Raw genomic sequence first — 54,970 nt, forward strand, 5'->3', positions numbered from 1 at the left:
GTGGCCACCACCGTCTCCAGGCCGGTGGCCGGGTCGACCACCACCCGGTCCGGGACGTCGGCCGCCGGCAGGGCCAGGCAGAGCACCGCGGCCACCGACAGCAGCACGGCCGCACCGGCCAGCGCAGGCCGGAAGGGGTCCAGCGAGCCGGCGTCGTCCATGACCGTGCGTCCCCACGCGGCGATCGCGACCAGGCCGGCGAGCACGGTGAGCGCCAGGGCGACCACCCCCAGCACCCAGCCGGCACCGGTCTCCACGGAGCTGGTGAGCACCCGCTCGCCGGCGAGCACCTCGATCGCCGGCCGGGTCGTGGACCCGTTGCCGCGGTACAGCTCGATCAGCAGCCGGCCGACCGCGAGGACGGCACCGATCGCGGCGAAGGCCAGCCCCAGGCGCGGGACCCGGCCCAGCAGCAGCCCGGCCCCGACCACGAGCGTGGCTCCCGGTCCGACCAGCGCGACCAGGGCGTCCAGCGGCCCGGTGGCGAACCGGAGCGCCTGGCCACCGACCACCAGGTAGGTCGGGAAGACGGCCACGGCGCCTACGAGGCCGGCCAGCACGAGCAGCAGCCCCGCGAGGCGGGCCAGCACCGGGACGGCGCCGACCACCAGCTGGGCGGTGGCCGGGGCGGGGGTCACCGCGCGGGCACGCCCGGCACCACCCCGGCGCGCGGACGTCGCGCCGCCGCCCTCGGCGGGAGTGGCGGGAACACGGTCACGGGCGGGCACGGTCGTCTCCTCGGGGGTCGTCTGGTCGCGGGGGCGTGTCGTGTGTCCGGTGTGTGACGTCCAGCACAACGGGGCATTACCGTCGGCGAGAGCGAGCACACCAGGTGCACGGCGCACCGCCCAGCGCGGTGCCGAGGCGGAACGGGGAGGACGGCGTGCACGGAACCGTTCTGTCCTCCGCACCAGCGTGGCACGCGCCGACCGCTCCGGCAGGGAGCGACGTCCCGGCGGCCTCGCTCACCGCCGTCGGTAAGGGCCTGCGCTCCCTGGTCTCGCCCGCCGCGCTCGCCGGCAGCCTGACCGAGCTGGCCTGGGTCGGTGCCCATGCCCTGCTGTACCCGCTGGGCACGCGCACCGAGCAGCTGCGACCGGACGGCCGCTTCCGTCCCGGCACCCAGCCACCGGCGGCCCGGGCGCTGTTCGCCGACGACCCGCTGGCCGCCCGGATCCCGGTCGTGCTCGTGCACGGCCTGGTCGACAACCGGTCGGTCTTCGCGGTGATGCGCCGCAGCCTGCGCCGCCGGGGCTTCGCCCAGGTGTGCTCGTGGAACTACAGCCCGCTGCTGCGCGACGTCGAGAGCGCCGCCGAGGCGCTGGGCCGGCACGTCGAGCGGGTCTGCCGGGAGACCGGTCACGACCGGGTGCACGTCGTCGGCCACAGCTTGGGCGGCCTGGTCGCCCGCTACCTGGTGCAGCGACTGGGCGGCGACCAGCGGATCGAGTCCCTGGTGACCCTGGGGACGCCGCACGGCGGCAGCTGGTGGGCGCACGCCCTGCCGACCCGGCTGGTGCGCCAGCTGCGTCCCGGCTCGGCTCTGTTCCAGGAGCTGGCCGCGCCGGCGCCGGACTGCCGGACCCGGGTCACGGCCGTCTACAGCGACCTCGACCAGATGGTCGTGCCGTCGGCGGCCGGTCGCTGCGACCACCCCGACCTGCAGGCCCGGAACGTCCTGGTCCGTGGGGTCGGGCACATGTCCCTGCCGATCCACCGCGGTGTGGTCGACGAGGTGGCCGCCACCCTGGCGGGGCTGCGCACCGACGGGGACGAGCCCCTGCCCGTCGCCGCCTGACCCGGCACTGCCGGGCCGGTCGACGACCGAGCCGTGGCCGCTCGTCCGTCGCGCTCGATGGGCCGCATCGCGGCGCCGCACGCGACGCCTGTGACGGGTGTCGTCACTCAGAGGCGACATGGCGACACGTGCTGTCAGGTGATTGAACCCCGCACCGACCGTCCGTAGCGTCCGCGAATGACACCGATGGGATTCCTCCCGCCGGGGTCACCGAACCACTGCGCCAACACCCACCGCTCCCCCGGCGGGTGCACGACAGACCCGCGACCGGCGTCGCGGCGTCGCCGCCGGAAGGTGTCCCGTTGACCAGTCTCCGTGAGCCCGTGGGCCGCACCCGGTCCGCGGACGACGTCGTCCGCGACGCCGCGCCCGCGACCGGCGACTGGGCCGGCGACCTCGACGGCGACTGGGACTGGGACGACGCCTGGGCCGCGACCCAGGCCGGGGACGACGCCGACCCGGACCGGACCGGGGACGAGCCCCGCCGCGCCCGGCGCGTGCTGCTCACCCGCCGCCCGCGCACCACCGCCGACACCACCGCCGACACCACGGACGACCCTGCCGGCACCGACCGCACCGTCGACGCGCCCGCCACCGCCGCCCGCCGGCCCCGACGCTCCGTGCCCCGCCCACCCGGCCGCCGCGCACCACTGCTGCTCGCCGTCGCCGTGGCCGGCGCGCTGGCTGCGTCGCTGCTGGGCACCGGCGCCTCCGACGTCGCCCCGGTCGCCTCCGGACAGGACTACGGCCTGGGCATGGCCGACGCCAGCTTCTCCGGCGGCGTGGACGTCGCCGGTGCCCGCGGCGAGATCAGCCAGGCCGAGGCCCAGGCCCGGCTCAACGAGATCGCCGCCTCCCGCGCCGCCCGCGAGCCCGACTTCGTGGTGCCCACCGACGGCCGGCTGACCACCTGCTTCTGCCAGCGCTGGGGCACCATGCACTGGGGCCTGGACCTGGCTGCCCCGCTGGGCACCCCGATCCTCGCCGCGGCCGACGGGGTCGTGCTCCGCGCCGGCCCGGCCTCGGGCTACGGCAACGCGGTCTACATCCAGGACGCCGACGGCAACGTGCAGATCTACGGGCACATGAAGTACTACAGCGTGTCGGCCGGCGACGTGGTGTCCGCCGGCGAGCAGATCGCCAAGGTCGGCAACCAGGGCCAGTCGACCGGGCCGCACCTGCACTTCGAGATCCACAGCGGCGGGATGAACGGCAAGCCGATCGACCCCGAGGCCTGGCTCAACGACCGGGGCCTCACCGCCGGCTGAGCGGCCGCCGGACCACCTACGCTCCGGCCGCATGAGCGCTCCGACGCCGTACCTGCACCTGCCCGGCACCGCACGCGAGGCGCTGGCGTTCTACGCGGAGGTCTTCGGCGGCGGGGTCGCGGCGCACTCGTTCGCCGACTTCGGCCGCACGGACGGTCCACCCGACGCCGTCGCCCACGGGTACCTCGTCGACGGGCCGGTCGCCCTGTTCGCCGCCGACGTGGCCGGGGACGACCCGGCGCACCGGTCGGTCGGCCTGATGTGGTCGCTGCTGGGCACCGCCGCCCCGGCGACCCTGCGCTCCTGGTTCACCGGCCTCGCGGCCGGCGGCCGGGTCGTGGACGACCTGCAGCGTCGCCCCTGGGGCGCCTCCGACGGCCAGGTCATCGACCGCTTCGGCGTCCACTGGCTCATCGGCTTCGAGTGAAAGGACCCCGCTGCCCCCCACGCCACGCTCTGCGCGGCGCGCGGCCCTGCAGCGGGGCTGATCAGAGCTTGACGAGCGGGGCGTACCGGAGCACGAGCCGCTTGGTGCCCCCGGACCCGAAGTCGACGGTCGCCTGGGCCTTGTCGCCGGCGCCGTTGATCTCCACCACGGTGCCCAGCCCGAACGCATCGTGGCTGACCCGGTCGCCGATCTCGACGTTGATCACCGGGCGGTTGCCGGCGCCACCGCGGAGCCCACCGGTGGAGAGCCCGGTGGCGGCGACCCGCGACTGCGCCGAGCCCATCGCCTTGGTCGGCGCCGGCTCCAGCCGCTCCCAGTGGACGGCGTCGGTGGGCAGCTCGTCGAGGAACCGGGACGGCGGGTTGTAGGCCGGCTGCCCCCAGCTGGTGCGCACCGTCGCCCGCGAGAGGAACAGCCGCTGCCGGGCCCGGGTGATGCCCACGTAGGCCAGCCGGCGTTCCTCCTCCAGCTCCCGCGGGTCGCCCAGGGCGCGCATGTGCGGGAAGACGCCGTCCTCCAGGCCGGTGAGGAAGACGACCGGGAACTCCAGCCCCTTGGCGGTGTGCAGGGTCATCAGCGTCACCACCCCGGCCTCGTCGCCGGTGACCGGGATCTGGTCGGCGTCGGCGACCAGCGACACCTGCTCCAGGAAGTCGGTGACCGTGCCGTCGGGGGTGGCGGCCTCGAACTCCGCGGCCACCGAGATGAGCTCGTTGAGGTTGTCGACCCGGCCCTCGTCCTGCGGATCGGTGCTCGCCTCGAGCTCGGCGAGGTAACCGGTGCGGTCGAGGATGCTCTCCAGCAGCGCGGCCGGGCCGGAGCCGGTCTCGACCAGCTGCTCGAACTCCTCCAGCAGCGCCACGAACTCTTGGATCGCCTTGAGCGACCGGGTCGCGAGCTCACCGACCTCGGCGGCGCGGCGCAGCGCGCTGGCGAACGGGATGCGCTCCCGGTCGGCGAACCGCTCGACCGCCGACTCGGCGCGCTCACCGATGCCGCGCTTGGGGGTGTTCAGCACCCGGCGCAGGCTGACCACGTCGGCCGGGTTGGCGACGACCTTGAGGTAGGCGACGGCGTCCCGGACCTCGCGGCGCTCGTAGAAGCGCACCCCACCGACGACCTTGTAGGGCATGCCGACCCGGATGAACACCTCCTCGAAGACGCGGGAGGCGTTGTTGGTGCGGTAGAAGACCGCGATGTCCTTGGGTTGCGCGGTGCCCTCGTCGGTGAGCGCGTCGATCTGCTCGGCCACCCAGGCGGCCTCGTCGTGCTCGTTGTCGGCGACGTAGCCCTCGATCAGCTCGCCGTCGCCGGCGTCGGACCACAGGTTCTTCGGCCGGCGCGCGGTGTTGCGGGCGATGACTTGGTTGGCCGCCTTGAGGATGCGCTGGGTGGAGCGGTAGTTCTGCTCCAGGACGATCGTCCTGGCCTCGGGGTAGTCGCGTTCGAACTCGTCGATGTTGCGGATCGTCGCGCCGCGGAAGGCGTAGATCGACTGGTCGGCGTCGCCGACCACGCACAGCTCCGCCGGCGGCACCGGGCCGCCGTGGGTGCCCACCAGCTCGCGGACCAGCACGTACTGGGCGTGGTTGGTGTCCTGGTACTCGTCGACCAGCACGTGCCGGAAGCGGCGGCGGTAGTGCTCGGCCACGTCGGGGAAGGCCTGCAGCAGGTGGACCGTGGTCATGATCAGGTCGTCGAAGTCCATCGCGTGCGCCTCGCGCAGCCGCCGCTGGTACAGCGCGTACGCCTCGGCCAGCACCTTCTCCGGCGCGGTCTGCGGGGCGTAGGACTCCTCGTCGATCAGCTCGTTCTTCAGGTTCGAGACCTGGTTGGCGAGGCTGCGCCCGGGATACCGCTTGGCGTCCAGGTCGAGATCGCGGGCGACCATCGTCATCAGCCGGACCGAGTCGCCCTGGTCGTAGATGGTGAACGAGCTCTTCATGCCGAGCTTCGCGGCCTCGGCGCGCAGGATGCGCACGCACATCGAGTGGAACGTCGACACCCACATCGCCCGGGCGCGCGGGCCGACCAGGGCCGCGACGCGCTCCTTCATCTCACCGGCGGCCTTGTTCGTGAAGGTGATCGCCATGATCGCGCCCGGCTGCACGCCGCGGGCGCCGAGCAGGTAGGCGATGCGGTGGGTGAGCACCCGCGTCTTGCCGGAGCCCGCGCCCGCGACGATGAGCAGCGGGCTGCCCTCGTGCACCGTGGCCTCGCGCTGCGGGCCGTTGAGGCCGGCGAGCATCCGGTCGAGCTCGCGACCGACCTGGCCGGGGGCCTGCCGGGCGAGCGCGGCGGTGCCGGGGAGGGTGTGCTGGGGGCTGCTCACTCCGGGGCCACCGCGGAAGCGTGGCGCGCCGGCGGAGCGGTGTGCTGGGGTGAGTTCATGGCCCCGCCACTCTAAGCCGGGACACCGACACCGCCGGGGGCCCGCGTGTCGCCTGGGGACGGCGTGACCTGGCCGCGCGGTCCGGGGTGTGGCAGACTCCCCGGCGTGCTGATGCATCGCGAGTTTTACTACGGCCACCGGGTTCCGGTGTCCGTACTCGCTGGCTGATCAGCCACCGCACACGACGCCCCGGGCCCAAGGCCCCGGGGCGTTTTCTGTCTCTCCGGGTCCGACGGCCTCCCGCCCGCCCCGGAGGAACCGATGAGCAGCACCCTCTCCCCCAGCGTCCCCACCGACAGCCCTGCCGAGCCGGCCGAGCGCATCGACGCGCTGCGCGCCGAGATCGACGCCTGCGACGCCCAGATCATCGAGCTGGTCCAGCGCCGGCTGGCCGTCTCCCGGGAGATCGGTGAGCTGCGCACCGCCTCGGGCGGCATGCGGCTGTCGCTGTCCCGCGAGCAGCGGGTGCTCGCCCGCTTCCGCACCGCGCTCGGCCCGGACGGCGCCGCGCTCGGGATGATGCTGCTGCGCCAGGGCCGCGGCCGCCTCTGAGCCGCTCCACCCGTCCGGGGGACGACGCCGGGTCGTGCGTCAAGCCCGGCGCAGAGCGGTCGATGTCCTCATCGTGACCGCACGCTCCGGCCCCACCGAGGGAGCCCTCTCCCGGTGGTTGCGCGGCGACCTGGCCGACCGGGCCCGCTACGCGGACATGCACACGCGCTTCCGCAACGCCCAGCCCATCGGCGCCCTGGTCGGTGGGACGACGCTGCTGGTCTCCTGGTGGCACGGCCCGGAGCTGGTGGGGCTCGTCGTCCTCGGTGGGCTGACCATGATCGGCGGCGTCCGGCTGCACTCGCGGCTGCCGCACGCCGAGGCCATCGGCGCCGTCGCCTTCCTGCTCCTGGAGCTCAACGCCGCTGCGGCGGTGCTGCTCAGCGGTGGTGCGACCAGTCCGCTGCTGCCCCTGATGGCCGTTCCCGTCTTCAGCCAGGCCGTGGCCTTCCGGCTGCCCCTGTTCGTGACCGGCATGCTGACCTCGATGGTGCTGGCCGTCCTGGCCGTGGTCCTCGCGCCGCCGGCCGTGCCGGCGCCGGACTGGCTGCACGTGGTGGCGTACCTGGCGCTGCTGGGTTGCCTCGCCCTGGCGGGTCACTGGTTGCTCAGCGCCGACCTGCACTCCCGTGACGAGGCGGTCGTCGACCCGATGACCGGGCTCTACAACAGGGTCACGCTCAACGCTCGGTTCGACGACCTGCAGCGCCGGGCCGCCGACGCGGGAACCTGCGTCGGGCTGGTCATGCTCGACGTCGACCACTTCAAGCAGATCAACGACGAACACGGGCACGACCGTGGCGACCTCGTCCTCCAGGAGCTGGCCGACCGGCTGCGCCGGGAGCTGCGCGTCTCCGACATCGCCTACCGGATCGGTGGCGAGGAGTTCGTCGTCCTCCTCCCGGGCCGGGATGCCTCGGGCACCCTGCAGGTGGCCGAGCGGCTCCGCCGGGCGGTGCAGGGCGAGCCGCTGTCGGACCTGCCGGTGACCCTGTCGGCCGGCGTGGTCAGCGGCGTCGGTGGCATCGACAGCCTGGCCGACCTGCTCCGCGCCGCCGACGGCGCGCTCTACCGGGCGAAACGCGGCGGACGCAACCAGGTCGTCGCGGCCGAGCCGGTCCCCGGATCCCCCCGGCAGCCCGTCCCCGGAGCGCACACCTAGGCTCCGGCGCGTGATGCCGCTGCCCACCGCCCCTGCCGAGCACGTCGAGCGCGCCCTCTGCGTGCTCGCCCACCCCGACGACGTCGACTTCGGCAGCGCCGGCACGGTGGCCACCTGGACGGCGGCGGGCACCGAGGTCACCTACTGCATGGTGACCGACGGGGACGCCGGCGGCTTCGACGAGACGCCGCGCGACGAGATGGGGCCGTTGCGCCGGGACGAGCAGCGGGCCGCGGCCGCGGCGGTCGGCGTGACCGACGTCCGGTTCCTCGGGTACCCCGACGGCCGGCTGGAGCTGAGCCTGGACCTGCGCCGGGACATCAGCCGGGTCATCCGCCAGGTGCGCCCGCAGCGGGTGCTGACCAGCTCCCCCGAGCGCTTCTACGAGCGGATCGGCGCCAGCCACCCCGACCACATGACCGTCGGCGAGTCGACCCTGCGCGCCGTCTACCCCGACGCCCGCAACCCCTTCGCCTTCCCCGAGCTGCTGGCCGACGAGGGCCTGCAGGAGTGGACGGTGTCCGAGGTCTGGCTGGGCGGGGGCCCGCACTCCGACCACGCCGTCGACGTGACCGACGTCCTGGACCGCAAGCTCGCGGCGCTGGGCTCGCACGCCAGCCAGGTCTCCCACCTGCCCGAGGGGCAGCTGGAGGAGTTCCTGACCGGCTGGATGCGGCAGAACGCCCGCTCCCACGGGTTGCCCGAGGGCCGGCTGGCCGAGGCGTTCCAGGTCGTCCACACGGCCTGAGCTGGGGCCCGGCGCGATCGGCGGGCTACAGCAACCGGTTGGTGGCCGCCCAGCGGGTGAGCTCGTTGCGGTTGGACAGCTGGAGCTTGCGCAGCACGTTGCTGGCGTGGGACTCCACGGTCTTGACCGAGATGAACAGCCGCTGGCCGATCTCCCGGTAGGTGTAGCCGCGGGCCAGCAGCTGCATCACCTCCCGTTCCCGGGCCGAGAGCAGGTCCAGCCCCGGGTCGGTCGCCGGGTCCTCCGCCGCGGGGACGGGCGCGGCCGGCCCGGCGGCGGCGAAGGCGTCCAGCACGAACCCGGCCAGCCGCGGGCTGAAGACGACGTCGTCCTCGGCGACCCGGCGGACGGCGTTCCGCAGCTCGGCGCCGGAGATGGTCTTGGTGACGTAGCCGCGGGCGCCGGCCCGGATGACGGCAATGACGTCCTCGGCGGCGTCGGAGACCGACAGCGCCAGCCACCGGGTCGCCGGCAGCTCGGCGCGCAGCGTCTCCAGGACGGCGTGCCCTCCGCCGCCGGGCAGGTGGACGTCCAGCAGCACCACGTCAGGAGTGCTCGCCCGGATGCCGGCGACCGCGCTGGCGACGTCGGCGGCCTCCCCGACGACCTCGACCTCGGCCCCGAGCTCGGCGCGCACGCCGGCGCGCACCATCGCGTGGTCGTCGACGAGGAAGACCCGGGTGCCGCTCACGCCGTGGCCTCCATCTGCTCGCGCGGGAGGCACAGCTCCACCTCGGTCCCCTCTCCTGGTGCCGAACGCACCGTCGCCGTGCCCTGCAGCCGGGTGAGCCGGCCGACCACCGAGTCCCGCAGCCCGCGCCGGTCCCCCGGCACGGTCGCCGGGTCGAACCCGGTGCCGCGGTCGCGCACGAACACCGTCACCGACGTCGGGGTGACCTCGCTGTACAGCGAGACGTTCGCCGCGCCGGAGTGCTTCGCGGCGTTGACCACCGCCTCCTTGGTCGCCTGGCCCAGGGTCGCCACCGCATCGTCCACCGGCACGTCGCCGACGACGACGGGGTCGACGGTCACGGCGTGGTCGGCCTCGACCTCGGCGACCAGGCGGGCGACCAGCCCGGCCCAGGTGCCGCCGGTGGCCACCGTCGGCTCGTAGAGCCAGGCCCGTAGCTCGCGCTCCTGGCTGCGCGCCAGCCGGCCGACCACGGTGGGGTCCTCGGCGTGCCGCTGGATGAGCGCGAGGGTCTGCAGCACCGAGTCGTGCAGGTGCGCGGCCACCGCGGCCCGCTCCTCCGACCGGATGCGGGCCGCCCGCTCCGCCGCACGCTGGTCGAGCAGCCGGCGCCACAGCGGTGCGGTCGCCAGCACGAGGCCGACGAGGATGACGACGGTGGCGGTGAACCCGTTGCGCGCGTTGGCCAGCTGCCCGGTGGTGGCCAGCAGCAGCACCACCCCGAGCACGCCGACCACGACCCCGGCGGCCAGCCCCCATCGACCGGTGCGGCGGGACAGCGCGGCGTCGGTCTCGGTCTGCCGCCAGATCAGCGCCAGCCCGATGCCGGCCAGCACCAGGGGCAGGACGACGTCGTAGCCACCGAAGGTGAGCAGCTGGGAGACCAGCCCGAACACGGCGAAGGACAGCAGCGACAGCAGGATCAGCTGGCGGCGGCTGGGGCGCTCCCCGATGACGGCGGTGGAGGTCCGGTCGCCGTCCGGGTCGGCGACCGGCATGGTCAGCCACAGCAGCGCGTAGGCGACGACGCCCACCCCGGTGAAGGCGAGGCCGATCACCACGACCCGGACCACGAGCGGGTCCAGGCGCAGGTGCGCGGCCGTCCCGGCGGCGACCCCGGCCAGCAACCGGTCGTCGGCCGGCCGCGCCAGCGGAGGCCGCGCGCTCCTGCCGGTGGCGGGCCCGGCGGCCCGCGCGGTGCTGGTGGTCACGGATCGATCGTGTCACCGTCCGGCGCGCAGGCACACCGGTGATCACCCGGGACAGGGAGGACGGTGGAGATCAGGGTCGGGCCAGGGGGTTCCCTGATACCGCCGGCGCCGCCGGGTCGGCAGGCTCGTGGCATGACCTCAGCACTGCCTCCGTCGGCCCCACCGACCACGGCCGAGCAGCCCCCGGGCTCCTGGCCGCCACCGCCGCCCACCCCGGGGCCGGCATCCCGCCCACAGCTGCGGCGCAGCCGATCCGACAAGGTGATCGGCGGCGTGGCCGGCGGCCTCGCCGAGTACACCGGCATCGACGCCCTGCTCTGGCGGGTCGGGGCGATCGCCCTCACCCTCGCCGGCGGCAGCGGCATCATCATCTACCTGCTGCTGTGGCTGCTCATGCCGTCCGCCCCCGCCGCGCAGCCGGGAAACCCAGCCACCCGGAGGCCGTCCGGCCCGCGGTCGCCGGTGCCCGGGATCACGGTCGCCGCCCTGCTGATCGTGCTCGGGCTCGGCGTCCTGGTCACCCAGTTCACCGACCTGGACCTGGGCCCCCGCGGTTTCCTGGGCAGCGCGCTGCTGGTCGTCGGCGTCGGGCTGGTGGTCGGTGCGCTCACCGGTGTCGGCCGCGGCGCCAAGGGCGGGCTGATCACCCTCGGCCTGCTGCTGTCCGCGGCGCTGCTGATGGTCTCCACGGTGCAGCTGCCCAACGGGGAGGTGGGCGACCGGACGTACCGGCCGACCACGGCCGCCGGCGTGCAGTCGGTCTACGAGCACGGTGCCGGTGACTTCACCCTCGACCTCACCGGAGTGGACCTGGCCGACTCCACCCGGACGATCACCACCGAGATCGACGCGGGCCTGGGCGACATCGACGTGCTGGTGCCCTACGCCGCCGACGTCCGGGTGAGCGTGGACAACGGCATCGGGGAGGTCCGGCTGTTCGGCGACGTCGTCGCCGAGGGCTTCTTCCCCGGCAGCGGCTCCGCCGCCTGGAGCGGCGACGACGACCCGGAGATCGTGCTCACGATCTCCTCCGGACTGGGCGACGTGGAGGTGTCCCGTGGCTGAGCACGATCCCTACGGCCGGCAGCAGACCGAGGTGTTCCCCGACGGGCTGCCCGCCGGTGACGACCCGGCGGCGCGCCGCGACGTCGACTCGCTGTCACTCGTCGCCGGCATCCTGTTCATCGGGCTGGCCGTCCTGCTGATGACCGGGGTGACCCTGCCGCTGGACTGGTTCAGCCACGGGTTCTCGTGGGTTCTGCTGATCGGTGCCGGTCTGGCGCTGCTGGTCAACGAGCTCCGCAAGGCCCGCCGCCGGCACTGAGCCACCGCCGAGGACCGGTGGCGGGCGGGGTCACCCGGCACCGAGCCGAGGCACTGACGAGGGCCCGGGGAGCGACCGCTCCCCGGGCCCTCGTCATCGGCTGATCACCGCCAGGCCGACGGTCGCGGCGTAGATGACCGGGATGAGCAGCCCCTCGAAGCCGATCCCCTTGCGGTCGCGCATCACCAGCCCGGCGGTGAGCACCGCGATCAGCAGCATGGTGCCGCCGAGCAGCACGAGGCTGGTCGAGCCGGCGGCCCGGTACAGGGAGCCGTCCAGGTAGCCCAGGTCGGCGACGGCGATCATCAGCATGTCGAAGACGTTGCCCCCGACGATGTTGCCGACCCCGAGGGTGAGCTGCCCCATCCGCACCGCGGTGACCAGCACGACCAGCTCGGGCAGCGAGCTCACCGCCGTGGTGAGCGTGAACCCGATGACGCCGCCCTCCATGCCGGTGCCGGCGGCGACACCGAGACCGGCCTGCCCCACGACCCAGCCGGCGACCCCGACGACCAGTCCCAGCACCGCCAGGGTGGCCCACAGCCGGCGGGTGGACCGGTCGGAGCCGTTCTCCTCGTCCGGGTGGTCGCCCTCCGTCGCCGAGGTGTGGGTGGGCACCCACATCGGGTGGTCGTGCATCCGGCGCAGCAACCGCAGACCGTAGGCGTAGAGCAGCGGGATGAGCAGGGTGACCGGGTGGATCCAGCCCAGCGTCAGCTGCGGCGTCGCGTAGGCGATCACCGGCAGCGACAGCATGGCCATGAGGATCACCGACTGCATGACGTTCTCCAGCGACGCCGCCGCGTGCTCGAGGTTGGCCCGGCGGTACACCAGGTCGGCGACGGCCAGCCAGACCGTCTGCAGCGCGATGCCCCCGACCGGGTTCGCCAGCGCGAAGCCGGCGTCGCCCTCGAGGGCGCCGGTGAGGACGGTGACGTTGCCGGGCAGCGAGGTGACTGCACCCAGCAGCAGTGCGCCGCCGATGGCGTCACCGAGCCCGGTCCGGTCGGCGAGCTCGTCGGCCGCCCTGGTCAGCCGGATGCCGACGAACACGATGACCACGGCCATCGCGACCAGGGCGATCGCGCTCGGGACGAGTGGCCACGTTCCGCTGGTCACTCGCGGACCTCCTGGGGACGACGGTCAGGACCGCCGACCAACCAACCACAGCCGGCGGTCACCCGCCCGTCGTGCTGGAACGGCCCCGTCGCAGGGGCCCGCGCCGAGCGTGCGAGGTGCGGGGGGCGATGGGGTCCTTCAACTCACTCCCACTCGATGGTGCCCGGCGGCTTGCTCGTCACGTCGAGCACGACCCGGTTCACCTCGGCCACCTCGTTGGTGATCCGGGTGGAGATCCGGGCCAGCACGTCGTAGGGCAGCCGGGTCCAGTCGGCGGTCATCGCGTCCTCGCTGGACACCGGCCGCAGCACCACGGGATGACCGTAGGTGCGCCCGTCGCCCTGCACGCCCACCGAGCGGACGTCGGCGAGCAGCACCACGGGGCACTGCCAGATCTCGGTGTCCAGCTTCGCCGCGGTCAGCTCCTCGCGGGCGATCGCGTCGGCCTGGCGCAGCACGTCCAGCCGCTCCCGGGTGACCTCACCGATGATCCGGATGCCCAGGCCCGGGCCGGGGAACGGCTGGCGCTGCACCAGGGTGTCGGGCAGGCCGAGCTGCCGGCCGACCTCGCGCACCTCGTCCTTGAACAGCGTGCGCAGCGGCTCGACCAGGGTGAAGGTGAGGTCCTCGGGCAGGCCGCCGACGTTGTGGTGGCTCTTGATGTTCGCCGTCCCGGTGCCGCCACCGGACTCCACGACGTCGGGGTAGAGCGTGCCCTGCACCAGGAAGTCGACGGTCTCCCCGTGCTCCTTCGCGTCGGCGATCACGTCGAGGGCGGCCTGCTCGAAGACGCGGATGAACTCCCGTCCGATGATCTTCCGCTTCGTCTCCGGGTCGCTGACCCCGGCCAGCGCGCCCAGGAACTGCTCGCTGGCGTCGACCACCCGCAGGTCGGCGCCGGTGACCGCGACGAAGTCCCGCTCGATCTGCTCGGTCTCGCCCTCGCGCATCAGCCCGTGGTCGACGTAGACGCAGGTGAGCTTGTCACCGATGGCCCGCTGGACCAGCGCCGCCGCCACCGCGGAGTCGACCCCGCCGGACAGCCCGCAGATCGCCCGCCGGTCCCCGATCTGCTCCCGGATCGAGGCGACCTGCTCGTCGACGACGTTGGCCATCGTCCAGCTGGGCTCGAGGCCGGCGATGTCGAACAGGAAGTGCTCGAGCACCGTCTGCCCGTGCGGGGTGTTCTTCACCTCGGGGTGGAACTGCACCCCGGCCAGCCGCCGGTCGACGTCCTCGAACGCCGCGACCGGGGCGCCGGTCGAGGTGGCGGTGACGGTGAACCCGGGCGGGGCCGCGCTGACCGCGTCCCCGTGGCTCATCCACACCGACTGCTCGTTCGGCGTGGTGCCGAACAGCCGACCGGGGGTGGTGACGGTCAGCGGGGTGCCGCCGTACTCCCGGTCGCCGGTGCGGGCGACGGTGCCGCCGAGGCTGGCCGCCATCGCCTGGAAGCCGTAGCAGATGCCGAAGGCCGGCACCCCGGCCTCGAACACCGCCGGGTCGACCTGCGGCGCCCCCTCGGCGTACACGCTGGAGGGTCCGCCGGACAGCACGATCGCCGCCGGCTTGCGGGCCAGCAGCTCCTCGACCGGGACGTCGGAGCCGACGAGCTCGGAGTAGACGCCGGCCTCCCGGATCCGTCGGGCGATCAGCTGTGCGTACTGGGCGCCGAAGTCGACGACCAGCACGGTCGGGAAGTCCATGTTCGACAGACCGCTGCTCATCGAGGTGCTCAGCCCACCAGGTGGCCGGGGCCGGCCGTGCTCGCGCCGCCGCCACCGCCGAGGACCAGGTCGACCCGCTGGAACTCCTTGAGGTCCCGGTAGCCGGTCTTGGCCATCGTGCGGCGCAGCGCACCGAAGAGGTTGGTCCGACCGTCCGAGGCCTCGGCCGGGCCGAACAGCACCTGGTCCAGCGTGCCGCGGGGGGCGGCCGGGGCCGACGTCCCACCGCGGGGCAGCCGCGGGTGCGCGGCCACGGAGTCCCACCAGACACCGCCGCCCGGGGCCTCCTCGGCCACCCGCAGCGGCTCACCCAGCTGGACGGCGTCCGCGCCGCAGGCCAGGGCCCGGGCGATGGCGCCGCTGGTCTCGATCCGGCCGTTGGCGATGACGTGCACGTAGCGACCACCGGTCTCGTCCAGGTAGTCACGGCGGGCCGCGGCGGCGTCGGCGATGGCGCTGGCCAGCGGCACCCGGATGCCCATCACGGCGTCCGCGGTCGACCAGCTGTCGGCACCGACGCCGACGATGACGCCGGCCGCGCCGGTGCGCATCAGGTGCAGCGCGGTCTGGTAGTCCGCCGCCCCACCGACGATCACCGGGACGTCGAGGTCGGCGATGAACTCCTTGAGGTTCAGCGCCTCCCCGGCGGTGGTGACGTGCTCGGCGGAGACGATCGTCCCCTGGATGACCAGCAGGTCCGCACCCGCCGACAGCACCGTGGGGGCGAGCCCGACGGTGTGCTGCGGGGAGACCCGGACCGCCGAGGTGACCCCGGCGTCGCGCATCTCCTTGACCCGGGCGCTGATCAGGTCGGGCTTCACCGGCTCGGCGTAGACCTCCTGCAGCAGCGCGGTCGGCGGCCCGGCGTCGGGGCCGGCGGCCTCACGCAGCCGGCGCAGCACGTCGGTCGGGTCGTCGTACCGGGTCCACAGGCCCTCGGCGTTCAGCACGCCCAGGCCGCCGGCCTGGCCGACCGCGACCGCGGTGGCCGGGCTGACCACCGCGTCGCTGGGGCTGGTCACCAGCGGGATGTCGAACCGGAAGGCGTCGATCTGCCAGGCGGTGGAGACGTCGTCGTGGTCGCGGGTGCGCCGCGAGGGGACGATCGACACCTCGTCCAGGTCGTAGCCCCGGCGGGCGAAGCGGTTCAGGCCGATCTCGACGTTGTCGCGTACGGGCATGGGTCAGCGGCCTCGGTAGTTCGGTGCTTCGACGGTCATCTGGATGTCGTGCGGGTGGCTCTCGGTCAGCCCGGCGGAGGTGATCCGGGTCAGCTGGCCACGGTCCTGCAGGTCGGCGACGGTGGCGGCACCGGCGTAGCCCATCCCGGCGCGCAGGCCACCGACCAGCTGGTGGGCGACCCCGGACAGCGGGCCCCGGTAGGGCACCTGCCCCTCGATGCCCTCGGGCACGAGCTTGTCGTCGGAGAGGACGTCGTCGGCGAAGTAGCGGTCGCGGCTGAAGGACTGGTTGCCGCGCTTCTGCATCGCGCCGAGGGAGCCCATGCCGCGGTAGGTCTTGTACTGCTTGCCGTTCATGAAGACCAGCTCGCCCGGCGCCTCCTCGACGCCGGCGAACAGGCCGCCGATCATCACCGTGTCGGCGCCGGCCACCAGGGCCTTGGCGATGTCCCCGGAGTACTGCAGACCACCGTCGGCGATCACCGGGACGCCGGCCGGTCGGGCGGCGAGGCTGGCCTCGTAGATGGCGGTGACCTGGGGGACGCCGACCCCGGCCACCACGCGGGTGGTGCAGATCGAGCCCGGGCCCACGCCGACCTTCACCGCGTCCACCCCGGCGTCGATGAGCGCCTGGGCGCCGGCCCGGGTGGCGATGTTGCCGCCGACGACCTGCACCCCGTGGCCCACGTTCGCGAAGTCCTTCTTCACCCGGGCGACCATCTCCAGCACCGCGCGCTGGTGGCCGTGGGCGGTGTCGACGACGAGCACGTCGACCCCGGCGTCCACGAGCAGCCCGGCGCGCTTGTAGGCGTCCTCGCCGACGCCGAGCGCGGCACCGACCGAGAGCCGGCCGTCGACGTCCTTGGTGGCGTGGGGGTACTGGTCGCGCTTGACGAAGTCCTTGACGGTGATCAGCCCGCGGAGCCGGCCGGCGTCGTCCACCAGCGGCAGCTTCTCGATCTTGTGCTGCTTGAGCAGCGCCAGCGCCCGCTCCGGGTCCACGCCCACCGGCGCGGTGACCAGCGGCAGCGGTGTCATCACGTCGCGGACCAGACGGTTCTGGTCGGTCTCGAAGCGCATGTCCCGGTTGGTGACCATGCCCACGAGCACGCCGCCGGCGTCGACCACGGGGGCACCGGAGATCCGGTACCGGCCCGACAGCGCGTCGACCTCGGCCAGGGTGTTGTCCGGGGAGCAGGTGACCGGGTTGGTGACCATGCCGGCCTCCGACCGCTTGACCAGGTCGACCTGGCCGGCCTGGTCCTCGGCGGCGAGGTTGCGGTGCAGGACGCCGATGCCGCCGGCGCGTGCCATGGCGATCGCCATCCGCGACTCGGTGACGGTGTCCATCGCGGAGGAGACCAGCGGGATGGCCAGCCGGATGCCGCGGGTGAGCCGGGTGCTGGTGTCCACGTCGGTCGGCACGATGTCCGAGGGGCCGGGGACCAGCAGGACGTCGTCGTAGGTCAGCCCCAGCGGGGCGAACTTGGCCGGCAGTTCAGGTGTGCGCTCGTCGGGCTGCATGTGCCGCCACCCTCTCGACTTCTTCGGTGGGAGCGCCTCCAAGGCGCACGGGAACCCACTTCATGTTAGGCGGCCCCCATGCGGGCCCTCCGCCCCGTTACGGTTGTCCGGCGGCCGGGGCAGCCCGGCCACCTGCTGGCTGACCAGCAACGCCACAGCCAGCACGCCGCAGCAGGCCGGTGCACACCGGCGAGGAGGACACGTGGACGCGTGGGACGAGTTCGGCGCGCAGCCGGACCGCGACCCGGACTTCGGGGGCGATCTCGGCTCGGGCGACCACTCCGGACAGCCGCCGCTGACCATGGAGGAACGGGCCGGGGTGCTCGACGACCTGGCCGAGCTGGAGGTGTTCCGCACCCTGCTGGAGCCCACCGGCGTCAAGGGCATCGTCGTGGACTGCCCGGACTGCCAGGAGGAGCACCACGTCGACTGGGCGCTGATGCAGGCCAACCTGCGCCAGCTGCTCGACGAGGGGCAGACCGGCCGGCACGAGCCGCCGTTCGACCCCGACCCCGACGACTACGTCAGCTGGGACTACGCCAGCGGCTACGCCGACGGGGTGGCCGCGCTGGCCGAGCGCGAGGAGCCCACCGGCCGCCACGGCGCCGGCCGGCACGCCCGCGAGGAGTAGGGACGCCTCGCCCCCGCACCTCGCAGGCTCAGCCCGGGTCCTGTGAGGGGCCGGGACGACGGCAGCGCGGCGACCGGTTGCGGTCACCGCGCTGCTGGTCGCTCTGCGGCCCCGTCGCAGGGGCCCGCCCCGAGCTCGCGAAGGGTGGGGGGCGACGGGGTCCTTTCTCAGTGCATCATGCCGCGGCGGAAGCCGGTGGCGACCGCCTCGGCGCGGTCCTTGGCGCCGAGCTTGCGGAACAGCCGCCGGGCGTGGGTCTTGATGGTGTCCTCGGACAGGTAGAGCTCGCGGCCGATCTGGGCGTTGCTCTTGCCCTGGCTCATCCCGGTGAGCACCTGCATCTCCCGCGCGGACAGCGCGACGTGCGGCGTCTCGGGCACCGTCGAGCGGACCGTGGTGGGGGCCAGCCCGGCGAGCGGGCTGGCGCCGCCCCACGGCGAGCCCGCGGGGGCACCGGCGAGGGCGACGGCGTGCTGCGGACTGCGCGGCGCGGGGGCCAGCTGCGGCGCCGGGCGGCTCCCGTCCGGGCGCATCCCGGTGCGGGAGAGCCCCAGGCCGAGCTCGATCGGGCTGGCGTCCCAGCGCAGGTAACCGCGGGCGCCGAAGGCCACCGCGGCCCGGACCGTCTCGGCGTCGTCCGGGGCACCGAGCATCAGCACCGGGAGCGAGGGGTGCGACCGGAGGACCTGGGTGGCCACCGACAGCCCGCTGTCGGTGGCCCGCTGGGTGCCCACGAGCAGGACGTCGGGGAGCCGGTTCTCCAGCCGGGCCATCAGCGACGCGGGGTCCCCGACCGCCTCGACCCGACCGACGAAGGGCAGGGCGAGCAGTCGCCCGGCGACGTCGTCGCGGACCCGGCGCCGCTCGTCGAACACCCAGACCACGGCCCCACTGGTGCCGTTGCCGCGCATCCTGTCCTCGATCACCGCTGCTCCCGTCTGCGCCGGCGGGGCCGGCGACCTGCCGCCCGGGCACGGCCCGGGCGGGTGCCGGAGCGAGGTGAGCCCCCGCTCCTGGGGTGCCGCACCCCCGGTGTCCCCGGATGGGTGGCGGGTGTCCCCCACCCCGGTGGTCGGCACTCCCTGTCACCACCTTGATCCGCACGGTGGTGCGGCGACAGGCACCGTCACTCCCGCGGGTGAGTGACGCAGGACGCCCGCTGTGCCGCGTCGGCGGGCCAGGACCCGGCGAAGCACACCTCGGCCGATCTCGCAGAACGAGCGCGAGCGCGAGTGTTTGCGGCTGCTCGGCAGCGGGCATCGGCCCGGAAGTGACCGGGCAGACCCCCCGGTGCACCCGAGCCGAGGAGGTCCAATGGCTGACATCCGCCGACTGCCCACCCCTGTCGCCGAGGTCTGGGACTGGCAGTTGCACGGTTCCTGCCGGGGCGAGAGCACGTCGCTCTTCTTCCACCCTGACGGCGAGCGCGGCCCGGCCCGGGCGCGGCGCCAGGCCGCCGCCAAGGCCGTCTGCGGCACCTGCCCGGTCGTCCAGTCCTGCCTGGAGCACGCACTGTCGGTGCGTGAGCCCTACGGGGTCTGGGGCGGCATGAGCGAGGAGGAGCGGGCACGGCTCATCGCCGCCGAGCCCGCGGCCATCGCAGCCGGGGTCTGATCGTCCGGCCGGGAGGACCTCACCCGCCGACCAGCACGTGCGAGAGGGCCGGCCCGACGTCGTCGGGCCGGCCCTCTCGCACGTGTTCACCCCAGGTCGCTGACCACCCGGTCCCGGCCGCGGGTCTTCGCGCCGTACAGGTGCTCGTCGGCCCGGCCGAGCAGCGCCGCCGGCGTCGACGGCCCCAGCGTGCCGGCCACCCCGATGCTGGTCGTCACCTCCAGGCCGTCGGCCAGCTCCGTCCACGGGTGGCCCGACACTGCCCGGCGCAGGTCCTCCAGCCGCCGGACGGCGGCGGCCAGGTCCCCGCCGACGAGGACCAGCAGGAACTCCTCCCCGCCCATCCGAGCGGCGAACGTGCCCGGGTGGGCGACCCCGGCGGCCGACGCCGTCGCCTCCAGCAGCGCCGCGACCGCACGCAGCACCTGGTCGCCCACGTCGTGGGACCAGCGGTCGTTGACCTGCTTGAAGTGGTCCAGGTCCAGCAGGGCCACCGCGACGCCGACTCCCTCCGCGGCCGCACGGTCCAGCAGCCGGGGGAACTCGTCGTCCACGTGGCGCCGGTTGTAGAGGCCGGTGAGCGGGTCCCGCAGCGAGAGCTCCCGGTACCGCCGGCTCTGCCGTCGCGCCTCCGTCGTCTCGTGCATCGCCTGCAGGGCCCGCGCCCGGGCGTCCCGCTGGGCCGACTGCAGGTCCAGGGCCTCCTGGCAGTACGTCTTGTGCTCGGCGAAGGCCGCCCGGTAGTCCCCCGCAGCGGCATGCAGCTCGGCCTGCTCCCGCCGGGCGCGCACCCGGATCGAGGTCAGCCCGTGCCGGTCGCACCGCCGCACGCACTCGTCGAGGGTCTGCTGGGCCGCCGCCACGCTGCCGCGCCGGCGCTGGACCTCGGCCAGTGTGAGCAGGAAGTCGGCACCGGCGTCGCCGTCCGGCGAGGCGTCCAGCGCCTCCCGGGCCGTCCCCGGTGCCAGCGCGGCCTCTGCCTCGGCCAGCCGGCCCAGCCCGATGAGGGCGCGGGCGATGGTGTCCAGCCGGCCGACGTGCAGCGGGACCGCGTGGGCTGCGGCGAGGGTCTGCAGGCGGGTGCTGAGCTCCAACGCGGCGTCGTACCGGCCGGTGACCGTCTCGACGTAGGCGTGGTTGTTCAGCACCAGCAGCTGGCGGTCGACGTCGCCCAGCTCCTGGGCCAGCAGCAGCACCTCGGTGTACCGCTCCCGCGCCCCCTGGTCACCCTGCAGGCCGAGGCAGTCGGCCAGCCGGGCCAGGTGGTCGATGCGCTGCGCCGGGGGCCCGTCGGCGTCCAGCAGGTCGACGGCCAGGACCGCGTGCTCCAGCGCGAGCGACAGGTCGCCGAGCTCCTGCAGGACGGCGGCCAGCAGGAAGTGGCTGCGGGACAGCAGGTGGCGGGCACCGTGCTCGGTGGCCCAGCGCTGCACCTCCTGGGCGGTCCGGCCGGCGCCGGCGACATCGCCACGACGGCGCGCCAGGTCGGCCTGGACCAGCCGGGCGCGCAGCTCCAGCGTCGCGTCGCCGAGCCCACGGGCGGCCTCGGCCGCCTGCTCGGCCTGCGTGGCGGTGTCCGGGCGGTCGAACCGGGACAGCGTCTCGAGCTGGTCGAGCACGGCGGCGAGCTCCGCGCGGCCGCCCGGCTCCGGAGACACCTCCGGCCGGGCAGCTCTCTCCACCTCCACGTCGCGCACACCCCCGCATCGACAACGCGCAGATGATCTTGAGCCGGCGCCGAGCGACCTGCCCCGTACGGGTGGCCCCACGAACGGGTCCGCCCCCGTCACCGGGAGGTGACGGGGGCGGACCCGCGACTGCTCAGCGCCTCGCTGCCCGAGGGCGGCGAGGCCCTCCGTCAGTGGCTGTGACCGTGGCCGTGCGAGTGGCCGTGGGTGTGGTGCGCGCCGTCGGCGTACTCCTCCTCGGCCGGCTTGTCCACGATCGCCGAGTCGGTGGTGAGGATCATCGTGGCGATCGACGCGGCGTGGGTCAGGGCCGCCTTGGTGACCTTGACCGGGTCGATGACGCCCTGGGCGGCCAGGTCGCCGAACTCGCCGGTGGCGGCGTTGAAGCCCTGCCCGACGCCGAGCTCCCGGACCCGGCCGACGACGACCGGGCCCTCGAAGCCGGCGTTGGAGGCGATCAGCGCCAGCGGGGAGTCGATCGCCTTGCGCACCGACCGGGCGCCGATGAGCTCGTCACCGGACAGGTCCAGCTCGTCGATCGCGGTGGCCGCGTGCACCAGCGCCGAGCCACCGCCGGGGACGACACCCTCCTCCACGGCGGCACGGGTGGCGTTGATGGCGTCCTCGATGCGGAACTTGCGCTCCTTCATCTCCACCTCGGTCGCCGCGCCGACCCGGATGACGGCGATGCCGCCGGCCAGCTTGGCCAGCCGCTCCTGCAGCTTCTCCCGGTCCCAGTCGGAGTCGCTCGCCTCGATCTCGTTGCGGATCTGGGCGACCCGCTCCTCGATGCCGCCCGTGGTGCCGCCGCCGTCGACGACGGTGGTGTCGTCCTTGGTGACGGTGACCCGCCGGGCGGTGCCGAGCACCTCGAGGCCGACGTTGTCCAGGGTCAGGCCGACGTCCTCGCTGACCACCTGACCGCCGGTGACGACGGCGAGGTCGGCCATGAACGCCTTGCGGCGGTCACCGAAGTACGGCGACTTCACCGCGACGACCTTGACCGTCTTGCGGATGGAGTTGACGACCAGGGTCGACAGCGCCTCACCCTCGACGTCCTCGGCCACGATCAGCAGCGGGCGGCTGCCGGTGGACAGCACCTTCTCCAGCAGCGGCAGCAGGTCGGCCAGGGCGCTGATCTTGCCCTGCACGAGCAGCACGAGGGCGTCCTCGAGGACGGCCTCCATCGACTCCTGGTCGGTGACGAAGTACGGCGACAGGTAGCCCTTGTCGAACTGCACGCCCTCGGTGACGTCCAGCTCGGTGGACATGCCGTTGGCCTCTTCGACGGTGATGACGCCGTCCTTGCCGACCCGCTCCATCGCCTCGCCGATCAGCTCGCCGACCTCGGCGTCCTGGGCGGAGATGGTGGCGACCCCGGCGATGGCCTTCCGGTCGTCGACCGGGATGGCCACGGCATCCAGCGCGGTGGCGACCGCGTCGACCGCCGCGCGCATGCCGGCGCCCAGCGCCATCGGGTTGGCCCCGGCGGCGACGTTGCGCAGGCCCTCGTGCACCAGCGCCTGGGCCAGCACGGTGGCGGTGGTGGTGCCGTCACCGGCGACGTCGTTGGTCTTGGTGGCGACGTTCTTCGCCAGCTGGGCGCCGAGGTTCTCGTACGGGTCCTCGAGCTCGATCTCCCGGGCGATGGTCACGCCGTCGTTGGTGATCGTCGGGGAGCCGAAGTTCTTGTTGATGACCACGTTGCGGCCGCGGGGGCCGAGGGTGACCTTGACGGCGTCGGCGAGCTTGTCGACGCCACGCTCGAGGGCGCGGCGGGCGTCCTCGTCGAACAGGATGATCTTGGCCATGCCAGACCTCTCTCAGGTGGTGCGGAGGAAGAACGGGGGCAGACGACGACCGCCCCGGGACCCGGTGGTTCGGGTCGCCGGGGCGGTGTCGTGCTGGTCTAGCGGAGAGCTGAGGTCACTTCTCCACGACGGCGAGCAGGTCGCGCGCGGAGAGGACGAGGTAGTCCTCGCCGCCGTAGCGCACCTCGGTGCCGCCGTACTTCGAGTAGATGACCACGTCGCCGACGTTCACGTCGAGCGGGACCCGGTTGCCGTTGTCGTCGACGCGGCCGGGGCCGACAGCGATGACGGTGCCCTCCTGGGGCTTCTCCTTGGCGGTGTCCGGGATGACCAGACCGGAGGCCGTGGTGGTCTCGGCCTCGTTGGCCTGGACCACGACACGGTCCTCGAGCGGCTTGATGTTGACCTTGGTAGCGGTCGTCACGTCGTGACGCCCCCTTCGGTGTCGGACGGGTGTTCGGAGGTGGTGCAGATGCTGTGGCACGGGGGCTGTACCTGCCGTCGCGGGGGTCAGGCCCAGCCCGTGTCGATTGGCACTCTACCCATGTGAGTGCCAGCCGCTCAACCGGGTCGCCTGCCCGGGTGACGGGCCGATGGGCGAGGCTGTCGCGGTGTCCACCACCGACCCCTCGGACCAGGCCGCCGAGACGGTCGCGCAGCTCCGGGACATGGCGACCCCCGCCGGTGCGGACGCACTGGACCGTGCCGGCGCCCTGCTGGCCGGGCGCACCGACGCGGTCACCGCGCTGTCCCGACTCCGCGCCGAGGTGGGCGTGCAACTGGCCGGCCCGGCCTGGGGCTTCGCCCGCCAGCGGGACCGGGCGCGGGCGGTCTTCGGGGCCGACGCCGACCGGCTGCTGTTCACCGCCGACGCCCTGGAGCAGGCCGGCCGGCCGCGCCTGGCCGACCGCCGGGCCGCCCGGCTGCTGGCCGCCGGTACCGACTCGGTCGTCGACCTGGGGTGCGCCGCCGGCACCGACACCATCGCGCTGGCCCGCGCCGGGGCCCGGGTGGTCGCGGTCGACCTCGACCCGGTGGCCCGCGAGCTGACCGCGCTCAACACCGCGGCACTCGGGCTGGCCGACCGGGTGGAGGTCGTGCCCGGGGACGCCGTCCAGCTGGTGGCCGCGGCCGCCGACGGCCGGGTGGCCGGGTGCGCCGCCGCCGTCCTGGACCCGGCGCGGCGGGCCGGCGGACGACGGCAGCTGGACCCCGACCGGTGGTCCCCGCCCTGGTCGACGGTGCAGGCACTGCTGGACGCCGTCCCGACCTGCGCGGTGAAGGTCGCCCCCGGGCTGGACCACGACCGGGTGCCCGCCGGGGTCGAGGCGGAGTGGGTGTCGGTCGGCGGCTCGATCGTCGAGGCGCTGCTGTGGGGCCGCGGGCCGTCCCGCACGTGGCGCCGGGCGACCGTGGTCGACCGGGCCGGCGCGCTGCACGAGCTCACCGCCGACACCGACCCCGGCACCGCCGACGCCGGCCCGGTGCGCGGCTGGCTGCACGAGCCCGACCCGGCGGTCATCCGCTCCGGCCTGGTCGCCCTGGCCGCCGACGAGCTCGACGCGACCCTGGTCGACCCGACGATCGCCTACCTGACCTCCGATGCCGCCGCCGACTCCCCCTGGGTCTCCTCCTACCGGGTCGCCGAGGTGCTGCCGTTCAACCTCAAGAAGCTGAAGGCGCTGCTGCGCGCCCGCGGGGTGGGCCGGGTGACGGTGAAGAAGCGCGGGTCGGCGATCGAGCCCGAGACGCTGGTCCGCCAGCTGCGCGGCCCGGGCGGGGGCAGCGCGGTCGTCGTCGTCACCCGCGTCGCCGGCGCCCCCACCGCGATCGTCTGCGACCACCCCTGAGCGGCCATGTTCGCCAACATGGCCGGAGGACCTCCCGGCCATGTTCGCCGACATGGCCGGGAAGGGGCCTCAGCGGCTGACGACCTCGATGGGGAGTGAGCTGTCGGCGCCGAGGTCGATCCGGGAGGCGGGAACGCCGGCCTCGACGAGGCGGGAGCCGAGCGCGGCGACCATCGCGCCGTTGTCGGTGCACAGCCGGCGGCTGGGCACCCGGAGCACGGTGCCGGCGGCGTCGCAGCGCTCCTGGGCCAGCGCCCGCAGCCGGGAGTTGGCTGCGACCCCGCCGCCGATCACCAGGTGGTCGACCCCGTGGTCGCGGCAGGCGCGCACCGCCTTGGCGGTGAGCACGTCGACCACCGCCTCCTGGAACGAGGCCGAGACGTCGGCCACCGGCACCGGTTCGCCGGCGCGCTCCCGGGCCTCCACCCAGCGGGCGACCGCGGTCTTCAGGCCGGAGAAGGAGAAGTCGTAGGGCGCGTCCCGCTGCCCGGTGAGCCCGCGCGGGAAGGCGATCGCCCGCGGGTCGCCCTCGGCGGCGGCCCGGTCGATCGGCGGGCCGCCGGGGAAGGGCAGGCCGAGCACCCGGGCGACCTTGTCGAAGGCCTCCCCCGCGGCGTCGTCGATGGTGCGGCCCAGCTCCTGCACGTCCTGGGCGAGGTCGGGCACCAGCAGCAGCGAGCTGTGCCCACCGGAGACCAGCATCGCGATCGAGGGCTCGGCCAGCCGGCCGTGTTCCAGCTCGTCGACGGCCACGTGCGCCGCCAGGTGGTTCACCCCGTAGAGCGGGACGTCGAGGGCGAGCGCGTAGGCCTTGGCCGCGGCCACCCCGACCAGCAGTGCGCCGGTGAGGCCCGGGCCGGCGGTCACCGCGACCGCGTCGACGTCGTCGATGGACACCCCGGCGTCGGCCAGCGCCCGGTGCACGGTGGGCACCATCGCCTCCAGGTGCGCCCGGCTGGCGATCTCGGGCACCACGCCGCCGAACCGCTCGTGCTCGGCCATGGACGTGGCCAGCGCGTCGGACAGCAGCGTCTGCCCGCGCACCAGCCCGATGCCCGTCTCGTCGCACGAGGTCTCGAACCCCAGCACCAGCGGCTGGCTCATGACCGCACCTCCCGTTGCATGACGACCGCGTCGGCCCCGCTCAGCGGGTAGTAGTGCGGCCGGCGGCCGATCTCGGCGAAACCGCGACGCCGGTAGAAGGCCTGGGTGGCCGCGTCATCGGCCCGCACCTCCAGCAGCACCGGCGTCGGCCGCCGGTCGGCCTCGGCCAGCAGGGTGTCCAGCAGCAGGGCGCCGATCCCCTCGTGCTGGTGGGCGCCGGTGACGCCGATGGTCGCGATGTGCGCCTCGTCGGCGTAGGAGATCAGCCCGGCGTACCCGACGACCGCCTCGTCGTCGGCCACCGCGACCAGGTAGTGCCGGGTGTCGGGGCGGGCGAGCTCGTCGCGGTACATCCACTCGGTCCAGGTGTCCGGGGCGAAGAGCTCCTCCTCCAGCTCCATCACCCGGGGCAGGTCGGCGACGGTCATGTCCCGGAGCCGCACGCTCACTGGGACACCGTCTTGCGGGTCACCGAGGGGACGGCGTCCGGGCGGCGGAGGTACAGCGGCTCCAGCGGTGCCGGCGGGCGCCCGAACGAGGGCGCGGCGGCGCGCACCAGCCCCGCCGTGGTCACCTCCGCCTCACCGACCGCACGGCCCAGCCGCTCGGCGAACCGGACGTCCCCGACGACCGGGTCGGTGACCGGGGCATCCTCCGGTCGGTCCACACCGGGGCCGGACAGCCGCGTCCCGGCCGCGTCGTAGGTGGCCCAGTGGACCTCCTTGCGCCGGGCGTCGGTCACCACCGAGCGGGCACCGTCACCGACCGCGTCCAGCGAGCACACCCCGTGCACCGGCAGCCCCCGCGCGTCACCCAGCGCCGCCGCGGTGACCACCCCGACGCGCAGGCCGGTGAACGGTCCGGGCCCCAGGCCCACGACGAGGGCGTCCAGCTCGCGCAGCGCCAGCCCGCTCTCGGCGAGCACCTCGCGCACCGCGGGGGTCAGCAGCTCGGCGTGCCGGTTGCCCGAGGCGACGGCCCGCTCGGCGAGCAGCTCGGCGCCGCCGTCGGCCGACCAGCGTGCGAGACCCACGACGAGGGTCGGGGTGGCGGTGTCGAGCGCGAGGACGAGCACGGGAGCCCAGGGTAGTTGCCCGGGGCAGGCGGCCTCCGCGGCAGCCGACCTCAGGAGACGTCGACCGCGTCCACCTCGGCGAAGAACGTCGCCCGGGTCAGCGTGACGGTGTTCCAGCCCCGGGACAGCCGCACCTCGTGCTCCACCGTCGTCCAGTTGCCCCAGGTGGTGTGGGCGTAGGTGACCACCCCGGCGTCCCGGCCGTTCACGGTGACCGTGTGGGTCGCCTCGACCGGCCAGCCACCGCGCTCGGACCCGTTGGCGAACCGGATGCCCAGCGTGGCCCGGCCGGCCCGCTCGGCGTGCACCTGCACGGTCACCGAGCTGTCGGCGAAGTCGAGCCCGCCCACCGCGGCCCCGCCGGACGCGGCCGGGTCGGCCCGGACGGCCGCGTTGGTGACGACGCCGGCCTCCGCCTCGTACCGGGTCGCGTCCGCGGGGTCCGTGACCGGGGCGACCGGCGGCGTCGTCGGCCGGCCGGGGTGGACGTCGACCGCGTCGAGCTCGGCGAAGGCGGTGTCACGGGTCAGCGTCACCGTGTTCACGCCCCGGGACAGCCGCACCTCGTGCTCGACCAGCTGCCAGTTGCCCCAGGTGGTGTGGGCGAAGGTGACCACCCCGGCGTCCCGGCCGTTCACGGTCACCCGGTCGGTGGCGAGCACCGGCCCCGTCGCGTCGGTGCTGCCGTTGGCGTACCGGATCGCCAGGGTCGCCCGACCCGGCCGGTCCGCGGTCACCTGCAGCGTCACCGAGCTGTCCGGGAAGTCCATCCCACCGACCTTCGCCCCGCCCGAGGCCGTCGGGTCGGGTACGACGCTGGCGTTCGTGGCCACGCCGTCCTCGGCCTGGTACCGGTCGCCGGCGGCCGCCACCGACGGGACACCGTCGGGCGACCACTCCAGCTCGCTGAGGTACACCGCGCGGTAGCTGTAGGTCGGGTCCCAGCCGTGGAAGAGGATCGCCGTCCGGCCCCGACGGTCGGTGACGACGTCCTGCCCGCCGGGGCCGCGCACGTCGCCGCGGAACCGGTCGGTGGTCATCAGCTCGGTGGTCGCCTTGGTGTACGGGCCGGTCAGGCTGGGCGAGGTCGCGTAGGCGGTGCGGTAGCCCCCGCCGCCGAAGTCGTTGGCCGAGTAGAAGAGCGTGTAGGTGTCGCCCCGCTTGACCAGGGTCGGGGCCTCGACGACGTTGCCCTCGAACGGCCGGTCCCGGCGGATCAGCTCCTGCGGCGGCCCGGTGAGCGTGGTGCCGTCGGCCGACAGCGGCTGCAGGTAGATGATCGCCGTGAGCCCCGGGCAGCAGTTGCCGTCGGCCTTCCACAGCAGGTACAGCCGGCCGCCATCGGTGTACGTCGCGGCGTCGATGGCGCCGCCGAGGTCGGTGGTGCCGCGTGCGCCGTCCGGGCAGACCAGCGGCTGGTCGCCGACCGGGGTGAACGGCCCGTCCGGCGAGGCCGCGACGGCGACCCCGATGCACTGGCGCGGGGCCAGCTCGTCACGGGCGGTGTAGTACAGCGCGTAGCCACCCCCGGGGACCGCGGCGACCTCGGGCGCCCAGATGCACCGGTCGGTGGCCCCGCCGGGGGCGAAGCTGCACTCCCCGACCCAGTCGCCGAGCACGGGCAGCACGTCGGCCTGCGCACGCCAGTGCACCAGGTCCCGCGACGTCCGGTGCTGCACGTTCTGACCGTCGGAGTTGGTCGCGTAGGCGTGGTACACTCCGTCGACCAGCAGGACGTCGGGGTCGGGGAAGTTGGCGTCGATGACCGGCTCGATGGTCGGCGCCCCGGGCCGGGCGTGCGGCGCCGCCTGGGCGTTGGCGGCCGGCACGAGCAGCCCGAGCGCGAGCAGCAGCCCGCCGAGCCAGGCGGTGGTCCGCGTCCTCGTCGATGCCACGGTCTCCTCCTCGGGCCGGACCGGGTGACCCCAGGAGCGTGACCCCGGTCACTCTCGACGTCAACCCGCGCTGGTCGCCGCGGGCCGGCTCAGCTCGCGGCGAGCCGCTGCTCCCAGCCCGGGCCGTGCGGCACCAGCCGGGCGGTGCGGACGTCGTCGTCCCGGCGGTCGAGCTCGACCACGAGGTGCTCGTCGGCCAGCTGCTCGACCAGACCGTGCCCCCACTCGACGACGGTGACCGCCTCGTCCGCCGTGGCGTCCAGGTCGAGGTCGTCGACGTCGGCCATGCTGCCCAGCCGGTAGGCGTCGACGTGCACCAGCGGCAGCCGCCCGCCGCGGTGCACCCGCGCCAGCACGAACGTCGGCGAGGTCACGGGGCCGCGGACGCCGAGGCCGGCGCCGATGCCCTGCGTGAGCGCGGTCTTGCCCGCACCCAGCGGGCCGGACAGCACGACCAGGTCGCCGGGGCGGAGCAGGGCGGCCAGCTCCCGGCCGAACGCGTGGGTGTCGGCCACCGTGGGCAGCTCGCGGATCACAGCGAACCCGCGATCGCGGCGAGGTCCGCGGCCAGCGCGGCCCGCGGTGCGCCGTTCGGGCCGAACCGGATCGCCGCCGAGGGGTGGTACGTGACCCACACGGCCCGCCCGTCGACCTCGTGCGGCCGGCCGCGGACCTGGCCGAGCACCGTCTTCGGGCCGAGGAACCACTTCGCCGACGACAGCCCGAGGGCGACCACGGTGCCGGCGTCGAGCAGCTCCAGCTGGCGGCGCAGCCAGCCGCTGCACCGGGCCACCTCGGCGGCCTTCGGCGTCCGGTTGCCCGGTGGCCGGCACTTCACGATGTTGAGCACCGCGACCTCCTCGCGGGCCAGCCCCGCCTCGGCGAGCAGCAGGTCCAGCAGGGCACCGCTCCTGCCGACGAAGGGCCGGCCGGTCTCGTCCTCGGTGGCACCCGGGGCCTCACCCACGACCACCAGCCGCGGCCGGCCACCGTCGGGCCGGTCCCCGATCACCACGTGCTGACGGGTGGTGGCCAGCTCGGGGCAGGCGACGCAGCCGCGGGCGACGTCGGCCAGAGCGACCCAGTCCGCGGCGGCCGCGGCGGTGCGGGCCACCTCCTCGGCGGCCGCGTCCAGGCGGGGCGGTCGGGGTGCGGCCACGGCGCCACCCTACGGCGCGCCGGCGCGGGCGCTCAGCCGGTGGTGCGCTGCTCGGCGGCGACCCGGCGGATGAGATCCGCCAGCGCCGCGGTCACCTGGGCGGGGTGCTCCAGCAGCACCAGGTGCCCGGCGTCGGGGACCTCGACGTAGTCGACGCTCCCCTCCCCCGACTCGTCGAACCGCGCCACGATGCGCTCGCTGTGCTCCTTCGGGATCAGCTTGTCCGCATCGCCGGTGAGCACCAGGGTGGGCACCCGGCGCAGCGGCTCGACCGCCCCGCCGACGTCCAGGCCGGCGATCGCCGGGTAGAACTCGGCGACCACGTCGACCGGCGTCCCGCCGATCATCGCGTCCACGTACCGGCCCAGCGCCGGGTCGACGTCGGTGGAGGAGAACGACAGCGACCAGGTCACGGCCGAGACGACATCCTTGGCCAGCCGCCGGGTCCGTTCGGCGATCCCGGGACGGCGGCGCATCGTCCAGACCGCGACCGGCAGCACCGCCGCGCGCACCCGGGTGAGCAGCGCGGGCAGCCCGAAGTCCAGGTCGGCGAGGTTGCCGCTGGAGGTCGACACCAGGGCGACCCCGGCGATCCGGCTGCCGAACAGATCCGGACGCCGCTGGGCCAGGGAGAGCACGGTCATCCCGCCCAGGGAGTGCCCGACCAGCACGACCGGCCCGCGCGGCACGCGAGCGGCGAGCACCTGCTCCAGGTCCGCGGCCAGCTGGTCGACGGTGGAGTGCTCCGCGACGCCGCGACCGGACGAGCCGTGCCCCCGCTGGTCGTAGAAGACCAGCCGGGCGGCAGGCCGGTGGCCGTTGGCGGTGGCCAGCCGGGCACCCAGGTCGCGGCGCTGGAAGGTCCAGGAGCGCATCGACAGCGCGTAGCCGTGCACGAAGACGACGGTCAGCGGGGCGTCGGTGGGCCCGACCTCCTCCACCGACAGCGGCACCCCGTCGTCGGTCCGCACCACCAGGACGCGGTCGGCGGGACGGCTGCCGGCGCCCAGCGGGTCCTCCTCGCGCAGCTCCGCGGTCGGCACGTCGGCGACCGCGCGGCCGTCCGCCCCGCCCTGACCGGCCAGCTGGCCGGCCCGCACCCGGGACGTCGCCGACCGGGTGACCGCCACGCCGACGGCGGTCCCGGCCGCGGCCAGCCCCACCGCGGCGCCGATCAGGCCGGCCGTGCGCCCCAGGTGGTGACTGCCGTGGTGGGGTGCCTGGCGGGTCACGGGAGGACCCCCGCGCTGCCGACGTGGCGGCGGCGGAACCGGCCGCCCACCCGGGTGACCAGCTCGTAGTGGATGGTGTCGACCGCGTCGGCCCACTGCTGGGCGGTGGGCTCGCCGTCCGTGCCGGGCCCCCACAGCACCACCGTGTCGCCGGGGGCCACCGCGTCGTCGCCGACGTCGAGCACGAACTGGTCCATGCAGACCCGCCCGGCGATGGTGCGCTGCGCGCCGGCCGCGAGCACCGGCGCGCGGTTGCCGGCCGCGCGCGGCACGCCGTCGGCGTACCCGACCGGCACCAGCGCCAGCGTCGTCTCCCGCGCGGTGGCGTAGGTGTGCCCGTAGGAGACCCCGACGTCGGCCGGCACCCGCTTGGTCAGCGCCACCCGGGCCCGGACCGTCATCGCCGGCCGCAGCCCGTACTGCGCGGGGTTCCCGCCCAGCGGGTCCAGGCCGTAGACCGCGACGCCCGGGCGGACCATGTCGTACCAGGTGTCCGGCAGCGCGATCGTCGCCGCCGAGTTGGCCAGGTGCCGCCGCGCCTCGGTGAGCCCGGCCGCCCGGGCGAGCGCCACCGCCTCCTCGAAGACCTGCACCTGGCGGCCGATCGTGGGGTGGGTCGGGGCGTCGGCGTAGGCCAGGTGGCTCCACAGCCCGGTGACGGTCAGCTCGCCGTCGGCCTGGGCGCGGGCCGCGGCGGCCACCAGCCCCGGCCAGGCCGCCGGGGTGGCGCCCTCCCGGGACAGCCCGGTGTCGGCGAACAGCTGCACCCGGGCCGGCGTGCCGGTGGCCCGCACGGCGTCGATGAGCTCGGCCAGCGCCCACTCCGCGTTGACCGAGACCTCGACGTCGGCGGCGAGTGCGGCGGCGTAGTCCTCCCCCGGCGCGTGCTGCCAGGACAGCAGCGGCGCGGTGACCCCCGCCGCGCGCAGCGCCAGCGCCTCCTCCAGCACCGTCACCCCGAGGGCGTCCGCCCCACCGGCGAGCGCCGCCCGGGCCGCCGGCACCAGGCCGTGCCCGTAGCCGTCGGCCTTGACCACCGCCATCAGCGGCCGACCGACCCGCTCCCGCAGCGCCGCGGTGTTCGCGGCGATCGCGTCCAGGTCGACCACGACCTCCGCCCGGGCGTCCAGCGCCTGCTGCAGCTGCGTCACGCCGTCCACTCTCCCAGGCGCGGCAGGTCAGGCCGCGCTGCCGCGCAGCCGGGCCACCGTCTCGGGCAGCCGGCGCACCAGGTCCCCGGCGATCAACGGCCCCCGTTGCGCCGCCAGCTCCCCGGCCCGCCCGTGCAGGTGGGCGGCCACCGCGGCCGCCTCCGCCGCCGGCAACCCGGTGGCCAGCACCGCGCCGAGGATGCCCGCCAGCACGTCGCCGGTGCCGGCGGTGGCCAGCCAGGGGGTGCCGGTGCCGTTGACGAACGTGCTCCCGGCCGCGTCGGCGACCACGGTGGCCGCGCCCTTGAGCAGCACGGTGCAGCCCAGGGCGGCGGCGCCCCGGCGGGCGGCGGCGACCCGGTCGGTGCCGACGTCGCCGAAGAGGCGGGCGAACTCCCGGTCGTGCGGGGTCAGCACGGTGGGCGCCGACCGGTCCCCGACCAGCTCCCGGTGCTGGGAGACCAGGGTCAGCGCGTCGGCGTCGAGCACCACCGGCAGGTCGGTGGCCAGCACCTCGCGCAGCACGCTCAGCGCGTCGTCGTCGGTGCCCATCCCCGGTCCGGCCACCCAGGCCTGCACCCGGCCGGCGTCCCCCGGCCGGCCCGCGGTGACGATCGCCTCCGGCCAGGCGGCCCGCACGCCGTCCGCCGCCGTCCCGGCGTACCGGACCAGGCCCGGGCGGGTGCGCAGCGCGGCCCCGGTGCACAGCACCCCGGCGCCGGGATAGGTCGCCGAGCCGGCCAGCACGCCCACCACCCCGCGGGAGTACTTGTCGTCGTCGGCGTCCGGCGCCTCCAGGTGGCCGGCCACGTCGGCGTCGGTCAGCTGCACCGCGCCGGGCGCCGTCAGCGCGTCGGCCAGGCCGATGTCGACCAGGTGCACCGTGCCCGCCCGGCCCCGGCCGGCACCGACGACCAGCCCGGGCTTGAGGGCCCCGAAGGTGACCGTGTGCTGCGCGGGGAACGCCGCACCGGGTACCTCGCCGGTGTCGGCGTCCACCCCGCTCGGGAGGTCGACGGCCACCAGCAGGCCCGGCCCGGCGGTGGCGCGCCGCACCAGCTCGGCCGCCGCGGGGCGCAGCGGGCCCGACCCACCGATGCCGACGATCCCGTCGAGCACCAGGTCGGCGCGCTCCAGGCCGGCCCCGTCGGCGTCGACCACCCGGCCGCCGGACCGCCGCAGCGCGGCCAGGCCCGCGGCGTGCGCCCGCTCGGGGTCCAGCAGGACGGCGCGCACCTGCGCGCCGCGGGACGCCAGCCGGGCACCGGCCAGCAGCGTGTCCGCGCCGTTGTCACCGGAGCCGACCAGCAGCACCACCCGGACGCCGTGCGCCCGGCCCAGCAGGTCCAGGCAGACGGTGGCCAGGCCAGTGGCGGCGCGCTGCATCAACGCGTCGGGCCGGGTGCCGGCCAGCACCCGCTGCTCGGCGGCACGCGCCTGCGCGGCGGAGAACAACCCGATCACGCCCGACCTCCCTCGGGCCGGTGTACCGCTGCCGACCGGCCCTGCGGGTGCACCCCGCCCTCTGCGATGACCACGGCTGAGGCGATGCCCCCGTCGTGGCTCAACGACACGTGCCAGGACGTCACGCCCAGCTCGGCCGCTCGCCGGGCCACCGTGCCGCGCACCTCCAGGTGCGGGCGGCCCCGCTCGCCGACGACCACCTCGGCGTCGTGCCAGTGCAGGTCGCCGGGGGCGCCGAGCGCCTTGGCCAGCGCCTCCTTGGCCGCGAAGCGGGCGGCCAGCGACTCGCCGCTCCGGGCCGCGCCGGAGGGCGTGCGCTGCTCGTCCGCGGTGAACAGCCGGTCCCGCAGCCCCGGGGTGCGGTCGAGGGAGGCAGCGAACCGCTCCACCGGGCAGACGTCGATCCCCACGCCGATGATCACCGGCCCAGTCTGCCCCGCGCCGTCGTCCGTGGCCCCGTGCGGCCCGGCTGCAGCGACCCGCGGCGCGCGGAGGGTGTCGTGCGGGCAGTCGGGTCCTCCCGCCGTCCCTCTCCCTGCACCTACGGCTGTCCCCCCGCACCAACGCTGGTGCGGGGGGACAGCGGGTGACCTGATCAGAGCTGAGGAGCCCGGGCGACTACTCGACGGTGACGGACTTCGCCAGGTTGCGCGGCTGGTCGACGTCCAGGCCGCGGGTGCTGGCGATCTCGCAGGCCAGCACCTGCAGCGGCACCGTGGTGACCACCGGGGCCAGCAGGGTCGGCGTGCGCGGCACCCGGATGACGTGGTCGGCGTAGGGCAGCACGTCGTCGTCGCCGTCCTCGGCGATCACGATGGTGCGGGCACCCCGGGCGCGGACCTCCTGGATGTTGGAGACGACCTTGCCGTGCACCGACTCCCGGCTGCGCGGTGACGGGACGACCACGACCACCGGGGTGCCCTGGTCGATCAGGGCGATCGAGCCGTGCTTGAGCTCGCCCGCGGCGAAGCCCTCGGCGTGGATGTAGGCCAGCTCCTTGAGCTTGAGCGCACCCTCCAGGGCCACCGGGTAGCCGACGTGCCGGCCGAGGAACAGCAGGGTGTCCTCCGTCGCCAGCGAGCGGGCGAGCTCCCGCACCGGGTCCATGCTGCTCAGGACCGCGCGGATCTGGTCGGGCAGCGCCCGGAGGTCCTCGACGATGGCAGCGACCTCGTCGGCGTACTTGACCCCACGCACCTGCGCGAGGAACAGGCCCACCAGGTAGCAGGCGACGACCTGGGTGAGGAAGCCCTTCGTCGACGCGACGGCCACCTCAGGCCCGGCGTGGGTGTAGAGGACGGCGTCGGACTCCCGCGGGATCGTCGAGCCGTTGGCGTTGCAGATGGCCAGCACCCGCGCCTTCTGGTCCTTGGCGTGCCGCAGCGCCATCAGGGTGTCCATCGTCTCGCCGGACTGGCTGACGACGACGACCAGCGTGGAGCGGTCCAGCACCGGGTCGCGGTAGCGGAACTCGCTGGCCAGCTCCACCTCGACCGGGATGCGGGTCCAGTGCTCGATGGCGTACTTCGCGATCAGCCCGGCGTGGTAGGCGGTGCCGCAGGCGACCACGAAGACCTTGTCGATGTCCCGCAGGTCCTGGTCGGACAGCCGCACCTCGTCCAGCACCAGCTCACCCTGCTCGCCCAGGCGGCCGAGCAGGGTGTCGGCCACCGCCTGCGGCTGCTCGGCGATCTCCTTGAGCATGAACCAGTCGTAGCCGCCCTTCTCGGCGGCCGCGGCGTCCCAGTCGACGGTGTAGGCGGTCGGCTCGACCGAGGCACCGTCGAAGTCGGTCACCGTCACCCCGCGGGTGCGGTGCAGCTCGACGACCTGGTCCTGGCCCAGCTCGAGGGCGTTGCGGGTGTGCGCGATGAACGCCGCGACGTCCGAGCCGAGGAAGTACTCGCCCTCGCCGACGCCGACGACCAGCGGGCTGTTGCGGCGGGAGGCCACCACGGTGTCCGGCTCCGCGGCGTGGGTGGCCACCAGGGTGAAGGCACCCTCCAGCCGGCGGCTGACCGTGCGCATCGCCTCGGCGAGCCGTCCCGACCCCTCAGGGGTCTCGGCGTAGACGGCGGCGAGCAGGTGTGCGACCACCTCGGTGTCGGTCTCGGAGCTGAACTCGACGCCGGTCGCCTCGCACTCGGCGCGCAGCGGGGCGAAGTTCTCGATGATCCCGTTGTGGATCACCGCGACCGACCCGTCGGCCGAGACGTGCGGGTGCGCGTTCCGGTCGGTCGGGCCACCGTGCGTCGCCCATCGGGTGTGCCCGATGCCGATGGTGGAGGCGGGCAGCCCGGCCTCGGCCAGTTCCTTCTCCAGGTTGGCCAGCTTGCCGGCCTTCTTGGCGGTGCTCAGTCGGCCATCGGCCAGGACCGCCACACCCGCCGAGTCATAGCCCCGGTACTCGAGCCGGCGCAGCCCCTCCAGGACGACGTCCAGTGAGTCCTTCGAGCCGACGTACCCCACGATGCCGCACATTCGCCCGAGAGTACCGGGGCGAGCGGCCCTCGTCCGGTGCCACGGGACCGGCGACCGACGGCAGGACGGCCGTCAGCTGGTGGCGGCGACGACCTGGGCCAGTCGACCGGCGACCTCGTCGGCCTGCTCCTGGGTCGGCGCCTCGACCATGACGCGGACCAGCTGCTCGGTGCCCGAAGGCCGCAGCAGCACCCGGCCGGTGTCGCCCAGCTCCGCCTCCACGCGGTTGACGGCCTCGGCCACCTCGTCGCTCTCGACCACGGCGAGCCGATCGGTCACCGGCACGTTGACCAGCGTCTGCGGCAGCCGCTGGACCACGGAGGCGAGCTCGGCCAGCGAGGCACCGGTGGCGCTCATCCGGGAGAGCAGGGCCAGACCGGTGAGCAACCCGTCGCCGGTGGTGGCCCAGTCCAGGAAGACCAGGTGCCCACTCTGCTCGCCGCCCAGGGACAGGCCGCGCGAGCGGAGCGCCTCGAGCACGTACCGGTCGCCGACAGCGGTGGTGTGCACCGTGATGCCGGCATTGCGCATCGTGTGGTGGAAGCCGAGGTTGCTCATCACGGTGGCGACGACGGTGTCGTCGGTGAGGTTGCCGCTCTCGTGCAGCGCGAGGGCGCAGATGGCCAGGATCGCGTCGCCGTCGACGACGTCGCCCTCGGCGGTGACCGCGAGGCAACGGTCGGCGTCGCCGTCGTGGGCGATCCCGATGTCCGCGCCGTGCGCCGCGACGGCCTCCTTCAGCGGACCCAGGTGGGTCGACCCGATGCCGTCGTTGATGTTCCAGCCGTCGGGCTCGCCACCGATGACGTGCACCTGGGCGCCGGCCCGGCGGTACACCTCGGGGGCGGAGCGGGCGGCGGCGCCGTGCGCGCAGTCCACGACGACCCGCAGGCCGCGCAGTGGCTCGCGCAGTGCCGACAGCACGTGCGCGGTGTAGTCCTCGGCGGCGCCGGCCAGGTCACGGACCCGGCCGATCCCACCGCCGGTGGGCCGGTGATCGGCCTCGTCCCGGCCGGCGACCCGCAGCTCGATCGCTGCCTCGACGGCGTCGGGCAGCTTGTGCCCACCCCGGCTGAACAGCTTGATGCCGTTGTCCGGCATCGGGTTGTGGCTGGCCGAGATCATCACACCGAGGTCGGCATCGGTGCGGCCGGTCAGGTGGGCGATCGCCGGGGTGGGCAGCACACCCACCCGCAGCACCTCGGCCCCGGCGCTGGCCAGGCCGGCGATCACGGCTGCTTCGAGCATCTCCCCGCTGGCGCGGGGATCGCGGCCGACGACCGCGACGGGACGCGAGGTCCCGTCGCGGTCGGCGAGCACGCTGGCGGCGGCACGCGCCACCGAGAGGGCCAACTCCGGCGTGAGGTCGGCGTTGGCCCGACCCCGGACGCCGTCGGTCCCGAACAGGCGACCCACGGACGTACCGGTCAGCGCTTGGAGTACTGGGGGGCCTTGCGGGCCTTCTTCAGGCCGTACTTCTTGCGCTCGGTGACACGGGGGTCACGAGTCAGGAAGCCGGCCTTCTTCAGCGCCGGACGGTCGTCCGGCTCGATCTCGATGAGGGCACGGGCGATGGCCAGGCGCAGCGCACCGGCCTGGCCGCTGACGCCGCCACCGTTGAGGATGCCGACGATGTCGTACTGCTCGCCCTTCTCCAGGATGACCAGCGGCTCACGGATGAGCTGCTGGTGCACCTTGTTGGGGAAGTACTCCTCGATGGTGCGGCCGTTCAGCTTGAACTGGCCGGTGCCGGGGAGCAGACGCACCCGGACGATGGCCTCCTTGCGGCGGCCGACGGTCTGGATGGGACGCCCGTCGGCGTCGGTCACGGTCAGTGCGCTGGTCACTGGGCCACCTGCTTGATCTCGTAGGTCTGGGGCTGCTGGGCGGCGTGCGGGTGCTCGGGCCCGGCGTAGACCTTGAGCTTGGAGAGCATCTGCCGGCCCAGCGAGTTGTGCGGCAGCATCCCCTTGACGGCGCGCTCGACCACGCGGTCGGCACGGGTCTTCAGCTCGTCGCCGACGTTGATCGCCCGCAGACCACCCGGGTAGCCGGAGTGGCGGTAGGCGACCTTGGTGTCGCGCTTGGAGCCGGTGAGGGCCACCTTGCCCGCGTTGACGATGACGACGAAGTCGCCGGCGTCGACGTGCGGCGCGAACTGGGGCTTGTGCTTGCCGCGGAGGAGGATCGCGGTCTGGCTGGCGAGTCGACCGAGCACCACGTCGGTGGCGTCGATGACGTGCCAGGCCCGGGTGATGTCACCGGGCTTGGGGCTGTACGTGCGCACGAGGCTCACTTGTCCTGTCGTCGTCGGGCGGGTGGCTGGTGGGATCGCCTCACCGAACACGGGAGACGCGGACTGACCCGACGGGTCGGGGTCCCGGACGCGCGCGCACCAGCCGGCGGCGCGCACCAGCGGACGACGATACCAGCCGCCCGGGCCGCTCTCCCCGCCGTCCGATCGGCGGGAGGGCCAGGTGCGATCAGCTCACCTCGCGCAGCCGCCCGGTCGCCACGTCGTAGACGGTCCCGCGGACCTCGGTGCTCAGCAGGTAGGGCGTCGCGGCGATCCGGTCCATCGAGTTCCGGACGTCGGCGTCCACGTCGGTGAAGGTCCGGGCGGTCCACGGCGGCCGGTGCCCGGTGCGCTGCTCGACCAGGTCGGCGACCCCCTCGTCGGTGGCCTTGTTCAGCCCGCAGTCGGTGTGGTGCACCAGCACGACCGCGCGGGTGCCCAGCACGTGCTGGGAGATGGCCAGCGAGCGCAGGGTGTCCTCGGTGACCACACCACCGGCGTTGCGGATGACGTGCGCGTCGCCGACGGCCAGGCCGAGCATGCCGAACAGCGGCATGCGGGAGTCCATGCAGGCCACGACGGCGACCTTGCGCGCCGGGGCCACCGGGAGGTCGCCGGGGAACTCCCCGAGCCAGGCCTCGTTGGCCGCCAGCATCCGGTCGATCTCGGTCACCAGGTCCTCCTGTCGCGCGCTGATCGCCGAACACCGTAACCGGGCCCGGCTACGACCGGCCCTCCCCCTCGGTCCGACGCCGGCCCTGCTCGGCCAGCCGGGCCACCTCGGCCGTCGACAGCCGCGGCCGGCCGCCCAGCCGGGACACCGTCAGTGCCGCCGCGGCACCGGCCTCCCAGGCCGCCGTCCGGGGGTCGGCGCCGCGGAGCAGGGCGACGGTCAGGGCGGCGACCACGCTGTCACCCGCCCCGGTCGGGTCCACCGGGTCCTCGCCGAGGAGGGGCACCAGTTGTTCCCGCACCTGACCGCCGGGCTCCCGCCAGACGGTGAGGTCGCCCTGCTCGCCGGCGGCGAGACTGACGACCCGGGGACCGGCGGCGCACAGCTCGGTGGCCGCGGCCCGGACGTCGCGGAGCCCGTCCAGCTCACCACCCACCCACATGGCCGCCTCGGCCTCGTCGGCCCTGAGCACGTGCACCGAGGCCAGCAGCGCGTCCCGCGTCTCCTCGTCCGGCGGGGCCCCGTCGGCGACGGTCAGCGCACCAGGGGACAGGCGCTGCAGCGCGGCACGCACGGCGTCACCGGGTTGCTGGAGCTGCAGCAGCACCGCGCGGGCGCGCCGGAGGAGCGGATCGGCCGCCGCGACGTCGGCCGGGGTCAGCAGCATCGGCCCCGGGACGTCCTCCAGCAGCCGCCGGACGCCGCCGGGCTCCACCAGGTCGACCAGCAGCGCCGTCGCGGCGTCCGGCCGGCGGACGACCCCGGACACCCAGAGCCCGTCGCTCACCGCCTGGGCCAGCACCAGGTCACCGGCCGGGTCGTCCCCGAGGACGCCGACCAGGGCCACCGGACAGCCGAGCTGGACCGCGGCCAGCCCCTGGTTGGCCCCCTTGCCGCCGAGCACCTCCCGCCGCCGGCGGACCGCGGTGGACCGTCCGCCGCGCGGCAGCCGGTCGATGTCGAGGACGAGGTCCCGGCCCACCTGGCCGACGACGACGGCGGGGCCCTCGGGGGCGGTCACCGGTGCGCTCCGCTCCGTCGGCGCCGTCCCGGCCGCGATCCGATGATCATCACCCGGACAGCCTGCCTGCTCACGCTCCGTGGCGCGAGCACCGGCAGCGCACCACCGACCCCGGTGCCGGGGCCACCGGCGCGGCCATCAGTGAGGATGGGCGGGTGCGCACGGTCGAGGAACACCAGGCAGTGGTCGCCGGGCTGATCGCCCCGCTGCCGGTCGAGGACGTCCCGGTGGCGGCGGCAGCAGGGCGGGTGCTGGCCCGGGACCTGACGGCGCTGGTCGCGCTGCCGGGCTTCACCAACTCCGCCATGGACGGCTACGCCGCCCGGCACGCCGACGTCGGGGCCGCCCGGGAGGACGCACCGGTCCGGCTGCCGGTCGCGGCCGACCTGCCGGCCGGCCGCAGCGACGTCCCACCGCTGGAGCCGGGCACCGTGCACCGGATCATGACCGGGGCCCCGGTGCCCGCCGGCGCCGACGTGATCGTGCCGGTCGAGCGCACCGACGCCGGCACGGACGTCGTCACCATCACCTCCTCCCCCGCCGCCGGCAGCCACCTGCGCCACGCCGGGGAGGACATCCGGGCCGGTGAGCTGGCCATGCCGGCCGGGACGGCACTGGGAGCCGCCCAGCTGGGCCTGGCGGCCGCCGTCGGCCACGCCACCGTGCCGGTGCGCCGGCGACCCCGCGTGCTGGTGCTCTCCACCGGCAGCGAGCTGGTCGAGCCGGGCCGGCCGCTGCGGATGGGGCAGATCTACGAGTCCAACTCCGTGCTGCTGGCCGCCGCGGTCGCCGACGCCGGAGGTGAGGCCCGCACGCTGCACTTCGTCCCCGACGACGTCGACCAGTTCCTCACCGCCGTCCGCGCCGAGCTGCCGGACGCCGACCTGCTGGTGACCAGCGGTGGGGTCAGCGCCGGCGCCTACGAGGTGGTGAAGGACGCCTTCGCCGGACTGGGCACCGTCGAGTTCGGCAAGGTCGCCATGCAGCCGGGCGGGCCGCAGGGCGCCGGCACCGTGGACGGCGTCCCCGTGGTGACCCTGCCCGGCAACCCGGTCAGCTCGTTCGTCTCCTTCGAGGTCTTCGTCCGGCCGGCACTGCGCCGCGCGCTCGGCCACCGCGACCCCGACCGGCTGCGCACGACCGCCCGGCTCGCCACCCCGCTCCGCTCCCCCGCCGGCCGCCGGCAGTTCCTCCGCGGCCGGTTCGACGGCGAGGTCGTCAGCCAGGTCGGCGGGCCCGGCTCCCACCTGGTCGCCCACCTCGCCCGGGCGAACTGCCTGGTCGTCGTCGGCGAGGACGTCACCGAACTGCCCGCCGGCGCGCAGGTCGCCGTCGTCCTGATCGAAGGAGCCCTGCAGTGAGCCAACCCCGACTGACCCACGTCGACGAGACCGGCGCCGCCCGGATGGTCGACGTGACCGCCAAGCCGGTCACCCCCCGGGTCGCGACCGCCGCCGGCCGCGTGCTGGTCAGCCCGGAGGTGGTCGCGTTGCTGCGCGGCACCGGCGTGCCCAAGGGCGACGCGATCGCGGTGGCCCGGATCGCCGGCATCGCCGGGGCCAAGCGGACGCCGGACCTGGTGCCGCTGTGCCACCCCATCGCCCTGCACGGGGTCACCGTCGACCTGGAGGTGACCGACGAGGCCGTGGAGATCACCGCGACCGCCCGCACCGCCGACCGCACCGGGGTGGAGATGGAGGCGCTGACCTCCGTCGCCGTCGCCGGGCTCACCGTCATCGACATGGTGAAGGCCGTCGACCCGCGGGCGTCGGTCACCGACGTGCGGCTGCTCGCCAAGTCCGGCGGCAAGAACGGCGACTGGGTCCGATGAGCGCCGAGCTGCCCGCCGGTGCCCGGGCCGTGGTCCTGACCGCCTCCAACCGGGCCTCCGCCGGGGTGTACGACGACCGCTCCGGGCAGCTGCTCGCCGAGGGGCTCCGCGACCTGGGCTTCGCCGTCGAGGGCCCGCACGTCCGCCCGGACGACGTCCCGGCCCTCACCGAGGTGCTCCGGGCCGCCGTGGCCGGCGGGGCCGACGTCGTCCTCACCACCGGCGGCACCGGCCTCTCGCCGACCGACGTCACCCCGGAGGCGACCCGGGCGGTGCTCGAGCGCGAGGCACCCGGCATCGCCGAGGCGGTGCGCCGCTTCGGCGCCGACCACGTGCCGACGTCGGTGCTCTCCCGCGGGCTCGCCGGCACCGCCGGGCGCACCCTCATCGTCAACCTGCCCGGCTCCACCGGCGGCGTCCGGGACGGCCTCGCCGTCCTCGGCCCACTCCTCCCGCACGTCGTCAGTCAGCTCCGGGGCGGGGACCATGTCTGATGTCGCGCTGCCGCGCTCCAGCGCGGCCAGGAGCCGTCCCGGCTTGCGCTGAGCCCTTTCCCGGGATCACAGCGGGAGCCTCCGGCCCCGCGCTGCGCTCCCGGACCGTCCTGACGGACGGGGGTCCGTACTCGTGCCCGGCTCAGTGCGTGCCCGGCTCGGTACGTGCCCGGCTCGGCACGTGCCCGGCTCAGCCCGTACCCGGCCCCGCCTGTGGCCGACCCCGCCCGGCCGATGGCCGACCCCCCGTCGTCCGGGTCAGGTGGGCAGGACGAGTCGCTCGGGGTGGGTGTAGACGTTGCAGCCGTCGCCGCGGAGGAAGCCGATGAGGGTGATGCCGACCTCCTGGGCCAGCTCCACCGCCAGCGAGCTGGGGGCCGACACGGCGGCCAGCACCGGTACCGCGGCCATCGCGGCCTTCTGGGTCAGCTCGAACGACGACCGGCCACTCACCATCAGCACGTGCCCGGCCAGCGGCACCCGGCCCTCCCGGACCGCGTCGCCGACGACCTTGTCCACCGCGTTGTGCCGCCCGACGTCCTCCCGCAGGGCCACCAGCTCCCCGTCGGCGCGGAACAGCCCGGCCGCGTGCAGCCCGCCGGTCTTGTCGAACACCTCCTGTGCCGCCCGCAGCCGGTCCGGCAGCGCCAGCAGCGTCTCCAGCGTCAGCCGGGTGTCGTCCGCGGCGACGTCGTAGGCGGTCTTCGTGCGGATGGCGTCGATGCTCGCCTTGCCGCACACGCCGCAGGAACTGGTCGTGTAGAAGTTCCGGTCCAGCGCGGTGTCCGGTGCCTCCACGCCGGGGGCCAGGTCGACGTCGACCACGTTGTAGGTGTTGCGGCCCTCGTCGTCGACGGAGTTGCAGTAGCGCAGCCCCGCGATGTCCGCGGCCGAGGCGATCACGCCCTCGGTGGCGAGGAAGCCGTGCACCAGGTCGAAGTCGTCGCCGGGGGTGCGCATGGTGACCGCGAGCGGCGTGCCGTCCAGCCGGATCTCCAGCGGCTCCTCCGACGCGACGGTGTCCGGCCGCCGGGTGTGCAGCGGCCCACGGATGCGCAGCACCGGGGTGCGGCTGGTGACTCGTCCCACCCCGCAGACGGTACTCACGGCCCGCGCCCTACCGTTCGGCCCATGACCGCGCTGCCGCCCTTCGCCGCCGTCGTCCTGGCCGGCGGCCGCGCGGCCCGGCTCGGTGGGCAGGCCAAGCCGCAGCTGGACGTCGGCGGGCGGTCCATGCTGGCCACCGTGGTGGCCGCGGTCGACGGCGCCTCCCCCGTGGTGGTGGTGGGCCCGCCGCAACCGGTCCCGGACGGTGTGGTGCTGGTCCGCGAGCAGCCTCCGGGCGGCGGGCCGGTGCCGGCGCTCGCGGCCGGCCTCGCCGCCGCGGGAGACGCCGAGGTCGTCGCCGTCCTCGCCGCCGACCTGCCCTTCCTCACCCCCGCACTGGTGGGGGCACTGCGCGAGCGGCTGGACGGTGACGGGGTGCTGGTGGTCGACGAGACCGGCCGGGACCAGCTGCTGCTCGGCGTCTGGCGCACCGCGGCACTGCGGGCCGTCACCGCCTCCGCCCGCGCACACGCGCCGCTGCGCGGACTGCTGGCTCCGCTCTCCGTGCAGCGGCACCGACCGGAGTCGCTGCCCGGGGAACCGGCCCCATGGACCGACTGCGACACCCCCGCCGAGCTGGCCCGGGCCCGCGCCGCCGCAGTGCGCCCCTGAACACGATCGGACTGCCCGGCGTCGGTGCGGGTAGGGGCCCCTCATGCGCGTTGTCATCGCAGGAGCCCACGGGCAGATCGCCCGCCGCCTCGGCCGGATGCTGAGCGACCGGGGGGACACGGTGCTCGGCATCGTCCGCAACCCCGACCACCGGTCCGACCTGGAGTCCGACGGCGTCCAGCCGGTCGTGCTCGACCTGGAGCAGGCGTCGGTCGAGGACGTCACGGCGGTCGTCAGCGGGGCGGACGCCGTGGTGTTCGCCGCCGGTGGCGGACCGAACAGCGGTGCCGCCCGCAAGGACAGCGTCGACCGGGGCGCCGCCGTCCTGCTGGCCGACGCCGCCGTCGCCGCCGGGGTCGGTCCCTACCTGCTGGTCTCCTCCATCGGTGTCGACCAGGTCGCCGACGGCGCGACCCCGGAGGGCATGGACGAGGTCTTCGTCGCCTACCTGCGCGCGAAGCTGGCGGCCGAGCAGCACGTGCTGTCGGTGGACGGCCTGGCACCGGTGGTGCTCCGGCCCGGCAGCCTCACCGACGACCCGGGCACCGGCCGGGTGCGACTGGAGCGGACGACCGACCGTGGGGAGGTCCCCCGGGACGACGTCGCCGCCGTGCTGCTCGCCCTGCTCGACACCCCGAAGGACGGCGCCGTGGTCGAGCTGCTCTCCGGGGACACCCCTGTCGCCGAGGCCGTCGCCGCCCTCTCCTGAGGTCGGCTACCCCCGGGCGGCCGGGTCGGCCCGGTGGGGCTCCGGCCGCTTGGCCCGGGTGACCACTGCCCGGGCGGCGAGTTCGTCGTCGTCCGGGTAGTCCACCCGGACCAGAGTGAGGCCGCCCGCGGGCGCCACCGGCACGTCGTTGGCCCGCTCGGTGCGGGTGAGCAGTGAGGCCGGCCAGCCCGCCGGGCGGCGTCCCTCCCCCACGGCGATCAACGCGCCGACGAGGCTGCGCACCATCGAGTGGCAGAAGGCGTCGGCCGACGCCTTGATCTCGATCAGGTCGCCGTCGCGGCTGACGTCGAGGTCCAGCAGGGTGCGGATGGTGGTCGCGCCCTCGCGGCGACGACAGAAGGCGGCGAAGTCCTGCTCCCCCAGCAGCAGTGCCGCAGCGACCCGCATGTCGGTGACCTGCAGCGAACGGTGCCAGGCGGCGGTGTCCGCACGGCGCAGCGGGGGCGGACCTGAGTCGGCGTCGGTCAGCCGGTACACGTAGTGGCGGGCCAGCGCAGCGAACCGCGCGTCGAAGTCCGGGCTGACCACCCGGGCCCCGGTGACGGCGACGTCCGGGGGCAGCACCCCGCGCAGTCGGCGCAGCAACTTGCCCTCGTGCTGGGCGAAGAGCTCCGGCGGAAGGTCGGTGTGGGCGACCTGACCGGTCGCGTGCACCCCGGCGTCGGTGCGACCGGCCACCGTCAGGTCCACGTCGTGCCGCAGCACGGTGGCCAGACCCAGTTCCAGCTCGCCCTGCACGGTGCGCTGGCCGGGTTGGCGGGCCCAGCCGTGCAGTGCCGTCCCGTCGTAGGAGACGTCGAGCCGAACGCGGACGAGCCCGCCACCGGTGAGGGTGGCGGGCTCGTCGAGGTGCTGCTGCTCCATGGAGCGGACCGTCAGGAGACGGTCAGGTCACTTCGGGTCGGTGGCCGGCTCGCCACCGGGCGCCTGGACGCCGGCGGTCGCGGCGTCACCGAGCTCGGCGGCCTCGACCTCGGCGGCGGCCGCGTTGGCCACGTCCGGGGACAGCTGCGGGTCGTCGACGACAACGGCGTTCTCCCGGGTGGGCTCAGGGGTGACGTCGCCGTCGTCCTGCCGCTCACCGTCGGGGTTGTAGACGTCGGTGACCACGGCCTGGCCGGCCGCCACGTCCTCGGCCGGCTCGTCGCCGGTGACGGCCGGGCTGGTGTCCCCACCCGGGCCCGTGGTGACGCCCTCGTCGGTCAGGTCACTGTCGGAGGTCTCGCGGGCGTCCGCGGGGACCTCGCCAGCGGCGGCCGAGGAACCGGCGCCAGCAGCGAAACGGGTGCCGCGAGCGCGCTCGGCCTCCCCCACGGCCTGCTGCGCCACCGTCTGGCCCTCGACCAGCTCGATGATCGCCATCGGCGCGTTGTCGCCCTTGCGCGGACCGACCTTGACGATGCGCGTGTAGCCACCGGGCCGGTCGGCGAAACGGGGGCCGATCTCGGCGAAAAGGTGGTGGACGACGTCCTTGTCACGGATGGTCGTCATGACCTGGCGGCGGGCGTGCAGGTCCCCGCGCTTGGCGAAGGTGACCAGCTTCTCGGCCAGCGGGCGGAGCCGCTTGGCCTTGGTCTCGGTGGTGGTGATCCGGCCGTGCTCGAACAGCGAGGTGGCCAGGTTGGCCAGCATCAGCCGCTCGTGCGCGGGGGATCCGCCGAGACGGGGGCCCTTTGTGGGGGTGGGCATGTCGGTCCTTCCTCAGGCCGCCGGGGGGTCCCTGCGAGCCGCGCGTTCACTGATGGGTGGTGCTCCGGTGCCGGCGGTGCCGGACCCGGCGGGACCCTGCCGCCCCGGGAGGCGGCAGGGTCCGTCTGTCAGAGCTGCTCGGTCTCCTGGAAGCTGCCCTCTTCGTACTGGGCCGGGTCGCCGTAGGCGGCGTCGCCCTGGTACGCGTCGGTCTCGTAGCCCTCGTCGTAGCTCTCCACCGAGGTGGGGACGAACCCGGGCGGGCTGTCCTTCAGGGCCAGGCCCATTGCTGCCAGCTTGAGCTTGACCTCGTCGATCGACTTCGCACCGAAGTTGCGGATGTCGAGCAGGTCGGCCTCGGAGCGGGTGACGAGCTCACCGACGGTGTGCACGCCCTCGCGCTTGAGGCAGTTGTAGGACCGGACGGTGAGGTCCATGTCCTCGATGGGCATCGAGAAGTTCGCGATGTCCGCGGCCTCGGCCGGGCTGGGCCCGACCTCGATGCCCTCGGCGTCCACGTTCAGCTCGCGCAGCAGGCCGAACAGCTCGACCAGGGTGGAGCCGGCGCTGGCGATCGCGTCACGGGGCTCCATCGACGGCTTCGTCTCGACGTCGACCACGAGGCGGTCGAAGTCGGTGCGCTGCTCGACGCGGGTCGCCTCGACGGCGTAGGTCACCTTGAGGACCGGCGAGTAGATCGAGTCGACGGGGATGCGACCGATCTCCTGGCCGGGCTGCTTGTTCTGGGTGGCCGGCACGTAGCCACGGCCCCGCTCGACGACCAGCTCGATCTCCAGCCGGCCCTTCGCGTTGAGGGTCGCGATGTGCAGGTCGGGGTTGTGCACCTCGACGCCGGCCGGCGGCGCGATGTCGGCGGCGGTGACCTCACCGGGGCCCTGCTTGCGCAGGTACATGGTCACCGGCTCGTCGGAGTCGGAGCTGACCACGAGGCCCTTGAGGTTCAGGATGACCTCGGTGACGTCCTCCTTGACGCCCGGCACGGTCGTGAACTCGTGCAGGGTGCCCTCGATGCGGATGCTGGTGACAGCAGCGCCGGGGATCGAGGACAGCAGGGTGCGACGCAGGGAGTTGCCGAGGGTGTAGCCGAAGCCCGGCTCCAGCGGCTCGATGACGAACCGCGAGCGCTGGGCGTCGATGGTCTCCTCGGTGAGGGTCGGACGCTGTGCGATGAGCATGGTTCTCCTCCAAGTCCTCCGGCACCCGCCATATGACGCCGTGAGGGGTGGTGCCGGCGGGACGGACATCCGTCCGCCCGTCCCGCCGTCCTGCTGGTCGTGCTGCCTTACCGGCCGATCACTTCGAGTAGAGCTCGACGATCAGCTGCTCCTGGACCGGGGTGTCGATCACCTGGCGCGCCGGGATGCTGTGGACCAGCACCTTCAGCTGCGAGGAGATGACCTCCAGCCACGGCGGGACCGGACGGGAGCCGGCCTTCGCCTGGGCGAGCTGGAACGGGACCATCTCGGCGGACTTCGCAGCCACCTCGAGGATGTCGTTCGCGGTCACCCGGTAGGACGGGATGTCGACCTTGCGGCCGTTCACCTTGATGTGGCCGTGGCGCACCAGCTGGCGTGCCATGTCTCGGGACTCGGCGAAGCCGGCCCGGTAGACCACGTTGTCCAGGCGCGACTCGAGGATCTGCAGCAGGACCTCACCGGTCTTGCCCGACTTCTTGTTGGCCTCTTCGTAGTAGCCGCGGAACTGCTTCTCCAGCACGCCGTAGATGCGGCGGGCCTTCTGCTTCTCACGCAGCTGCAGCAGGTACTCGCTGTCCTTGGTGCGACCGCGACCGTGCTCGCCCGGCGGGTACGGCCGGATCTCGATCGGGCACTTCGCGGACTCGCACTTGCTGCCCTTGAGGAACAGCTTCATCTTCTCGCGCCGGCACAGGCGGCAATCGGCTCCGGTGTAACGGGCCACGTCTATCTACCTTCTTCGTCTCGTCAGTGACCGGTCAGACCCGGCGGCGCTTCTTGGGGCGGCAGCCGTTGTGCGGCTGCGGCGTCACGTCCTGGATCTGACCCACCTCGAGGCCGGTGGCCTGCAGAGAGCGGATCGCGGTCTCGCGGCCGGAGCCCGGGCCCTTCACGAAGACGTCGACCTTGCGCATGCCGTGCTCCTGCGCCTTGCGCGCGGCGTTCTCGGCGGCCATCTGCGCCGCGAACGGCGTGGACTTGCGCGAGCCCTTGAACCCGACGTGCCCGGCCGAGGCCCAGCTGATCACGTTCCCCGTGGGGTCGGTGATCGACACGATCGTGTTGTTGAAGGTGCTCTTGATGTGCGCCGCGCCGTGAGCGACGTTCTTCTTCTCCTTGCGGCGCACCTTCTTGGTGCCAGCTGCCGCGCGAGCCCTGGGAGGCATCTCTCTCCGGTCTGAGTCTGTGTTCGTGGCCTGGTCGCCCACCCGGTCCTAGCCGAGGGGACGGTCGTGCTCAGGCGCACCACCGGTCCGGCCCTACGGACCCGCGACGGTGCGCCGACGTGCTGAGATCAGCGAGCCTTCTTCTTGCCCGCGATGGTCTTGCGCGGGCCCTTGCTCGAGCGCGCGTTCGTCTTGGTGCGCTGTCCGTGCACCGGCAGGCCGCGGCGGTGCCGCAGACCCTGGTAGCAACCGATCTCCACCTTGCGGCGGATGTCGGCAGCCACCTCGCGGCGCAGGTCACCCTCGACGCGGAAGTGCTCGTCGATGTAGTCGCGCAGCTTGAGCAGGTCCTCGTCGGTCAGGTCCTTGGCCCGCAGGTCCGGGCTGACGCCCGTCGCGGCCAAGGTGGCCTTGGCCGAGGTCGGCCCGATCCCGTAGATGTAGGTGAGCGCGATCTCCATCCGCTTCTCGCGGGGAAGGTCGACGCCAGCAAGTCGTGCCATTGTCAGGTACTCCCTCAGCCCTGGCGCTGCTTGTGCCGGGCGTTCTCGCAGATGACCATGACCCGGCCGTGCCGGCGGATCACCTTGCACTTGTCGCAGATCTTCTTCACCGACGGCTGGACCTTCACCGGTGCCGCCCTCATTCCTGTAGTTCGTGGCCGGCGCCCGGCATCCGTAGGGACGCCGGACCGGCAGGGGTCACTTGTAGCGGTAGACGATGCGGCCGCGCGTGAGGTCGTAGGGCGACAGCTCCACGACGACGCGGTCCTCGGGCAGGATGCGGATGTAGTGCTGCCGCATCTTGCCGCTGATGTGGGCGAGCACTCGGTGCCCGTTCTGCAGTTCGACCCGGAACATCGCGTTGGGCAGCGGCTCGACGACGCGACCCTCGACCTCGATGGCCCCGTCCTTCTTTGCCACGCCTACACGGCCTCCTCGTTCGATCGACGTGCATGCGCCCATGCCGGTGCGACAGGGCGGTGGTGCGGATTTGTACTGCTGGATGACGCTGGTGCGCACGTTCTCGCTGAGGGCGTCTGTCGGCGTACGGCCACAGCACGACGACGGACGGCGCGAACGCCATCGGTCACTGTACTCCCCGTGGCACCAGGACTCCAACCCGGCCTTGGGTGACGGTGACCATCCCCCCGCGGCGAGCCCGCGGCCCGGCCGCTGGCCCCGGCGCTGATCCGCGCGCGTCAGGACCGGGCGGTGACGCCGAAGGGCGCCAGCCCCGCGAGACCGCCGTCCTCGGCGGTGAGCACCCAGGGACCCTCGGGAGTGATGGCCACGGAGTGCTCGAAGTGCGCGGCCCGCGAGTGGTCCTTGGTGACCACGGTCCAGCCGTCCTCGAGCTCGACGGTGGCCGGGTCGCCGATGGTCACCATCGGCTCGATCGCCAGCACGAGGCCCGGCACCAGCTTCGGCCCACGACCGGGCCGCCCGTAGTTGAGCACGTGCGGGTCCTGGTGCATCTCTGTGCCGATGCCGTGACCGCCGTAGTGGTCGACGATCCCGTAGGGGTGCTCGTGCGCGGTGATCGACTCCTCGACCGCGTGGCTGATGTCGGTCAGCCGGCCGCCGGCGATCGCCCTGGCCAGCCCTGCCCACATCGACCGCTCGGTGACCTCCAACAGCGCGGCGTCCTCCGGGCTGGCCGTGCCGACCGTGACCGTGATGGCCGAGTCGCTGTGCCAGCCCTGCAGGATCGCCCCGCAGTCGATCGAGATGTTGTCGCCCTCGGCCAGCACCCGGTCGGGGTCCGGGATGCCGTGCACGACCTCGTCGTTGATCGACGCACAGATGGTGCCGGTGAACCCGTGGTAACCGAGGAAGTTGGGCACGGCGCCGTGTGACCGGATGTGGTCCTCGGCGATGGCATCGAGCTCACCGGTCGTCACACCCGGCGCCACGGCGGCCTTGACCGCCCTGAGCGCGCCGGCGGTGACGAGACCGGAGGCCCGCATCAACTCGACCTCGTGTGCGGTCTTGATCTGGATCATGCGTCCACTCCACTTCGCCAACAGGGGCAGTCGGGCGAGGAGCGCGGCACTGCGGTCGCCGTGCACCGCAGACCTATCGGTCTCGGTCCTCGGTCGCGCCGTCGCCCGGCTCGTCGTCCAGCGCGTCCTGCGCGCCGAGCGCCTCCAAGGCTCGCCCCGTGACCTCGTCGATCTCACCGATCGCGTCGATCTGGCTCAGCAGGCCGGCCTCGGCGTAGAAACCGGACAGCGGCGCCGTCTGTTCCCGGTAGACCTCGAGGCGGTGCCGCACCGTCTCGGGCTTGTCGTCGTCCCGCTGCACCCACTCGCCGTCGACGAGCATGCGACGACCGGAGAGCCGACGGACCAGCTCGTCCTCGTCGACCACGAGCTCCAGGCACCGGTCGAGTGCATGCCCCATCTCGGCGAGGGAGTCACGCAGCTGCTCGGCCTGGGCGATGGTCCGCGGGAAGCCGTCCAGCAGGAAGCCGGCCTTGGCGTCGGGCTCGGCGAGACGGTCGGACACCATGGCGACGGTGAGCTCGTCGGGGACGAGGTCACCAGCGTCCATGTAGACCTTGGCCTTCGTACCGAGCTCGGTCTGTCCCCCGACGTTGGCTCGGAAGATCTCCCCGGTCGAGATGGCAGGGACGCCGAGCCGGCCGGCGATGATCTGAGCCTGGGTTCCCTTGCCGGCTCCCGGCGGGCCCAGCAGCACGACGCGCACTACCGCAGGAACCCTTCGTAGCTGCGCTGGTTCAGCTGCGTCTCGATCTGCTTCACCGTCTCCAAGCCAACTCCCACCATGATCAGCACCGCGGTCCCGCCGAACGGGAAGTTCTGGTTCTGCCCCTCCTGCGTGATGGAGAGGAACAGGTTGGGCAGCACCGCCACCAGCCCGAGGTAGATCGAGCCGGGGAGGGTGATCCGCGACAGCACGTACTGCAGGTACTCGGCGGTGGGCCGACCGGGCCGAATGCCAGGGATGAAGCCGCCGTAGCGCTTCATGTCGTCGGCCCGCTCCTCCGGGTTGAACGTGATCGACACGTAGAAGTACGTGAAGAACATGATCAGCGCGAAGTAGATGGCGATGTGGACCGGGCTGCTCTGGTTGATCACGTAGTTCTCGAAGAACCGTCGCACCGGGCCGGTCGAGTCGCTCTGCAGCTGGCTGATCAGCTGCGGGAGGTACAGCAGCGACGACGCGAAGATCACAGGGATGACGCCGGCCTGGTTCACCTTCAACGGCAGGTACGTCGAGGTGCCGCCGTACATCCGCCGGCCCACCATGCGCTTGGCGTACTGGACCGGGATGCGGCGCTGTGCCTGTTCGACGTAGACGACCGAGGCGATGACCACCAGCGCGAAGATGCAGACGACCGTGAACACGACGGCGCCCCGGGTCTGCAGGATGGACCCGCCCTCGGCCGGGATGCGCGCCGCGATCGAGGTGAAGATCAGCACGGACATGCCGTTGCCGATCCCCTTCTCGGTCAGCAGCTCGCCGAGCCACATGATCACGGCCGTGCCCGCGGTCAGCGTGACCACCAGGACGACGGTGGTCCAGACGGAGTCCGACGGGATGATGTCCTGCTGGCAGTTCGGGAACAGCTGCCCACTGCGGGCCAGCGCGATGATCCCGGTGCTCTGCAGCACGGCGAGCGCGATCGTCAGGTAGCGGGTGTACTGGGTCAGCTTCTGCTGGCCCGACTGCCCTTCCTTCTTCAGCTGCTCGAAGCGCGGGATGACCACGACCAGCAGCTGCACGATGATGCTCGCGGTGATGTACGGCATGATGCCGAGCGCGAAGACCGAGAGCCGCAGCAGCGCCCCACCGGAGAAGAGGTTGACCAGCGAGTAGACGTCGCGCTGGTCGGACGCCTGGGCCTGGTCCAGACAGCTGTTGATCGCCTCGATCGAGACGCCCGGCCCCGGCACGCTGGCACCCAGCCGGTACACGGCGATGAGCGCCAGGGAGAACAGCAGCTTGCGCCGGAGATCTGGCGTCCGGAACGCCGCGGCGAACGCCTGCAGCACGTGCCCTCCCCGAGTCGGTCGTGTGAGGTTATCAACGGTGGGTCAGGTCTCCGCCCACCCCCGTCGCGCTGGTGCGCTGCGGTGGCCGTTCGGCGTCCTGGACGAGCCTGTCGGGACCGCGGCGAGACGCCCCGACAGCAGACGACCCCCGGGGCGCGGTCACCCTGATCGGGTGCGCACCCCGGGGGTCGTCAGCGGTCAGATCTGGGTGGTGCTGCCCCCGGCAGCGCCGATCTTCTCCTCGGCGGACTTGGAGAAGGCGTGCGCACGCACGTTCACCGAGACCCCACCGAGCTCGCCGGTACCGAGGACCTTGACCGGCTGACCGCGCCGGATCGCGCCGGCGTCGGCCAGCGTGTCCGGGTCGATCGCGCCGCCCTGCGGGAACAGAGAGGCGATCCGGTCCAGGTTCACGACCTGGAAGACGACCTTGTTGTTGTTCTTGAAGCCCGAGAGCTTCGGCAGCCGCATGTGCAGCGGGGTCTGACCGCCCTCGAAGCGGGCAGAGACCTGCACGCGGGCGCCGGAGCCCTTGGTGCCGCGACCGGCGGTCTTGCCCTTGGAGCCCTCACCACGACCGACACGGGTCTTCTTGGTGTGGGCGCCGGGGGCCGGACGCAGGTGGTGGACCTTGAGAGTCATTGTGTTCCCCTGCTCAGACGATCTCTTCGACGGCGACCAGGTGCGGCACCGTCGCGACCATCCCGCGGATCTCGGGACGGTCCTCCTGGACGACCGAGTCGTTGATCCGCTTGAGCCCCAGCGAACGCAGCGTCTGACGCTGGTTCGGCTTGGTGCCGATGGCCGACTTGACCTGGGTGACCTTCAGCTGAGCCATCTCAGACCCCCTGACCGGCCCGCGCACGCAGCATGGCGGCCGGGGCGACGTCCTCCAGGGGCAGGCCGCGGCGAGCCGCGATCTCCTCGGGGCGGACGAGGTCCTTCAGCGCCTGCATGGTCGCGTGGACGATGTTGATCGGGTTCGAGGACCCGAGGCTCTTGGACAGGATGTCGTGGATGCCGGCGCACTCCAGGACGGCGCGCACCGGACCACCGGCGATGACACCGGTACCCGGGCTGGCCGGCTTCAGCAGCACGACACCGGCAGCCGCCTCACCCTGCACCGGGTGCGGGATGGTGCTGGCGATGCGAGGCACCTTGTAGAAGTGCTTCTTGGCCTCCTCGACGCCCTTGGCGATCGCCGCCGGCACCTCCTTGGCCTTGCCGTAGCCGACACCCACGGTGCCGTTGCCGTCGCCGACGATGACCAGCGCGGTGAAGCTGAAGCGCCGACCACCCTTGACGACCTTCGACACGCGGTTGATGGCCACCACGCGCTCGATGAACTGGCTCTTCTCGGCGGCACCGCCACCGGGGCCGCGGCCGCCGTCGCGGCGGTCACGACGGTCGTTGCCGCCGCCGGCACCGCCGGGGCCACCCGTCCCGCCGGCGCCACCGCCGCGTCGCTGTGGTCCTGGCATCAGACGTCCCTCTCGATCTGCTCAGTGATGGTGCTCATCAGAAGTCCAGCCCGCCTTCACGGGCGCCGTCCGCCAGGGCGGCGATGCGCCCGGCGTACCGGTTGCCACCCCGGTCGAAGACGACGGCCGCGATCCCGGCGGCCTTGGCACGCTCCGCGACCAGGGCACCGACCTGACGGGCGAGAGCGGACTTGTCGCCCTCGACGCCCTTCAAGCTGGCGTCCATGGTCGACGCACTGGCCAGGGTACGGCCCACCGTGTCGTCGACGACCTGGACGTGGATGTGCCGGGAGCTGCGCTTGACGACCAGGCGCGGGCGCTCCGGCGTGCCA

Annotated in this window: 60 protein-coding genes (2 of these 60 only partly in view); 16 read left to right on the top strand and 44 right to left on the bottom strand. The window is 73.9% G+C overall.

The window, feature by feature from the left end:
- A protein-coding gene (locus tag Q1A09_RS04895) for a hypothetical protein (protein ID WP_299952361.1) crosses the window boundary here: on the bottom strand, nucleotides 1-728 show its 5' portion. It extends 313 nt beyond the left edge of the window; the window shows 728 of its 1,041 coding nt (coding positions 1-728); the start codon lies at nucleotides 726-728; its stop codon lies off the left edge, out of view.
- A 155-nt stretch (nucleotides 729-883) separates the two neighbouring features.
- On the opposite strand from Q1A09_RS04895, the gene Q1A09_RS04900 reads away from it, so the two are divergent.
- The 3 genes from Q1A09_RS04900 (at nucleotide 884) to Q1A09_RS04910 (ending at nucleotide 3,493) form a co-directional block, all read left to right on the top strand.
- A complete protein-coding gene (locus tag Q1A09_RS04900) occupies nucleotides 884-1,798 on the top strand; it encodes a triacylglycerol lipase (protein WP_299952362.1) in 915 nt (304 codons plus the stop codon).
- 302 nt (nucleotides 1,799-2,100) lie between these two features.
- Entirely contained in the window at nucleotides 2,101-3,066 is a 966-nt protein-coding gene (locus Q1A09_RS04905) for a M23 family metallopeptidase (protein ID WP_299952363.1), read from the top strand.
- A gap of 31 nt (nucleotides 3,067-3,097) precedes the next feature.
- Nucleotides 3,098-3,493, top strand: a complete 396-nt coding sequence (locus Q1A09_RS04910; RefSeq protein WP_299952364.1) for a VOC family protein — start codon at nucleotides 3,098-3,100, stop codon at nucleotides 3,491-3,493.
- 61 nt (nucleotides 3,494-3,554) lie between these two features.
- Here Q1A09_RS04910 and pcrA read toward each other — a convergent pair whose 3' ends face one another.
- Nucleotides 3,555-5,846 (bottom strand): DNA helicase PcrA, encoded by a 2,292-nt coding sequence (pcrA, locus tag Q1A09_RS04915; RefSeq protein ID WP_299952365.1) that lies wholly within the window; start codon nucleotides 5,844-5,846, stop codon nucleotides 3,555-3,557.
- Between the two features lie 321 nt (nucleotides 5,847-6,167).
- Between pcrA and Q1A09_RS04920 the strand changes: the two genes are divergently transcribed.
- From Q1A09_RS04920 to Q1A09_RS04930, 3 genes are all read left to right on the top strand, one after another.
- A complete protein-coding gene (locus Q1A09_RS04920; protein WP_299952366.1) occupies nucleotides 6,168-6,458 on the top strand; it encodes a chorismate mutase in 291 nt (96 codons plus the stop codon).
- A gap of 73 nt (nucleotides 6,459-6,531) precedes the next feature.
- On the top strand, nucleotides 6,532-7,620 hold the full coding sequence (locus Q1A09_RS04925; RefSeq protein WP_299952367.1) for a GGDEF domain-containing protein: 1,089 nt from the start codon (nucleotides 6,532-6,534) through the stop codon (nucleotides 7,618-7,620).
- A gap of 13 nt (nucleotides 7,621-7,633) precedes the next feature.
- Nucleotides 7,634-8,368 carry a PIG-L deacetylase family protein gene (locus Q1A09_RS04930; protein ID WP_299952599.1) on the top strand — a complete coding sequence of 245 codons (735 nt, stop codon included), beginning with the start codon at nucleotides 7,634-7,636 and terminating at the stop codon, nucleotides 8,366-8,368.
- Between the two features lie 25 nt (nucleotides 8,369-8,393).
- On the opposite strand, the gene Q1A09_RS04935 is transcribed toward Q1A09_RS04930, so the two are convergent.
- Nucleotides 8,394-9,059, bottom strand: coding sequence for a response regulator transcription factor (locus tag Q1A09_RS04935; RefSeq protein WP_299952368.1), 666 nt, complete (start codon nucleotides 9,057-9,059; stop codon nucleotides 8,394-8,396).
- Nucleotides 9,056-10,270 carry an ATP-binding protein gene (locus Q1A09_RS04940; protein ID WP_299952369.1) on the bottom strand — a complete coding sequence of 405 codons (1,215 nt, stop codon included), beginning with the start codon at nucleotides 10,268-10,270 and terminating at the stop codon, nucleotides 9,056-9,058. The genes Q1A09_RS04935 and Q1A09_RS04940 overlap by 4 nt, the downstream gene beginning before the upstream one ends.
- Nucleotides 10,271-10,402: 132 nt before the next feature.
- Here Q1A09_RS04940 and Q1A09_RS04945 point away from each other — a divergent pair, with 132 nt between their 5' ends.
- Nucleotides 10,403-11,335: a PspC domain-containing protein gene (locus Q1A09_RS04945; RefSeq protein WP_299952370.1), complete on the top strand. Its 933-nt coding sequence runs from the start codon at nucleotides 10,403-10,405 to the stop codon at nucleotides 11,333-11,335.
- Nucleotides 11,328-11,594, top strand: a complete 267-nt coding sequence (locus Q1A09_RS04950) for a hypothetical protein (RefSeq protein ID WP_299952371.1) — start codon at nucleotides 11,328-11,330, stop codon at nucleotides 11,592-11,594. Before Q1A09_RS04945 ends, Q1A09_RS04950 begins: the two co-directional genes overlap by 8 nt.
- 93 nt (nucleotides 11,595-11,687) lie before the next feature.
- Here Q1A09_RS04950 and Q1A09_RS04955 read toward each other — a convergent pair whose 3' ends face one another.
- From Q1A09_RS04955 to guaB, 4 genes are all read right to left on the bottom strand, one after another.
- On the bottom strand, nucleotides 11,688-12,713 hold the full coding sequence (locus Q1A09_RS04955) for a sodium:calcium antiporter (RefSeq protein ID WP_299952372.1): 1,026 nt from the start codon (nucleotides 12,711-12,713) through the stop codon (nucleotides 11,688-11,690).
- Between the two features lie 143 nt (nucleotides 12,714-12,856).
- Nucleotides 12,857-14,419 carry a glutamine-hydrolyzing GMP synthase gene (guaA, locus tag Q1A09_RS04960; protein ID WP_366139757.1) on the bottom strand — a complete coding sequence of 521 codons (1,563 nt, stop codon included), beginning with the start codon at nucleotides 14,417-14,419 and terminating at the stop codon, nucleotides 12,857-12,859.
- 29 nt (nucleotides 14,420-14,448) lie between these two features.
- Nucleotides 14,449-15,621 (bottom strand): GuaB3 family IMP dehydrogenase-related protein, encoded by a 1,173-nt coding sequence (locus Q1A09_RS04965; protein ID WP_299952374.1) that lies wholly within the window; start codon nucleotides 15,619-15,621, stop codon nucleotides 14,449-14,451.
- Nucleotides 15,622-15,624: 3 nt separating this feature from the next.
- Complete coding sequence (gene guaB, locus Q1A09_RS04970) at nucleotides 15,625-17,145, bottom strand: IMP dehydrogenase (protein ID WP_299952375.1); 1,521 nt, start codon at nucleotides 17,143-17,145, stop codon at nucleotides 15,625-15,627.
- 202 nt (nucleotides 17,146-17,347) lie between these two features.
- On the opposite strand from guaB, the gene Q1A09_RS04975 reads away from it, so the two are divergent.
- The gene (locus tag Q1A09_RS04975) at nucleotides 17,348-17,776 is read left to right on the top strand and encodes a DUF5319 family protein (protein WP_299952376.1); all 429 of its coding nucleotides are present in this window, start codon (nucleotides 17,348-17,350) and stop codon (nucleotides 17,774-17,776) included.
- A gap of 167 nt (nucleotides 17,777-17,943) precedes the next feature.
- Here Q1A09_RS04975 and Q1A09_RS04980 read toward each other — a convergent pair whose 3' ends face one another.
- Nucleotides 17,944-18,702 carry a response regulator transcription factor gene (locus Q1A09_RS04980; RefSeq protein WP_299952377.1) on the bottom strand — a complete coding sequence of 253 codons (759 nt, stop codon included), beginning with the start codon at nucleotides 18,700-18,702 and terminating at the stop codon, nucleotides 17,944-17,946.
- Between the two features lie 388 nt (nucleotides 18,703-19,090).
- Between Q1A09_RS04980 and Q1A09_RS04985 the strand changes: the two genes are divergently transcribed.
- Entirely contained in the window at nucleotides 19,091-19,390 is a 300-nt protein-coding gene (locus Q1A09_RS04985) for a WhiB family transcriptional regulator (RefSeq protein ID WP_299952378.1), read from the top strand.
- Nucleotides 19,391-19,476: 86 nt separating this feature from the next.
- Here Q1A09_RS04985 and Q1A09_RS04990 read toward each other — a convergent pair whose 3' ends face one another.
- The 3 genes from Q1A09_RS04990 to groES all read right to left on the bottom strand — a co-directional run bounded on the left by Q1A09_RS04990 (nucleotide 19,477) and on the right by groES (nucleotide 23,313).
- Nucleotides 19,477-21,048, bottom strand: coding sequence for a diguanylate cyclase (locus Q1A09_RS04990; protein WP_299952379.1), 1,572 nt, complete (start codon nucleotides 21,046-21,048; stop codon nucleotides 19,477-19,479).
- Between the two features lie 200 nt (nucleotides 21,049-21,248).
- The gene (groL, locus tag Q1A09_RS04995) at nucleotides 21,249-22,889 is read right to left on the bottom strand and encodes a chaperonin GroEL (protein ID WP_299952380.1); all 1,641 of its coding nucleotides are present in this window, start codon (nucleotides 22,887-22,889) and stop codon (nucleotides 21,249-21,251) included.
- A gap of 115 nt (nucleotides 22,890-23,004) precedes the next feature.
- The gene (groES, locus tag Q1A09_RS05000) at nucleotides 23,005-23,313 is read right to left on the bottom strand and encodes a co-chaperone GroES (RefSeq protein ID WP_014742799.1); all 309 of its coding nucleotides are present in this window, start codon (nucleotides 23,311-23,313) and stop codon (nucleotides 23,005-23,007) included.
- 187 nt (nucleotides 23,314-23,500) lie between these two features.
- Here groES and Q1A09_RS05005 point away from each other — a divergent pair, with 187 nt between their 5' ends.
- The gene (locus Q1A09_RS05005; protein ID WP_299952381.1) at nucleotides 23,501-24,739 is read left to right on the top strand and encodes a THUMP-like domain-containing protein; all 1,239 of its coding nucleotides are present in this window, start codon (nucleotides 23,501-23,503) and stop codon (nucleotides 24,737-24,739) included.
- 69 nt (nucleotides 24,740-24,808) lie between these two features.
- Here the strand turns inward: Q1A09_RS05005 and tsaD are convergent, their stop codons facing one another.
- From tsaD to Q1A09_RS05085, 16 genes are all read right to left on the bottom strand, one after another.
- The gene (tsaD, locus tag Q1A09_RS05010; RefSeq protein ID WP_299952382.1) at nucleotides 24,809-25,843 is read right to left on the bottom strand and encodes a tRNA (adenosine(37)-N6)-threonylcarbamoyltransferase complex transferase subunit TsaD; all 1,035 of its coding nucleotides are present in this window, start codon (nucleotides 25,841-25,843) and stop codon (nucleotides 24,809-24,811) included.
- Entirely contained in the window at nucleotides 25,840-26,292 is a 453-nt protein-coding gene (gene rimI, locus Q1A09_RS05015) for a ribosomal protein S18-alanine N-acetyltransferase (RefSeq protein ID WP_299952383.1), read from the bottom strand. Before rimI ends, tsaD begins: the two co-directional genes overlap by 4 nt.
- The gene (tsaB, locus tag Q1A09_RS05020) at nucleotides 26,289-26,918 is read right to left on the bottom strand and encodes a tRNA (adenosine(37)-N6)-threonylcarbamoyltransferase complex dimerization subunit type 1 TsaB (protein ID WP_299952384.1); all 630 of its coding nucleotides are present in this window, start codon (nucleotides 26,916-26,918) and stop codon (nucleotides 26,289-26,291) included. Before tsaB ends, rimI begins: the two co-directional genes overlap by 4 nt.
- Nucleotides 26,919-26,968: 50 nt before the next feature.
- Entirely contained in the window at nucleotides 26,969-28,813 is a 1,845-nt protein-coding gene (locus Q1A09_RS05025) for a family 43 glycosylhydrolase (protein WP_299952385.1), read from the bottom strand.
- Between the two features lie 89 nt (nucleotides 28,814-28,902).
- Nucleotides 28,903-29,328: a tRNA (adenosine(37)-N6)-threonylcarbamoyltransferase complex ATPase subunit type 1 TsaE gene (tsaE, locus tag Q1A09_RS05030; protein WP_299952386.1), complete on the bottom strand. Its 426-nt coding sequence runs from the start codon at nucleotides 29,326-29,328 to the stop codon at nucleotides 28,903-28,905.
- A gap of 17 nt (nucleotides 29,329-29,345) precedes the next feature.
- Nucleotides 29,346-29,972 carry a uracil-DNA glycosylase gene (locus Q1A09_RS05035; RefSeq protein WP_299952387.1) on the bottom strand — a complete coding sequence of 209 codons (627 nt, stop codon included), beginning with the start codon at nucleotides 29,970-29,972 and terminating at the stop codon, nucleotides 29,346-29,348.
- Between the two features lie 32 nt (nucleotides 29,973-30,004).
- A complete protein-coding gene (locus Q1A09_RS05040) occupies nucleotides 30,005-31,204 on the bottom strand; it encodes an alpha/beta fold hydrolase (protein WP_299952388.1) in 1,200 nt (399 codons plus the stop codon).
- Nucleotides 31,201-32,355 carry an alanine racemase gene (gene alr, locus Q1A09_RS05045; RefSeq protein ID WP_299952389.1) on the bottom strand — a complete coding sequence of 385 codons (1,155 nt, stop codon included), beginning with the start codon at nucleotides 32,353-32,355 and terminating at the stop codon, nucleotides 31,201-31,203. The genes Q1A09_RS05040 and alr overlap by 4 nt, the downstream gene beginning before the upstream one ends.
- A 27-nt stretch (nucleotides 32,356-32,382) precedes the next feature.
- Entirely contained in the window at nucleotides 32,383-33,819 is a 1,437-nt protein-coding gene (locus Q1A09_RS05050) for an NAD(P)H-hydrate dehydratase (protein WP_299952390.1), read from the bottom strand.
- Nucleotides 33,816-34,241 carry a holo-ACP synthase gene (locus tag Q1A09_RS05055; RefSeq protein ID WP_299952391.1) on the bottom strand — a complete coding sequence of 142 codons (426 nt, stop codon included), beginning with the start codon at nucleotides 34,239-34,241 and terminating at the stop codon, nucleotides 33,816-33,818. Before Q1A09_RS05055 ends, Q1A09_RS05050 begins: the two co-directional genes overlap by 4 nt.
- Before the next feature lie 196 nt (nucleotides 34,242-34,437).
- Complete coding sequence (gene glmS / locus Q1A09_RS05060) at nucleotides 34,438-36,300, bottom strand: glutamine--fructose-6-phosphate transaminase (isomerizing) (RefSeq protein WP_299952392.1); 1,863 nt, start codon at nucleotides 36,298-36,300, stop codon at nucleotides 34,438-34,440.
- Nucleotides 36,301-36,372: 72 nt separating this feature from the next.
- On the bottom strand, nucleotides 36,373-37,716 hold the full coding sequence (gene glmM / locus Q1A09_RS05065; protein ID WP_299952393.1) for a phosphoglucosamine mutase: 1,344 nt from the start codon (nucleotides 37,714-37,716) through the stop codon (nucleotides 36,373-36,375).
- A gap of 11 nt (nucleotides 37,717-37,727) precedes the next feature.
- On the bottom strand, nucleotides 37,728-38,147 hold the full coding sequence (gene rpsI, locus Q1A09_RS05070) for a 30S ribosomal protein S9 (protein ID WP_366139754.1): 420 nt from the start codon (nucleotides 38,145-38,147) through the stop codon (nucleotides 37,728-37,730).
- Nucleotides 38,144-38,587, bottom strand: a complete 444-nt coding sequence (rplM, locus tag Q1A09_RS05075) for a 50S ribosomal protein L13 (protein ID WP_299952394.1) — start codon at nucleotides 38,585-38,587, stop codon at nucleotides 38,144-38,146. The genes rpsI and rplM overlap by 4 nt, the downstream gene beginning before the upstream one ends.
- A gap of 196 nt (nucleotides 38,588-38,783) precedes the next feature.
- A complete protein-coding gene (locus Q1A09_RS05080) occupies nucleotides 38,784-39,269 on the bottom strand; it encodes a carbonic anhydrase (protein ID WP_299952395.1) in 486 nt (161 codons plus the stop codon).
- A 49-nt stretch (nucleotides 39,270-39,318) separates the two neighbouring features.
- Nucleotides 39,319-40,290 (bottom strand): PfkB family carbohydrate kinase, encoded by a 972-nt coding sequence (locus Q1A09_RS05085; RefSeq protein WP_299952396.1) that lies wholly within the window; start codon nucleotides 40,288-40,290, stop codon nucleotides 39,319-39,321.
- Nucleotides 40,291-40,445: 155 nt separating this feature from the next.
- Here Q1A09_RS05085 and glp point away from each other — a divergent pair, with 155 nt between their 5' ends.
- The 3 genes from glp to Q1A09_RS05100 are packed head-to-tail and all read left to right on the top strand — an operon-like array spanning nucleotide 40,446 to nucleotide 42,615.
- On the top strand, nucleotides 40,446-41,651 hold the full coding sequence (gene glp / locus Q1A09_RS05090; protein WP_299952397.1) for a gephyrin-like molybdotransferase Glp: 1,206 nt from the start codon (nucleotides 40,446-40,448) through the stop codon (nucleotides 41,649-41,651).
- Nucleotides 41,648-42,121 (top strand): cyclic pyranopterin monophosphate synthase MoaC, encoded by a 474-nt coding sequence (moaC, locus tag Q1A09_RS05095; protein ID WP_299952398.1) that lies wholly within the window; start codon nucleotides 41,648-41,650, stop codon nucleotides 42,119-42,121. Before glp ends, moaC begins: the two co-directional genes overlap by 4 nt.
- Nucleotides 42,118-42,615 carry a molybdenum cofactor biosynthesis protein B gene (locus Q1A09_RS05100; RefSeq protein WP_299952399.1) on the top strand — a complete coding sequence of 166 codons (498 nt, stop codon included), beginning with the start codon at nucleotides 42,118-42,120 and terminating at the stop codon, nucleotides 42,613-42,615. Before moaC ends, Q1A09_RS05100 begins: the two co-directional genes overlap by 4 nt.
- Nucleotides 42,616-42,873: 258 nt before the next feature.
- Here Q1A09_RS05100 and fdhD read toward each other — a convergent pair whose 3' ends face one another.
- Nucleotides 42,874-43,704: a formate dehydrogenase accessory sulfurtransferase FdhD gene (gene fdhD, locus Q1A09_RS05105; RefSeq protein WP_299952400.1), complete on the bottom strand. Its 831-nt coding sequence runs from the start codon at nucleotides 43,702-43,704 to the stop codon at nucleotides 42,874-42,876.
- A gap of 42 nt (nucleotides 43,705-43,746) precedes the next feature.
- On the opposite strand from fdhD, the gene Q1A09_RS05110 reads away from it, so the two are divergent.
- Together Q1A09_RS05110 and Q1A09_RS05115 are read left to right on the top strand one after the other, a co-directional pair.
- Nucleotides 43,747-44,334 (top strand): molybdenum cofactor guanylyltransferase, encoded by a 588-nt coding sequence (locus tag Q1A09_RS05110; protein WP_299952401.1) that lies wholly within the window; start codon nucleotides 43,747-43,749, stop codon nucleotides 44,332-44,334.
- Between the two features lie 43 nt (nucleotides 44,335-44,377).
- Entirely contained in the window at nucleotides 44,378-45,043 is a 666-nt protein-coding gene (locus tag Q1A09_RS05115) for an NAD(P)H-binding protein (protein WP_299952402.1), read from the top strand.
- Between the two features lie 6 nt (nucleotides 45,044-45,049).
- Here Q1A09_RS05115 and truA read toward each other — a convergent pair whose 3' ends face one another.
- The 15 genes from truA to rplR form a co-directional block, all read right to left on the bottom strand.
- A complete protein-coding gene (gene truA / locus Q1A09_RS05120; protein ID WP_299952403.1) occupies nucleotides 45,050-45,928 on the bottom strand; it encodes a tRNA pseudouridine(38-40) synthase TruA in 879 nt (292 codons plus the stop codon).
- A 27-nt stretch (nucleotides 45,929-45,955) separates the two neighbouring features.
- Complete coding sequence (rplQ, locus tag Q1A09_RS05125; RefSeq protein ID WP_299952404.1) at nucleotides 45,956-46,753, bottom strand: 50S ribosomal protein L17; 798 nt, start codon at nucleotides 46,751-46,753, stop codon at nucleotides 45,956-45,958.
- Between the two features lie 128 nt (nucleotides 46,754-46,881).
- Nucleotides 46,882-47,949 carry a DNA-directed RNA polymerase subunit alpha gene (locus tag Q1A09_RS05130; RefSeq protein ID WP_299952405.1) on the bottom strand — a complete coding sequence of 356 codons (1,068 nt, stop codon included), beginning with the start codon at nucleotides 47,947-47,949 and terminating at the stop codon, nucleotides 46,882-46,884.
- Between the two features lie 118 nt (nucleotides 47,950-48,067).
- Complete coding sequence (rpsD, locus tag Q1A09_RS05135; RefSeq protein ID WP_299952406.1) at nucleotides 48,068-48,694, bottom strand: 30S ribosomal protein S4; 627 nt, start codon at nucleotides 48,692-48,694, stop codon at nucleotides 48,068-48,070.
- Between the two features lie 34 nt (nucleotides 48,695-48,728).
- Complete coding sequence (rpsK, locus tag Q1A09_RS05140) at nucleotides 48,729-49,136, bottom strand: 30S ribosomal protein S11 (protein WP_026844840.1); 408 nt, start codon at nucleotides 49,134-49,136, stop codon at nucleotides 48,729-48,731.
- Between the two features lie 128 nt (nucleotides 49,137-49,264).
- Entirely contained in the window at nucleotides 49,265-49,639 is a 375-nt protein-coding gene (gene rpsM / locus Q1A09_RS05145) for a 30S ribosomal protein S13 (protein WP_036334299.1), read from the bottom strand.
- 14 nt (nucleotides 49,640-49,653) lie between these two features.
- A complete protein-coding gene (gene rpmJ / locus Q1A09_RS05150; RefSeq protein WP_014742835.1) occupies nucleotides 49,654-49,767 on the bottom strand; it encodes a 50S ribosomal protein L36 in 114 nt (37 codons plus the stop codon).
- Between the two features lie 70 nt (nucleotides 49,768-49,837).
- Nucleotides 49,838-50,059: a translation initiation factor IF-1 gene (gene infA, locus Q1A09_RS05155; RefSeq protein ID WP_012950459.1), complete on the bottom strand. Its 222-nt coding sequence runs from the start codon at nucleotides 50,057-50,059 to the stop codon at nucleotides 49,838-49,840.
- 278 nt (nucleotides 50,060-50,337) lie between these two features.
- Nucleotides 50,338-51,141 carry a type I methionyl aminopeptidase gene (map, locus tag Q1A09_RS05160; RefSeq protein WP_299952407.1) on the bottom strand — a complete coding sequence of 268 codons (804 nt, stop codon included), beginning with the start codon at nucleotides 51,139-51,141 and terminating at the stop codon, nucleotides 50,338-50,340.
- Between the two features lie 73 nt (nucleotides 51,142-51,214).
- Entirely contained in the window at nucleotides 51,215-51,847 is a 633-nt protein-coding gene (locus tag Q1A09_RS05165) for an adenylate kinase (protein ID WP_299952408.1), read from the bottom strand.
- Complete coding sequence (secY, locus tag Q1A09_RS05170) at nucleotides 51,847-53,157, bottom strand: preprotein translocase subunit SecY (RefSeq protein WP_222194229.1); 1,311 nt, start codon at nucleotides 53,155-53,157, stop codon at nucleotides 51,847-51,849. Before secY ends, Q1A09_RS05165 begins: the two co-directional genes overlap by 1 nt.
- 198 nt (nucleotides 53,158-53,355) lie before the next feature.
- On the bottom strand, nucleotides 53,356-53,799 hold the full coding sequence (rplO, locus tag Q1A09_RS05175) for a 50S ribosomal protein L15 (RefSeq protein ID WP_222194230.1): 444 nt from the start codon (nucleotides 53,797-53,799) through the stop codon (nucleotides 53,356-53,358).
- 13 nt (nucleotides 53,800-53,812) lie between these two features.
- Nucleotides 53,813-53,995, bottom strand: coding sequence for a 50S ribosomal protein L30 (gene rpmD, locus Q1A09_RS05180; protein ID WP_164699904.1), 183 nt, complete (start codon nucleotides 53,993-53,995; stop codon nucleotides 53,813-53,815).
- 1 nt (nucleotide 53,996) lies between these two features.
- Complete coding sequence (gene rpsE, locus Q1A09_RS05185) at nucleotides 53,997-54,638, bottom strand: 30S ribosomal protein S5 (RefSeq protein ID WP_299952409.1); 642 nt, start codon at nucleotides 54,636-54,638, stop codon at nucleotides 53,997-53,999.
- A 37-nt stretch (nucleotides 54,639-54,675) separates the two neighbouring features.
- A protein-coding gene (gene rplR / locus Q1A09_RS05190) for a 50S ribosomal protein L18 (RefSeq protein WP_299952410.1) crosses the window boundary here: on the bottom strand, nucleotides 54,676-54,970 show its 3' portion. 122 nt of this gene lie beyond the right edge of the window; 295 of the gene's 417 nt are visible here — the last part of the coding sequence; the start codon falls outside the window, past its right edge; the stop codon is at nucleotides 54,676-54,678.

It is taken from the genome of uncultured Modestobacter sp., from assembly GCF_947486615.1.
In the GTDB taxonomy this organism is placed as follows: Bacteria; Actinomycetota; Actinomycetes; order Mycobacteriales; family Geodermatophilaceae; genus Modestobacter.

What these genes read in the sequence shown, in the direction of transcription:
- Q1A09_RS04910 (WP_299952364.1), top strand. Translation starts at nt 3,098, where the DNA reads ATGAGCGCTCCGACGCCGTACCTGCACCTGCCCGGCACCGCACGCGAG.
- Q1A09_RS04965 (WP_299952374.1), bottom strand. Translation starts at nt 15,621, where the DNA reads ATGCCCGTACGCGACAACGTCGAGATCGGCCTGAACCGCTTCGCCCGC.
- rpsK (WP_026844840.1), bottom strand. Translation starts at nt 49,136, where the DNA reads ATGCCTCCCAGGGCTCGCGCGGCAGCTGGCACCAAGAAGGTGCGCCGC.
- glmS (WP_299952392.1), bottom strand. Translation starts at nt 36,300, where the DNA reads ATGTGCGGCATCGTGGGGTACGTCGGCTCGAAGGACTCACTGGACGTC.
- Q1A09_RS05110 (WP_299952401.1), top strand. Translation starts at nt 43,747, where the DNA reads ATGACCGCGCTGCCGCCCTTCGCCGCCGTCGTCCTGGCCGGCGGCCGC.
- map (WP_299952407.1), bottom strand. Translation starts at nt 51,141, where the DNA reads ATGATCCAGATCAAGACCGCACACGAGGTCGAGTTGATGCGGGCCTCC.
- guaA (WP_366139757.1), bottom strand. Translation starts at nt 14,419, where the DNA reads ATGGACTTCCCGACCGTGCTGGTCGTCGACTTCGGCGCCCAGTACGCA.
- rpsE (WP_299952409.1), bottom strand. Translation starts at nt 54,638, where the DNA reads ATGCCAGGACCACAGCGACGCGGCGGTGGCGCCGGCGGGACGGGTGGC.
- Q1A09_RS05130 (WP_299952405.1), bottom strand. Translation starts at nt 47,949, where the DNA reads ATGCTCATCGCACAGCGTCCGACCCTCACCGAGGAGACCATCGACGCC.
- Q1A09_RS04985 (WP_299952378.1), top strand. Translation starts at nt 19,091, where the DNA reads ATGGCTGACATCCGCCGACTGCCCACCCCTGTCGCCGAGGTCTGGGAC.
- guaB (WP_299952375.1), bottom strand. Translation starts at nt 17,145, where the DNA reads ATGCAGCCCGACGAGCGCACACCTGAACTGCCGGCCAAGTTCGCCCCG.
- rpsM (WP_036334299.1), bottom strand. Translation starts at nt 49,639, where the DNA reads ATGGCACGACTTGCTGGCGTCGACCTTCCCCGCGAGAAGCGGATGGAG.
- Q1A09_RS04920 (WP_299952366.1), top strand. Translation starts at nt 6,168, where the DNA reads ATGAGCAGCACCCTCTCCCCCAGCGTCCCCACCGACAGCCCTGCCGAG.
- rplO (WP_222194230.1), bottom strand. Translation starts at nt 53,799, where the DNA reads ATGACTCTCAAGGTCCACCACCTGCGTCCGGCCCCCGGCGCCCACACC.
- groL (WP_299952380.1), bottom strand. Translation starts at nt 22,889, where the DNA reads ATGGCCAAGATCATCCTGTTCGACGAGGACGCCCGCCGCGCCCTCGAG.
- Q1A09_RS05115 (WP_299952402.1), top strand. Translation starts at nt 44,378, where the DNA reads ATGCGCGTTGTCATCGCAGGAGCCCACGGGCAGATCGCCCGCCGCCTC.
- Q1A09_RS04945 (WP_299952370.1), top strand. Translation starts at nt 10,403, where the DNA reads ATGACCTCAGCACTGCCTCCGTCGGCCCCACCGACCACGGCCGAGCAG.
- truA (WP_299952403.1), bottom strand. Translation starts at nt 45,928, where the DNA reads ATGGAGCAGCAGCACCTCGACGAGCCCGCCACCCTCACCGGTGGCGGG.
- rplQ (WP_299952404.1), bottom strand. Translation starts at nt 46,753, where the DNA reads ATGCCCACCCCCACAAAGGGCCCCCGTCTCGGCGGATCCCCCGCGCAC.
- tsaD (WP_299952382.1), bottom strand. Translation starts at nt 25,843, where the DNA reads ATGAGCCAGCCGCTGGTGCTGGGGTTCGAGACCTCGTGCGACGAGACG.
- rpmD (WP_164699904.1), bottom strand. Translation starts at nt 53,995, where the DNA reads ATGGCTCAGCTGAAGGTCACCCAGGTCAAGTCGGCCATCGGCACCAAG.
- Q1A09_RS05100 (WP_299952399.1), top strand. Translation starts at nt 42,118, where the DNA reads ATGAGCGCCGAGCTGCCCGCCGGTGCCCGGGCCGTGGTCCTGACCGCC.
- Q1A09_RS04930 (WP_299952599.1), top strand. Translation starts at nt 7,634, where the DNA reads ATGCCGCTGCCCACCGCCCCTGCCGAGCACGTCGAGCGCGCCCTCTGC.